Raw genomic sequence first — 57,671 nt, forward strand, 5'->3', positions numbered from 1 at the left:
TCTTTCGTAGATTAATCCACAGTTTGTTGATAACGTGTGGATAATTATAAACAACCTGTGATTTTCGTTTTTTAAGAATTTGGGATTTTGTGTATAACTAAAAATTTTAAGGAAGATGGCGTTAAAATGACAGAACAAGAACTATGGAAAGAAGTGCTTAATCTGGTTCAAGAAGCTCTAGTTGAGTCGTCTTACAATACATGGTTTAAAGATACTGATATTCATTCATTATCTGATAATACCATTACGCTTATTGCTAATAATGCATTTACTGCTAATTGGATTATTGAAAATTATCACGATATGATTGTTGAATATGTTAACGCTATTTCTGGCTATAATATTCAAGCAGTGAAGGTATTAACTGAAGACGACCTCGTAGAACTAAAAACTGATTTGGCAACAGCTCCAAAACCTACAAAACAAGTAGATGCTTTTACTTCACAAACCGAACAATTCAATACAAATAATACTTTTGATACATTTGTTCCTGGTCCAGGCAATAAATTTGTATATGCTGCAAGTCTTGCTGTTGCTGAATCACCAGCTAAATCCTACAATCCATTATTCATTTATGGGGGTGTAGGCTTAGGTAAGACACACTTAATGCATGCAATTGGACATTTTGTTTTAGAAAACAATAAAGATGCTAAAGTCCTTTACACATCAAGTGAAAAATTTACAAATGAGTTTATCCAATCTATTCGTAATAATGAAACTGAAAAATTTCGCGAAAAATTCCGTAATATCGATATTTTACTTATAGATGACATCCAATTTATTCAGAAAAAAGAACAAACTCAAGAAGAATTTTTCCATACTTTCAATGACTTACATCAGAACAATAAACAAATCGTCATATCTAGTGATCGCCCACCAAGAGAAATTGCAACACTAGAAGAACGATTAACATCGCGTTTCCAATGGGGACTCATTGTCGACATTACACCACCAGATTTTGAAACACGTATGGCTATTTTGCAAAAAAAGACTGAAAAAGCAGATATTGATATTCCAATTGATGTACTTAATTATATTGCAAACCAAATTCAGACGAACGTTCGTGAATTGGAAGGTGCATTAAATCGTGTAAATGCTTATTCAAAACTTCAAGGAAAACCTATTACAACTGAACTTGCAGCAGATGCGCTTAAAGACATTATTCAAGTCACACAATCTAAAAAAATTACAATTCAAGATATTCAAAAAGTTGTAGGTGCCTATTACCACGTACGAATTGAAGATTTTGCTGCTAAAAAACGAACAAAATCTATTGCTTATCCACGTCAAATTGCAATGTATCTTTCACGTGAACTCACAGATTTTTCACTTCCTAAAATTGGAGAAGAATTTGGCGGACGTGATCACACAACAGTCATACATGCACACGATAAAATAAAAAAAGAACTTGAAAATGATGCAACATTAAAGCAAGAAATTGAAAACTTGGAGAAAGAAATTAGAAGTTAACTTGGGGATGATGTGCAAAAATTATACACGTCATTCACAGGTTATCCACATGTTAATATTCACGAATCTCAATACTTCTTCAAGCTTATCCACTAATCCACATGCCCTACTACGATTATTACGATTTTAAATACTAACTATAACTTATATAAACGACTGAAAGGAGTTTACTTTGCTATGGAGTTTTCTATTAGAAGAGACTATTTTATCTCACAATTAAATGACACATTAAAGGCCATTTCACCACGTACAACATTACCAATTTTGACAGGTATTAAAATAAGTGCAGGTCATGAAGGGATTATATTAACAGGTTCGGATTCTGAAATATCAATTGAAATCACAATTCCCAACCAAGTAGAAGGTGAAGAAATTGTAAATGTAATGGAACCGGGTTCAGTAGTATTACCTGGGCGTTTCTTTGTTGATATTGTAAAAAAATTACCAGGAAAAGAAGTAAAATTACAAACCAATGATCAATTTCAAACACTCATTACATCTGGACATTCAGAATTTAATTTAAGTGGATTAGATTCTGAACAATATCCCTTACTTCCTCAAATCTCAAGTGAAGACTCATTACAACTGCCTATTAAGGTGCTTAAAAATATCATAGCGCAAACAAACTTCGCTGTGTCCACCTCAGAAACACGACCTGTACTTACAGGTGTTAACTGGCTTATACAACAAAATGAATTAATATGCACAGCAACAGATTCGCACCGCTTGGCTGTAAGAAAATTAAGATTAGAAGACGAAGAAATCAGTGATAAAAATGTTATTATTCCGGGGAAAGCACTGGCAGAATTGAATAAGATTATGACAGATAGCGAAGACAACATTGATATTTACTTTGCCTCAAATCAAGTATTATTCCGTGTAGGACATATTAATTTTATCTCACGTTTACTTGAGGGACATTACCCAGATACATCACGTTTGTTCCCAGAAAATTACGAGATCAAGCTTGGACTGGACAACAATGATTTCTACCATGCTATTGATCGAGCATCATTATTAGCACGTGAAGGTGGAAATAATGTTATTAAGTTGAGTACAGGCAATAATCAGGTTGAATTATCTTCTACATCACCTGAAATTGGGACAGTGAAAGAAGAAGTAACGGCTAATGAAGTTGAAGGTGGAAACTTAAAAATTTCTTTTAACTCTAAATACATGATGGATGCGTTGAAAGCAATTGATAATGATGAAGTAGAAGTTGCATTTTTTGGTACGATGAAACCATTTATTTTAAAACCCAAAGATGATGATACGGTCACACAACTCATCTTGCCAATTAGAACATATTAAAAATTCTCCTGAAGAGTTGAGTAAATCCTTTTAACAAACTAGTCACTTTTGCTGGAGCGAGATTAGAAAGCTTTTGTAACCATGAGCTTCTATCTCGCTCTCTTTATTTTGCTTTGTAAAGTAATACTGTTCTCATAAACGTGTATCAAGGTAAAATAGAATTTAATGAGAATAACTTTTAGGTGATGAATGGAGGAACAGCAAATGAAAAGAAAAGCATCTATCTGGATTACAGTGTGTTTAGCTTTACTAGCTATGGCCGGTTTCTTATTACTGAATGCAAAATATGAGGATAGCTTAGAGGGGCGTGTACTAAATAAAGATACGGAACAACAACCCAAAAAAGGAAATCCCAAAAGTAAAGTTAAGCTCGTACTATTTGGCGATTACAAATGTCCGTATTGTGGCGCATTTGAGCGTAATATGATGCCTAAAATTCAAAAAGACTATATTGAAACAGATCAGGTTGAATTACGATATGTGAATGTACTGGTACATGGTCAAGAGTCAGAGCGAAGTGCCAAAGCGGATTTGGCAGTATATCATTATGCTCCTGAAGCATACTGGGTGTTTCATAACAATCTTTATCATCAGCAGCCTCGATCTAAACAAGCAGTATCTGAGGAAAAGTGGTTGACGGATAAGCTGATTAAAAAACAAGTAAGCGCATTAGATATTTCTCAAAGTAAAAAAGAAAAAATATTAAATGCCTATCGCAATGATAAGCAATTCGTAAAAGACGTTAAGTCAGATCATCAGTTGGCTAAAAAATATAAAGTTCCTGAAGTACCGTCTGTTTATGTTAATGGCAAACGAATTAAAGATGTTACAGATTATAAAGTGATAACAGATGCAATAGACAAAGAAATGCGTGCACAGACAACAAAATAACGCTGAATATGGCGTGATGAAAATCAAATACTGCTACTCTTATTTCGCATCATGTTCCACATGAAACTTTCTAAACCATACAACTCAAAATAATGGGAAATGAAACATGAAATTTTTTCAGTAAAAAGGTATAATATATAAGTGAGTAATTATGAATGGAGTGATTATTTTGGCTGAAGAAGTTATTGTCGAAAGCGTGTTAACACTGGGACAATTTTTAAACTATGAAGGTATCATCGAATCAGGTGGTCAAGCAAAGTGGTTTTTACAAGAATATGAGGTGTTTTTAAACGGTGAACATGAAACACGTCGCGGCAAAAAACTTAATGACGGAGATCAAATAGACATCCCTGAGGTAGGATCATACATCATCAAAATTGGTGAACAATGAAATTAAAAACACTCCAACTAGAAAACTACCGAAACTATGAGCTGGTGTTTCTGACGTGTCATCCTGAAGTAAATATTTTAATCGGTGAGAATGCACAGGGCAAAACCAATCTTCTGGAGTCTATTTATACGTTGGCACTAGCTAAGAGTCATAGAACATCTAATGACAGAGAACTCATTCGTTTTAATGCAGAGTATGCTAAAATAGAAGGTGAGTTGAATTTTCGACATGGCACAATGCCATTGACAATGTTTATTACTAAAAAAGGGAAAAAGGCGAAGGTCAATCATTTAGAACAAAGTCGTCTAACACAATATATTGGCCATCTCAATGTCGTTTTATTTGCGCCAGAAGATTTAAATATTGTAAAAGGTTCTCCTCAAGTACGACGACGTTTTATTGATATGGAACTCGGTCAAATATCGAACTTATATCTCAATGATTTATCACAATACCAGCGTATATTGAAACAACGTAATCATTACTTGAAACAGCTCCAGCTGAAACAACAGACAGATACGACAATGTTAGAAGTATTGAATCAACAATTTGCAGAATATGCTGTGAAGGTGACATTGAGAAGACAGCAGTTTATTTCAGAGCTTGAGACTTTAGCAGCCCCAATCCATTCAGGTATAACAAACAATAAAGAAGTCCTCACATTAAAATATTTACCAAGTATTAAATTTCAAGACAGTCCACAAGACGAAGGGGTCTTAATTGATGAAGTGTTCAAAATGTTACAGTCTTCATTGAAACGTGAAATAGAACGAGGCATTAGTATGCAAGGTCCACATAGAGATGATCTTGCTTTTCAAGTGAATGGTATGGATGCACAAACATATGGATCACAAGGACAACAACGTACGACAGCACTTTCAATTAAGTTGGCTGAAATTGAATTAATGCACCAAGAAGTGGGGGAATACCCCATTTTATTACTTGATGATGTTTTAAGTGAGTTGGATGATTCTCGTCAGACACATTTACTGAGTACGATTCAACATAAAGTACAGACATTTGTAACAACAACATCAGTTGACGGTATTGATCATGAGATTATGAAAAATGCAAAAGTATATCAAATTGCTGAAGGAAATATTAAGAAATAGTGAGAAAGTGAAGGTGGAAGCATTGGCTGATGTGAACAACACAGAAAATTATGGTGCGAGTCAAATTCAAGTTTTAGAAGGACTTGAAGCAGTACGTAAGCGACCAGGTATGTATATTGGCTCAACTTCAGAGCGGGGTCTACATCATCTTGTTTGGGAGATTGTAGATAACAGTATTGATGAAGCACTTGCTGGCTATGCGGATCATATTGAAGTTGTGATTGAAAAAGACAATTGGATTAAAGTTACAGATAATGGACGAGGTATCCCAGTAGATATTCAAGAAAAGATGGGGCGTCCGGCAGTCGAAGTTATTCTTACGGTATTACATGCAGGTGGTAAATTCGGCGGTGGCGGTTACAAAGTATCTGGTGGCTTACATGGTGTAGGCTCTTCTGTTGTAAACGCATTGAGTGAGACACTTGAAGTTTATGTACATCGAGATGGTCATATCCATCACCAATCTTATAAGCGTGGCGTACCGGAATTTGACCTCAAGCAGATAGGTGATACAGATAAAACAGGTACGGTTATTCGTTTCAAAGCAGATGCAGATATCTTCCAAGAAACGACAGTATATGATTATGAAACATTGCAAAAACGTATTAGAGAATTAGCTTTTTTGAATAAAGGTATTCAAATTACGCTAAAAGATGAACGTGATGAAGAAGCGCCTCGTGAAGATAGTTATCACTATGAAGGTGGTATCAAATCTTATGTCGAATTGATCAATGAGAAAAAAGAACCGATACACGAAGAACCTATTTATGTACATGAACAACGCGATGATGTGGAAGTAGAAATCGCATTGCAATATAACAGTGGTTATGCAACGAACTTATTGACATATGCTAACAATATTCATACTTATGAAGGTGGGACACACGAGGACGGCTTTAAACGTGCCCTCACACGTGTTTTAAATAGTTATGGGTTACAGTCCAAAGTTATTAAAGAAGACAAAGAGCGTTTGTCTGGTGAAGATACACGAGAAGGTTTAACAGCAGTGGTATCTATTAAGCACGGAAACCCACAATTTGAAGGACAAACTAAAACGAAACTTGGTAACTCAGAAGTACGCCAAATTGTTGACCGTATTTTCTCGGAGTTGTTTGAACGCTTCCTTCTTGAGAATCCTCAGGTGGGTCGTACAATTGTCGAAAAAGGGATTATGGCATCGCGTGCACGTATTGCAGCGAAAAAAGCACGTGAAGTCACACGTCGTAAAACGGCACTTGATATTTCGAGCTTACCGGGGAAACTTGCTGACTGTTCTAGTAAAGACCCTTCTGAAAGTGAAATCTTTTTGGTTGAGGGTGACTCTGCCGGGGGGTCTACAAAGTCAGGGCGTGATTCGCGTACACAAGCTATTCTGCCATTGAGAGGTAAAATTTTAAACGTTGAAAAAGCACGTTTAGATAAAATTTTAAGTAACAATGAGATTCGTCAAATGGTCACTGCGTTTGGTACGGGAATTGGTGGCGAATTTGATATTTCTAAAGCCCGTTATCATAAGATTGTAATTATGACTGATGCAGACGTTGATGGTGCACATATTCGAACACTGTTATTAACATTTTTCTATCGTTTTATGCGTCCACTCATTGAAGCAGGTTATGTTTATATTGCGCAGCCACCGTTGTATAAGCTCACACAAGGTAAGCAAAAGCATTATGTCTTTAATGATAGAGAATTAGACAAGTTGAAAGCACAGCTTAACACAACCCCAAAATGGTCGATTTCACGTTATAAAGGTTTAGGTGAAATGAATGCTGATCAATTATGGGAGACAACGATGAATCCGGAAAATCGTGTGATGCTACAAGTGAAACTAGAAGATGCAATTGAAGCGGATCAAACATTTGAGATGTTGATGGGCGATATTGTTGAAAATCGTCGCCAATTTATTGAAGATAACGCTGTATATGCCAACTTGGATTTCTAACATGTGTACAGGAAAAATAAAAAGGAGGATATCTTGATGGCTGGAACACCTGAATCAAGAATTAATGAACGCAATATCAGCAAAGAGATGCGAGAGTCATTTTTAGACTATGCTATGAGTGTTATTGTATCTCGTGCATTGCCAGATGTAAGAGATGGTTTGAAGCCAGTACATCGCCGTATACTTTATGGGCTTAACGAACAAGGCATGACTCCAGATAAGCCATATAAAAAGTCGGCACGTATCGTCGGAGATGTTATGGGGAAATATCATCCACATGGTGATTCGTCTATTTATGAAGCCATGGTACGAATGGCGCAGGACTTCAGTTATCGCTATCCACTTGTAGATGGACAAGGTAACTTTGGCTCGATGGATGGCGATGGTGCAGCAGCAATGCGTTATACAGAGGCAAGAATGACAAAACTTGCCTTAGAGTTATTACGAGATATTAACAAAGATACAATTGATTTTATTGATAACTATGATGGCAGTGAGCGTGAACCCAGTGTTTTACCATCGCGCTTTCCCAACTTACTTGTCAATGGTGCAGCAGGTATTGCGGTTGGGATGGCAACGAATATTCCCCCACATAATATGCGAGAAGTCATTGATGGTGTGCTTAGTTTAAGCCATAATCCAGATATTTCTATTGCTGAACTGATGGAGGATATTCAAGGACCAGATTTTCCAACTGCAGGCTTAATCTTAGGTAAAAGTGGTATTCGTCGAGCATATGAAACAGGGAAAGGTTCTATTGTTGTACGTGCTAAGGCAGAGATTGAGTCACGTGGTGGTGGACGTGAACGCATCGTAGTTACAGAAATACCATTCCAAGTTAATAAAGCACGTATGATTGAGAAAATTGCTGATCTCGTTCGTGATAAAAAAATAGATGGTATTACAGACTTACGTGATGAAACAAGTTTGCGTACAGGTGTGCGTGTTGTTATTGATGTCCGTAAAGATGCTAATGCGAATGTTATTCTTAACAACTTGTATAAGCAAACGCCGTTACAATCATCTTTTGGTTTTAATATGATTGCTTTAGTGAATGGGCGTCCAAAGCTCATCACTTTAAAAGAAGCACTATATCATTATTTAGAACACCAGAAAGAGGTTGTACGCCGTCGTACAGAATATAATTTGCGTAAAGCTAAAGATCGTGCGCATATTCTCGAAGGTTTACGAATTGCTTTAGATCATATTGATGAAATCATTACAATTATTCGTGAGTCTGAAACGGATAAAGTGGCAATGGCAACATTACAGACGCGTTTTACTTTATCAGAGCGTCAAGCGCAAGCTATTTTAGACATGCGTTTAAGACGTTTGACAGGCTTAGAACGAGATAAAATCGAAAGTGAATATAAAGAACTAGTCGCTTATATTCAAGAGCTTGAGTCTATTCTTGCAGATGAAAATAAACTGTTAGCACTTGTTCGTGAAGAATTAACTGAAATCAAGGAACGTTATGGTGATGAACGCCGTACAGAAATACAATTAGGTGGCATTGATCATCTGGAAGATGAGGACTTAATTCCAGAAGAACAAATCGTTATTTCATTAAGCCATAATAACTACATTAAACGTTTGCCAGTTTCAACATATCGTGCACAAAATCGTGGTGGACGTGGTGTTCAAGGTATGAATACATTAGAAGATGACTTTGTGAGTCAGCTCGTAACAACAAGTACACACAACCATGTTCTGTTTTTCACAAATAAAGGGCGTGTATACAAGCTTAAAGGATACGAAGTCCCGGAACTCTCCCGTCAGTCTAAAGGTATTCCTGTTGTGAATGCGATTGCCCTAGAGAATGATGAAGTTATTAGTACAATGATTGCAGTTAAAGATTTGGACTCTGAAGATGACTTCTTAGTGTTTGTAACGAAAAAAGGATTGATTAAACGCTCAGCTTTGAGCAACTTTAATCGCATTAATAAAAACGGTAAAATTGCTATTAAGTTTCGAGATGAGGATGAGCTTGTAGCAGTACGTTTAACAGATGGTCATAAACATATTCTTATCGGTACATCACAAGCATCATTAATTCGTTTCGAAGAGCAAGAAATTCGTGCGATGAGTCGAATTGCAGCCGGTGTTAAAGGTATCAGTTTACGAGAAAATGATGAAGTTATTGGACTAGGTGTGACAGACGCAGAAGATAAAAATAATGATGAAATTCTTGTTGTAACTGAAAAAGGATATGGTAAGAGAACACCCGTTTCAGAATATCGCTTATCACGCCGTGCCGGCATGGGAATTAAGACAGCGAATATTACAGAAAGAAATGGTAAGCTGGTATGTATTACGACAGTCGAAGGTGATGAGGATATTATGGTCGTTACAGATCATGGTGTGATTATTCGTATGGAAGTAGAAGATATCTCAGTAAATGGCCGTAATACACAAGGCGTGCGTTTAATTCGTTTAGATGAGGATCAATATGTATCTACCGTAGCTAAAGTAAAACAAGAACCAGATTTACTTGAAGAAGAAATAGAAGACGGAAAGATGTCTAAAAAAACTTCTGAAGATACATCATCTCAAGAGATGTTAAGAGAAGATTTTATGTCACGTGTTGAAGAAGATATTGCGGAAGACGATACATCATCTAATGAATAATATAAAAAAGAAGGTCTACTTGTAGAGGTAGATCTTCTTTTTATACTTTATTGTTCTAATTGCTTCATTGCGTACGGGATTTCATCAATAATTTTAGAGGGTGGAACAACGTACATATCTTTAGATAGTTTTTCTCCAATATAACTGTGCGTATATGCTGCGCTTGTAACGGCATCAACGGTATCATCAAATTGACCGACAAAACTTGTAATCATGCCTGCTAAAGTATCCCCCATTCCTCCTGTTGCCATAGCGGGTGTTCCAATCTGTAATTTATATTCATTCTCTTTAAAGAAAATTTCAGTCCCATGTTTTTTTAGGACGACTGTTGCACCGATATGATTCACTGCGGCGCGATTACGTTCGTAAGTTTGTTCATCAATTGGAATTCCACTGAGACGCTCCCATTCTTTTTGGTGGGGGGTATAGATTATATTACATGCAGGTATATCTGGTTTTAACTTACTCACTATTGATATAGCATCACCATCAACAATGAGTGTGTGGTGTGGCTGAATATTTTGAAGTAAAAATGTCATCGCATTATTTCCTTTAAAATCTAAACCTAATCCAGGTCCTATAAGGATGCAATCCGATTGCTCGATCACTTTTGTAAGCTTTTTCGTATCATTAATATCAATAACCATTGCTTCAGGGCAACGTGAATGGAGTGCAACATGGTTTGTTGGATGAGTAGCAACCGTAATGAGCCCACTACCACTATAAACACAGGCACGTGCTGCTAACATTATGGCACCGCCTAAAGTTGCATTACCCCCAATGAGTAAAATACGTCCATAATCACCTTTATGTGTATCTTGCTTGCGTTTTGGTATTTTTACATCTGACAATATTTCCATTGTTAAAACCTCCTATCTGGCATTCCCTTTGATTACATCAAGATATATTATACGTGCTACCTTTATTCGTCAATAGATAAAATAAGAACGTTTTATTATAGTGCATTGTTAATACAATACCTTATTACGGATATTGTCAGAGCTATTGTATCCAAGATGAGGTGATTTTATACTAACAGTAATAGATCATCATTGATCAAGGGGGTATGGAATGTATGATTTTATATTTAACAGGAGATACATTGCGCATTGATGACATACGTGCTTTTTTACAACAACAGGGGACAGTAGCAGTGACATCTGATGCGATACAACGGGTTAAAGAGAGTCGGGCCATTGTTGAACAGATTATTAATAATAAGGAAACAGTATATGGTATTACAACAGGATTTGGATTGTTTAGCGACGTTTTAATCGATCCACAAAAATATAATCAATTACAGGTCAATCTTATTCGTTCACATGCTTGTGGTGTGGGTCAACCATTTGAAGAAAATGTTGTACTCGTTATGATGTTATTAAGGTTAAATACATTACTAAAAGGACATTCTGGTGTTACATTAGATTTAGTTGAACAACTTCAATTTTTTATTAATAAACGTATTATTCCAGTGATTCCACAACAAGGCTCTCTAGGGGCTTCGGGAGACTTGGCACCTTTATCACATTTGGCTTTAGCATTGATTGGAGAAGGTGAAGTTTATTATCAAAGAGAAATATTAGACAGCAGGGAGGTCTTAAAAAAGCTGTGTCGTCAACCACTAAAATTACAAGCTAAAGAAGGCTTAGCATTGATTAATGGCACACAAGCAATGACAGCACAAGGTGTTATTACGTATATAGAGGTCGAAAGTTTAGGTTACCAGGCTGAATGGATTGCTGCTTTGACACATCAAGCATTGAGAGGAATTACAGATGCTTATCATGAAGCCATACATATTGTGCGAAATTTTGATGAACAAACTGATGTTGCAGGACGGATGTTAGACTGGCTAAAAGGGTCAGAACTTACGACGAAGCAAGGTGAAGTACGTGTTCAAGACCCTTATACATTACGCTGTATTCCTCAAATTCATGGTGCGAGTTTTCAAGTGTTCAATTATGTTCGTGAAAAGCTAGAATTTGAAATGAACGCAGCCAATGATAACCCTCTCATTTTTCAGCAAGGTGAAGAAACATTAGTCATTTCAGGAGGTAATTTTCATGGACAACCTGTAGCATTTGCACTAGATTTTTTGAAAATTGGGACAAGTGAGCTAGGCAATGTATCTGAGCGACGATTAGAACGTCTGGTCAATCCTCAACTTAATGGAGATTTACCTGCATTTTTAAGTCCAGAACCCGGTTTGCAAAGTGGGATGATGATTATGCAATATGTTGCGGCAAGCTTAGTATCGGAAAATAAAACACTAGCACATCCTGCAAGTGTTGATTCCATACCTTCATCAGCAAATCAAGAAGATCATGTTTCGATGGGGACGATTGCTGCAAGGCATGGCTATCAAATATTGGATAATGTACGTCGTATATTAGCAATAGAAGCCATTATTGCATTACAAGCAGTGGAGTTAAGAGGTATAGAGCACCTGTCTCCTAAAACACGTACAAAATACAATGCATTACGTCAAATTGTACCGTCTATTACAAAAGACCGTCAATTCCATAAAGATATTGAGAATGTGGCTAAATATTTACAAAATGTTGCATATCATAATAAAAGTTGCGAATCAAAGTAAGTTCTGTTATATTATAAGTAAATTCAGATATTTAATTGTTTGTGGGCTAAGTAATATCGGATTCCAATCAGAGAGTTTGTGGATGGTGTGAACAAGCAGTCGATGATGATATGAAATCTACCCATATATTGAGAACAATTCGGGTAAAACCGTTAACTTTTGTTAGAGCGCAGTTGTATTTTACAACTGTTAAATAGGGTGGCAACGCGTACGAAACCACGTCCCTTGTGTATGAGGGATGTGGTTTTTTTGTATGTTAAGCCCTCTAAAATATCTCACTATAAAAACCAAATGGAAGGATGTCAGATTATGTTAGACATTAAATTATTTAGAAATGAGCCAGACAAAGTAAAAGAAAAGATTAAATTACGTGGAGATGATCCAGCGGTTGTTGATGAGGTTTTAGCATTAGATCAAAAGCGTCGTGAACTGATTCAACAAACAGAAGAATTAAAAGCTGAACGCAACAAAGCATCTGAAGCAATTGCAGAAAAGAAACGCAATAAAGAAGATGCAGATGAAGCAATTCAATTGCAACGCCAAGTGGGAGAAAAAGTAAAAGCAATTGATGCAGAGCTTAAAGAAGTAGACCATACATTACAAGATAAATTATCTCGTATTCCAAACTTAATCCATGACGACGTTCCTCAAGGTGCAGATGATACAGAAAATGTTGAACTCAAAAAATGGGGAACACCACGTGAATTTGATTTTGAAGCAAAAGCGCATTGGGATATTGTTGAAGATTTGGGTATGGCTAATTTTGATCGTGCAGCACGAGTATCTGGTGCACGCTTCGTTTTCCTAACAGATGAAGGTGCTAAATTAGAGCGTGCATTGATGAACTACATGCTTACGAAACATACAACACAACATGGTTATACTGAAATGATGGTGCCACAATTAGTTAATCGCCATGCAATGTATGGTACAGGTCAATTACCAAAATTTGAAGAAGATTTATTTAAAGTAGAAAAAGAAGGTTTATACACGATTCCAACAGCAGAAGTCCCATTAACAAACTATTATCGTGAAGAGATTATTCAACCGGGTGTACTACCTGAAAAATTTACAGGTCAATCAGCATGTTTCAGAAGTGAAGCAGGTTCTGCAGGACGAGATACACGAGGTTTAATCCGTTTGCATCAGTTTGATAAAGTTGAAATGGTTCGCATTGAAAAGCCTGAAGATTCTTGGGATGCACTAGAAGAGATGACAAGCAATGCGGAGGCAATCCTTGAAGAATTAGGACTACCATATCGTCGCGTCATTTTATGTACAGGAGATATTGGATTTGGTGCAAGTAAAACATATGACTTAGAAGTATGGTTACCAAGTTATGATGATTACAAAGAAATTAGCTCTTGCTCAAACTGTGTAGACTTCCAAGCACGCCGTGCAAATATCCGTTTCAAACGTGATAAAGATGCTAAGCCTGAATATGTACACACATTAAATGGCTCTGGATTAGCAGTAGGTCGTACATTTGCAGCAGTTGTTGAAAACTATCAAAATGAAGATGGCTCAATTACAATTCCAGAAGCACTTGTTCCATTTATGGGCGGTCAAACAGTGATTCAACCGAAGTAAGATATATAAATAGAGACTCAATGAACGCGTATTTAGCTATGACTAAGTACGCGTTTTTAAATGTCAGTATGAATTTTTAGACTGACTTAACAACAAAAATCAGAAAAATCAAAACAAATAAAACGTTTATTTATAGGAGTTTTTAGAGTGCTTGTAGTCTTAGGTTTGTATTCGGGATGTCTAAAGGTATAGCATTGATTATTGTTTTATTATATAATCATTTTAATTTTTATGTTGGAGGTGTGAACAATGTCATATGTTACATTTCAACAAGGAGTGAAGGATTGTGTTCCAACGCTTTTGGGTTACGCTGGTGTTGGGTTATCCTTTGGTGTTGTGGGTGTTGCTTCTGGGTTTAATCTATTCGAAATAGCGCTGCTGTCTACATTCGTTTATGCAGGAGCATCTCAATTTATTATTATTGCTTTGATTGTTGTAAAAACTCCGATATGGATTATTGTGTTAACAACGCTTATCGTGAATAGTCGCATGTTTTTATTGAGTATGGCACTTTCACCCATGTTTAAGCAATCTGCTTTATGGCATCGTATAGGCATCGGTGCACTCCTCACAGATGAGACTTTTGGTGTGGCTATTACGCCCTATTCCCGTGGCGTTAGAGTGGAAGAGTCATGGATGCATGGTTTGAATATTACAGCATATCTATTTTGGATTTTGACTTCCATCTTAGGTGCTGTACTTGGAGATTTTTTAAAACATCCTGAAGCATTTGGGCTAGACTATGCTATTTTAGGCATGTTTGTATTTTTAGGCATTGCACAGTTTGATGGGATAAAGCGTTCCAAGTTGTATATTTATGGATTTTTAGTTCTTATTGTTATAGTGATGATGCTTCTACTGAGTTTATGGATCCCTTCTTATTTGGCAATTTTATGTGCTTCATTATTGGCAGCTACAATAGGGATGGTGATGGATCGATGACAGTATATGTATGCAGTGTTATTATTTTAACTAGTCTTGTGACATTGATTGTGCGCGTCGTACCTCTAATTATGATTTCACGATTAGATCTGTCAGAGCAAGTTATAAAGTGGTTATCATTTATTCCTATAACATTATTTACTGCACTCGTTGTAGATGGTTTGATGCAGCAACAGCCAGGTGTACCAGGATATACCATCAATTGGCTTTTTGTGATTGCATTAGTACCAACAATGATTACAGCGCTACGCTTTAAGAGTTTGACATTAACGGTGTTAGTAGGTTTGGTGACAGTTGCTTTATTGAGATTTGTTCAACTATTCTGAAAATCATTTGTTTTCTCTATAAAAGTAAGTTATGATAAGGCTTAAATAATTAAATAAGATGACTTATTAAGAGAAGCTGAGGGATTTGGCCCAAAGACGCTTCAGCAACCACTTATAGACTAAGTACGGTGCTACAACCAACGATGAACTCGGATAATAAGGAAGAGCGTATGTTGCAAAGTTGTATACCGTAATAACGGTGGTACAGCTTTTTATTATTTTAAGGAGGAAATGTGTGATGACGAATTATATTGTAGATACTTTAGCACTTGGCCCCTTTACAACAGAATCTGGTGAGATGATTGATCATTTAAAACTGCGCTATGAATATGTAGGGTGTAAAGGTCAACCCCTTGTGTTGGTTTGTCATGCTTTGACAGGCAATCATTTAACGTATGGAACAGATGAGTCACCCGGTTGGTGGCGTGAAATTATTGATGGAGGCTATATTCCATTTCATGACTATCAGTTTTTGACATTTAATGTTATTGGAAGTCCATTCGGCTCGAGTTCGCGTAAGACAGAAGTGGACTTCCCTGAAAAACTGACAGTACGAGATATCGTGCGCGCGATAGAGCTAGGGATTAAAGCGCTTGGATTTACTAAAATAGATGTTTTGATTGGTGCATCATTAGGAGGGATGCAAGCAATGGAACTCCTTTACAACCGCCAATTTGAAGTAGATAAAGCGGTGATATTAGCATCTACGGCTAAGACATCTTCATATAGTCGAGCATTTAATGCAATCGCACGTCAAGCTATTCAATTAGCTGGATCAGAAGGGTTGAGCATTGCAAGACAGTTAGGGTTTCTGACCTATCGTTCTTCTAAAAGTTATGATACTCGCTTTACACCTGATGAAGTTGTAGCATACCAAAAATATCAAGGGAATAAGTTTAAAGAGAATTTTCATTTATCCAGTTATTTAACACTGCTGGACGTCTTAGATAGTCATGATATTTATCGTAACAGAGACGATGTAGAGGCAGTTTTCCACATGTTGCAGACAAAAATAGTCACACTCGGTTTTGCGGATGATTTGTTATATCCAGATGATCAAGTTGCCGCAGTAGGTAAACATTTTCGCTATCATCGTCACTTTTTTATACCAGATAATGTAGGGCATGATGGTTTCTTACTTAACTTTAATGATTGGGCGCCTTATTTATATCATTTCTTAAAAGTTTCACGTTTTCGTCGCTAAATTTAGACGTAAGCATTATATTTTTGTTATAATCATATAAATGAACAGAACGACAAAAGGCTAGGACACTCATAATGTATTTAAATGTCCTGCCTTTTTTAATGTAAGTGAGGGATATGAGGTTTCTAGGTTACTCGCTGTAGTCAAGTCGTTGTATTCATCATATAAAGCTTGTAAAATAAGGCTATATAAATCATTTAGTTTGGAAGTGGCATTCTTGTTTTCAAAAATTCAATTTAAGCCAATGATACTTTGCACACTTGCATTGATATTGGCTGTGTTAATTATACATTTTATGCCAGCATTAACGATAATTGTGGCATTTTTTGTAACATTACCGGGTATTATATTATGGTATCGTTCTATACCATCTTTTGGATTGAGTTCATTTATTACAATCATTGTAGCAACAATGACTGGAAGTTTATTTATTATGAGCTTTATGATATTGGCGTTAGTAGCAAGTGCGCTTATTGGTCACTTATTGCAGCTAAGAGCCTCAAAAGAACGTATACTTTATGTAGTGACACTCACGATAAGTGTATTAACACTTAGTATGATGATGTTATTACAAAGTATTAAGCAACTACCGTATGCACATGAGCTTTTACAACCTTACCAAGCTGTTGTAGATCAAACGATTGCTTTACAAGATTTGGATGCAACATCACAAGAAGTATTGAATGCATCCGTACAACAATTAGCGATTCAATTACCGGGATTGATTGTCGTGATGTTAACTATTTTTATGTTTATCACACTTGCAATGATTTTTCCTATTTTAAGAAAGTTTAAAATTGCAACACCGGTTTATAGACCACTTTATTTGTGGCAAATGAAACGCGCTATCTTTATTTTATACGCTATCGCATTATTAGTAGGAATATTGTCAGAGCCTGCAACAACAGTAAATAGTATCAGTGTAAACTTTCAAATTGTACTCGGCTTTTTACTTGTCATACAAGGTTTAAGCTTTATTCATTATTTATGCGCGATGAAACGACTACATAGAAGTTTGACAATCTTCTTAGTTATGCTAGGGATTGTATTTTATCCGTTAACACGACTCATAGGTTTGTTAGATATAGGATTGAACTTAAAGAATATGATTAATAAAAGATAAGAGGTGACAAAATGAATCGTCAGGCTATGAAGAAAACATTGATTGCGCCCTTTATATTGATGGTTATCACTGCAGTAGTTATTGTAGGAGTAGCGGTATTTTTTAATAAAACATTTGCTTTTGCTGCAGCTATCGGATTGTTTGCTGTATTCATTATAAGTGCGTTTATCGTGAGACGGGTTTATCATCATTTTGATAATTATGTAGATAACTTGAATGGTAAAATCTCATTAGGTACTGATAGAGCGGTTAAAACAATGCCTTTGGGGTTAATCGTTTTAGATGAAGCGGACCAAATTGAATGGGTCAATGCCTTTATGTCTAATCGTATTGAACGCAACGTCATTTCAGATCCAATTAATGAAGTTTATCCAAACATTTTAAAACAACTTGAAAAAGCAAAAGAAATTGAGTTTCAAGATGGGCAATATGCATATCGTGTGAAGTATTCAGAAGAAGAAAAGATGTTGTATTTCTTAGATATGACGGAAGAAGCAGAAATTAGACAAGAATATGAAGATCAGCAGCCCATTATTGCAACGCTGTTCTTAGATAATTACGATGAAATCACACAAAATATGAACGATACACAACGTTCAGAGATTAACTCTATGGTCACACGCGTTATTAGTCGTTGGGCTCAAGCGCATAATGTTTATTTTAAACGATATAGTTCAGATCAATTTGTCGCATATTTAAATCGACGTATTTTAAGAGAGATTGAAGATGCTAAATTTGATATTTTAAGTCAATTGCGTGAAAAGAGTAGTGGTTATAGAGCACAACTGACATTAAGTATTGGTGTAGGTGAGGGGTCTGAAAATCTTATTGATCTCGGTGAATTATCGCAGTCTGGTCTTGACTTGGCATTAGGTCGTGGTGGAGATCAAGTGGCGATTAAAAATATAAATGGCAACGTTAGATTTTATGGCGGTAAGACAGACCCTATGGAAAAACGTACACGTGTAAGGGCGCGTGTCATTTCTCATGCGTTGAAAGATATTTTGTTAGAGGGCGATAAAGTTATTGTGATGGGGCACAAACGTCCAGATCTTGATGCGATCGGTGCGTCGATTGGTGTGACGCGCTTTGCAATGATGAACAACTTAGATGCTTATATCGTGCTAAATGACTCTGATATTGATCCGACATTAAGACGGGTGATGGACGAAATTGATGAGAAGCCCGAGTTAAAAGAACGATTCATTACATCGGATGACGCATGGAATATGATGACATCTAAAACGACACTTGTAGTAGTTGACACACACAAACCTGAGATGGTTATTGATGAAAATATTCTTAACAAAGCAAATAGAAAAGTAGTGATCGATCATCATAGACGTGGTGAGCGTTTCATTTCAAGTCCGCTTCTCGTATATATGGAACCCTATGCAAGTTCGACGGCAGAGTTAGTGACAGAGTTGTTGGAATATCAACCAACAGAGCAGCGTTTAACACGTTTAGAATCAACAGTGATGTATGCGGGTATTATTGTTGATACACGTAACTTTACTTTAAGAACAGGCTCTAGAACATTTGATGCTGCAAGTTATTTACGTGCTCATGGTGCAGATACGATTCTTACGCAACATTTCTTGAAAGATAATATTGAGACGTATATTAAGCGTTCAGAACTTATTCGTACGGTACAGTTGCAAGATAATGGTATTGCGATTGCATATGGTGCAGATGATAAGGTGTACCATCCTGTTACAGTAGCACAAGCAGCAGACGAGCTGTTAAGCTTAGATGGGGTGGAAGCGTCATATGTTGTAGCAAGACGTGAAGATGATTTGGTCGGTATGTCTGCACGTTCACTAGGTGAGTTCAACGTTCAATTAACAATGGAAGCACTTGGTGGTGGAGGACATCTCACAAATGCAGCAACACAACTTAAAGATGTAACTGTAGAGGAAGCCATCCAACAATTAAAACAAGCAATTCAGGAACAATTAGATAGGAGTGACGAATCATGAAAGTAATTTTCACACAAGATGTAAAGGGTAAAGGTAAGCAAGGCGAAGTAAAAGACGTACCAGTTGGCTATGCAAACAACTTCTTAATCAAAAATGGTTACGCAGTTGAAGCAACACCGGGTAATTTAAAACAGCTTGAACAAAAAAATAAACGTATTGAAAAAGAAAAGCAGCAAGAATTTGAAGATGCTAAGGCATTAAAAACAAAGCTAGCAGATCTTGAAGTAGAAGTTAAAGCGAAATCAGGTGAAGGTGGTAAGTTATTCGGCTCAGTTAGCACTAAACAAATTGCAGAAGCACTAAATCAACAACATGGTATTAAGCTAGATAAGCGTAAAATGGATTTGCCAAATGGTATTCATGCATTAGGTTATACAAACGTACCTGTCAAATTACACAAAGACGTTGAAGGAACAATTCGTGTTCATACGGTAGAACAATAATAGATGAGAAAGTTTGTCGGGCTGGAGCATATCAAAGTGTTCCAGCCCTCAAACGATAATTGTGCTTGAAGATAAGGTCATATACAATATGAGATAAATACGGAAAGACGTGAAGGAGGTTATTGGCATGGAAGGTATGTTTGAACAACATCAAATGCCACATAGTAATGAAGCGGAGCAGTCTGTATTAGGTGCGATATTTTTAGATCCTGAACTGATGGCGTCAACGCAAGAGGTATTGTTACCAGAGTCTTTTTATCGTACACCGCATCAGCATATATTCCGTGCCATGATGAACTTAAACGAAAATGGTAATGATATTGATATTGTTACAGTATTAGATCGTTTAACACAAGAAGGTGTTGTGAATGAGACGGGTGGCCCACAATACTTAGCTGAGATTACCTCAAACGTACCGACAACACGTAATATTGAGTATTATACGGATGTAGTATTTAAACATGCAATTAAACGGAAATTAATCCATACCGCAGATCGTATTGCTAACGATGGTTACAATGACGAATTAGATCTCGATACAGTATTAAACGATGCAGAACGACGTATTTTAGAAATATCGACAATCCGTGAGAGTGATGGTTTTAAAGATATTAGAGACGTCTTAGGACAAGTTTATGAGAATGCAGAAGCACTTGATCAAAATAGTGGTCAAACACCGGGGATTCCAACAGGATACCGAGATTTAGATCAAATGACAGCAGGGTTTAACCGTAATGATCTCATTATTCTTGCAGCACGCCCATCAGTAGGTAAGACTGCCTTCGCGCTAAACATTGCACAAAAAGTAGCAACACATGAAGATCACTATACAGTAGGTATTTTCTCGCTTGAAATGGGCGCAGATCAGCTAGCTACCCGTATGATTTGTAGTTCAGGGAATGTCGACTCAAATCGATTGCGGACAGGGACGATGACAGAAGAAGATTGGAACCGATTTACAGTAGCAGTGGGTAAGTTATCACGAACAAATATTTTTATTGATGATACACCCGGAATCCGTATTACTGATATTCGTTCTAAATGCCGACGTTTAAAACAAGAACATGGACTTGATATGATTGTGATAGACTATCTTCAATTGATTCAAGGAAGTGGTTCACGCTTTTCAGATAACCGACAACAAGAAGTATCCGAGATTTCTCGTATGTTAAAAGCAATTGCACGTGAGCTTGAATGCCCCGTTATTGCGCTAAGTCAGTTGTCACGTGGTGTAGAACAACGTCAAGATAAAAGACCAATGATGAGCGATATAAGAGAGTCCGGTTCTATTGAACAAGATGCTGATATTGTTGCTTTTTTATATAGGGATGATTACTACAATCGTGGTGATGATGAAGATGACGAGGATGCAAGCTTTGAACCACAAACGAACGATGAAAATGGAGAAATCGAAATCATTATTGCAAAGCAGCGTAATGGTCCAACAGGTACAGTCAAACTTCATTTCATGAAACAATACAATAAATTTACTGATATTGATTATGCACATGCAGAGATGGTATAAATTTATTTTCATACCTTAAAACCGTACGTTATATAACTTTAATGTTATATCGTATGGTTTTTATTTGTTTTTTGGAATGTTTATATAGATTAAGTTAGGATTTTAATATAAAAATTATAGCATTGGAAAACCTTTTAACATGCATGGTTACAAGTGTTTTAGGGTTTGAAGTATAGTCATAGTTAGTAATTAGAAGATGCAATATGAATGTTCGTTTTTTAATTTGCATTCATATAGATATACTGGTAGAATACACTTGGTTAATTGAGAAAACTTGGAGGTGCTCTTATGTCATCAATCGTAGTAGTTGGGACACAATGGGGAGACGAAGGTAAAGGTAAGATTACAGACTTTTTGGCAGAACAAGCTGATGTAATAACACGCTTTTCTGGAGGTAATAACGCAGGTCATACAATTAGATTTGACGGTGAAACATATAAATTACATTTAGTGCCATCAGGTATTTTTTATAAAGATAAACTGGCTGTTATTGGTAACGGTGTTGTCGTAGATCCGGTTGCATTGTTAAAAGAATTAGACGGTTTAAATGAGCGAGGAATTTCAACAGATAATTTAAGAATTTCAAACCGTGCGCATGTCATCTTACCTTATCATTTAAAACAAGACGAACTTGAAGAAGCGCGTCGAGGTGACAATAAAATAGGTACAACGAAAAAAGGTATCGGCCCAGCGTACGTAGACAAAGCACAACGTATAGGTATTCGTATGGCAGACCTTTTAGATAAAGAAGTATTTGAAAAACGTTTAAGAGAAAATCTTGAGTATAAGAACGACTACTTTCAAGGTATGTTTAAAGAAGCTGCCCCAGCATTTGACGATATTTTCGAGGAGTATTATGCAGCAGGCCAACGTTTAGCACAATATGTAACAGATACGGCTAAGGTGTTGGATGATGCATTTGTAGCAGATGAACGTGTGCTATTCGAAGGTGCACAAGGTGTAATGTTAGATATTGATCATGGTACATACCCATTCGTGACATCTAGTAACCCAATTGCAGGGAATGTAACAGTAGGTGCAGGAGTAGGTCCAACGAACGTATCTAAAGTGGTAGGTGTATGTAAAGCATATACATCACGTGTAGGTGATGGTCCATTCCCAACAGAACTTTTTGATGAAGATGGTCATCATATTCGTGAAGTAGGTCGTGAATATGGTACAACAACAGGTCGCCCACGTCGTGTGGGTTGGTTTGATTCAGTCGTTTTGCGTCACTCTCGTCGTGTAAGTGGTATTACAGACTTGTCAATTAACTCAATTGATGTATTAACAGGTCTAGATACAGTAAAAATTTGTACAGCATACGAGTTGGATGGTAAAGAGATTACAGAATATCCAGCAAACCTTAATGACTTAAAACGTTGTAAACCAATATTCGAAGAGCTTCCTGGTTGGACAGAAGATATTACAAATGTGCGTACATTGGATGAATTACCAGACAACGCACGACGTTACTTAGAGCGTATTTCAGAGCTATGTAATGTACACATTTCTATTTTCTCTGTGGGACCAGACCGCAATCAAACAAATGTTGTAGAACAATTATGGGTATAATTTAATGGAAGTCAGTCTAACCGAAGTGTTCGGGTTAGACTGACTTTTAATGTTATATATAGAAAAATCTATTTACATATTTTATACCTAACCATGTTTAAGTAACAAATATGTAAATAGATTCTTACATTAATGGATATCTCGTTTTTTATGGTTACCGCCACGAACTTCAGATACATTACCAATAGAAAGAAAGGCACTATTGTCAATTTCCATGACGATATCTTTAAGTTTTGCTTCTTCTAGTCGTGTAATTACACAGAAAATCACACGTTTATCCTCGCCTGTATAAGCTCCTTCTCCTTTAAGGTATGTAACACCTCGACCAAGACGGGAATTAATAGCTTCACCAATATCTTTATAGGCATCACTAATAACCCATACAGATTTAGACTCATCAAAACCAAGAAGTACTGTATCAATCATTTTAGAAGCAATAAAGTATGCGACAACACTAAATAATGCGTTCTCCCATGTAAATACGAATCCTGCTACTCCAAAAATGAAGAAATTGATAATCATCACAATCTCGCCTACTGAAAAAGGAACTTTGTTTTGAACGAGTATAGAGAGGATTTCTGTACCATCTAAAGATCCACCGTATCTCAGTACGATACCTACACCAATACCAAGAATTGCACCACCAAAAATAGTGACTAAAAACTTATCGTCAATGACTGGATCAATGGGATGTAGGAGTATGGTAGAGATAGACAACACTGTGATAGCATAAATGGTTGAAATAGCAAAGGTCTTTCCTATTTGTTTATAGCCAAGAAAGAAAAAAGGTAAATTCAATACGAAGATGAATAGACCAAGTTTAAAACTGGTTAAATGAGATAGGATAATCGAGATACCCACAATACCACCGTCAAGTAAATGATTAGGTACAAGAAAGAGTTCTAAAGCAACACCCATAAGCACAGCACCTAAGGTAATAAAGAAAAATCTTTTAATAAAGTAGCTGGCACGTCGTGGCTTTTCTCTTTTATAAGCAACGGTTTGTTCTTGTTCTATTTCCATAGGTTGACCCCCTTTTAATCTCCTATAAAAAATTATACAAAAAAATATTAAAAAAGTCTTGTCAACGAGAATAGACGATGCTATAATCATTTTTGTGTTAAAGAATGGCTCCTTGGTCAAGCGGTTAAGACACCGCCCTTTCACGGCGGTAACACGGGTTCGAGTCCCGTAGGAGTCACCATTTTTTTGGTCCCGTAGTGGAGCGGTTTAACACGCCTGCCTGTCACGCAGGAGATCGCGGGTTCGATTCCCGTCGGGACCGCTAATTGCTCATCCAATAGGATGAGCTTTTTTGTTATATGAAAATAGTTAATATCCGTTGTTTGTCTATAAAAGAGAAATTCAATGGCTTAAATCAACCTCGTTTTAGATCATATAGACCAAGTGTGCTGTGATATCAATCATAGCACGCTTGTCTTGTATTAAGGCTTTTTCAAGCTGTTCATTTTTGTGGAGTGTTTTACATTTAGCCCGACTAAAAAGAAGAACAAGCAATTAAAACGATAGAATTAACAAGATAGAAATGATACATTATAAGGTATAGGATTGTGTCAAAAGGCATAAAAATTGTATATTGAAGAAATGAGGTCATGTTTTATGGCGAAAAAAGTAGTCGTAGTAGATGATGAAAAACCGATTGCAGATATACTTGAATTTAACTTAAAAAAAGAAGGATATGATGTTTTTGTTGCATATGATGGTAATGATGCAGTAGAGCTCATTTATACACAAGAGCCAGATATTGTATTGCTTGATATTATGCTCCCGGGACAAGACGGTATGGAAGTCTGCCGTGAAGTGCGCAAAAAATTTGATATGCCCATTATTATGTTAACAGCAAAAGACTCAGAAATTGATAAAGTGCTCGGTTTAGAACTCGGTGCAGATGACTATGTAACGAAACCGTTTAGTACACGTGAATTAATTGCCCGTGTAAAAGCAAACTTACGTCGTCATCATGTCCAACCTACTCCTGATAATAACCAGCAAGCAAATGAAATAGAGATTAAAGATATTGTTGTTTATCCAGATGCATACTCTATTAAAAAACGTGGTGTTGCAATTGATTTGACGCATCGTGAATTTGAACTTTTCCATTATTTATCGAAACACATGGGTCAAGTGATGACACGTGAACATTTGCTTCAAACCGTGTGGGGATATGATTACTTTGGTGATGTACGTACAGTAGATGTAACCATTCGCCGTTTGCGTGAAAAAATTGAAGATGATCCCTCACATCCAGATTATATTGTGACACGTCGTGGTGTAGGATATTTCCTTCAAAACCATGAATAGAAGGTTGAGGGGATTGCAGCTATGAAGTGGTTAAAACAATTTCAATCTCTTCACACAAAGTTGGTTATTGTTTATGTATTGCTGATTATTATCGGTATGCAAATCATAGGGCTTTATTTTACGAATAGTTTAGAAAAAGAAATGACAGAAACATTTAAGACCAATATCTCACAGAATGCCAAACAAATTGAGTTGAGTATTGAAAAAATCTATGCGGAAGATAGTAATGCAACGAATACGCAGAAAGATATTCAAAATTTACTAAATGAATATGCGAATCGAAATGAAATGATAGAAATTCGCTTTATTGATACAGATCAAATTATTATGGCGACGTCTAAACAAGCAAATCGTCACTTGATCAATCAAAAAGCGACAGAAAGCTCTATTCAAAAAGCATTATCTTTAGGGCAAGCGAACTCTGATACGGTGTTAAAAGATTATGGTGATGGCAAGCAACGCGTATGGGTGAAAAACATGCCTGTCACAACGAGTAAAGGCTTGATTGGAGATATTTATATTGAATCGAATATTAATCAAGTATATGACCAATTAAGTGATATTAATCAAATTTTCATCGTTGGTACAGCAATTTCTTTAATCATCACAATTATACTAGGTTTTTTTATTGCACGTACAATTACCAAACCGATTACGGACATGCGTAACCAAACGGTTGAGATGTCTAAAGGAAACTATACGCAGCGTGTAAAGATTTATGGTAACGATGAGATTGGTGAATTAGCGTTAGCATTTAATAATTTGTCAAAACGGGTTCAAGAAGCACAGGCGAATACTGAAAGTGAGAAGCGTCGGTTAAACTCGGTGATTACACATATGAGTGATGGCGTTATCGCAACAGATCGTCGCGGACGTGTACGTATTATTAATGATATGGCGTTAAAGATGCTTGGAAAGCCTAAAGACGATGTAAAAGGACAATTTATTTTTGATGTTCTTGATTTGCAGGATGAATTTAGTTTAGAAGAATTAAATGAAAATAATGATAGCTTTTTACTAGATATTAATGAAGAAGATGGTATTATTGCGCGCGTGAACTTTAGTACAATCGTTCAGAATACGGGGTTTGTAACGGGTTATATTGCTGTATTACATGATGTCACAGAGCAACAACAAATTGAGCGTGAACGTCGAGAATTTGTCGCGAACGTCTCACACGAGTTACGTACACCATTAACATCTATGAATAGTTATATTGAGGCATTAGAAGAAGGGGCTTGGCGTGATGAATCTATTGCACCACAGTTTCTATCAGTGACTCGAGAAGAAACGGAGCGCATGATACGTCTTGTAAACGATCTCTTACATTTATCGAAAATGGACAGTGAAACCGAACAGATCACCAAAGAAATTGTAGATTTCAATATGTTTATTAATAAAATCATCAACCGTCATGAAATGTCTGCGAAAGATACAATTTTTGTACGTGATATTCCTAAAGAAACGATATTTACAGAAGTTGATCCTGATAAGATGACGCAAGTATTTGATAATGTGATTACAAATGCAATGAAATACTCAAGAGGTCAGAAAAGAGTAGAGTTTCATGTGAAACACAATGCGGTACATCATAGGTTGACGGTTCGGATTAAAGATAATGGCATAGGTATTCCAATTAATAAGGTAGATAAGATATTTGATCGTTTCTTCCGAGTAGATAAGGCACGCACACGTAAAATGGGTGGAACAGGTCTCGGTTTAGCAATCTCTAAAGAGATTGTTGAGGCACATCAAGGTCGTATATGGGCGAACAGTGTTGAAGGACAAGGTACATCTATTTTTATTACTTTACCATGTGAAGCGATAGATGATGGTGATTGGGATGCGGATTAGAGAACTGATTAAGTCTATTATTCTTATTACGCTTGTATTATCAAGTATTGTTCTTACTGTGATGATTTGGAATTTTTCACCGGATTTGACAAATATTGATAATTCACAAACGAAAGAAACAACAAAATCGATTGGCCCTCGTTTTGATGCAGAGGTTGAGCAAGCAGTCACGCCATTACAGATGGTTCACGTACATAACGATAAGATAGAAGGCACACCCGCGACGTCGGAAGTCACAAATTTAACGCAACTTTTTGATAAACAACATGTTAAAGAAGTCGTTTATATTGAAAATGAACAAGCCCTCTTATTGCGAGACGTGAGCAATCATTTTCTTGTTTTAGACTACCCGACAGACATACCTCTATCTATGTATTTAAGTGATGTCTTAGATGTACAAGCTAAAGTACCGAGTGATTTTACGTTTGACCGTTTACTCTATGATATAGATTCAGAAGATAATTTGGTGATCTATGCATTACAGCCTGATCGACATCGTGCTATTCAGATTAAGACAACAGTGAAAGCCAGTGATGTCAAATCTCGTATTGATCGCATGAATTCATCTTTAGAACCCTATACCAATATAACAACAAACCAAGATACAATTAATAAGGCAACATACGTGTATGCGCAAAAAGAACCTAAAAAACTCAAGTCTTATCGTACGATATTCAATCACATTAGTGTGGAAGATTTGAATGCGATACTCTTTGATGATACGCCGATTGTACGAACAACTAATAGCGGTAACACCATTTACAATAATAATACGGGTGTTGTTAATTATGATGCGAATAAAAAGACGTATCATTATACAAATCTCTCAGAAGATGAACAAAGTACCCGAGATATGAATATCAGTATTCCAAGAACATTTGATTATATTAATAAGCACGGTGGATTTACGGATGACTTTCGATTATTTAATACGAATAGCCATCAAGGGGAAATCACCTACCAAATGTTCTTTAATGGACGCCCAATATTCTACCCCAACCAGCTTAATCAAATTCATGTTATATGGGGAGAGCGTGGTATTTTTGAATATAGTCGTGGTTTATTAAAAACCAATGCAACGATAAGTAATAGTGAAAAATCTAAATCACTTCCAGCTGTTGAAAGTGTCCGATCTGAGTTAGCAAGTAACAACACGCTTGATTTTGGCAAGATTGAACAGATGATTGTAGGCTATAAGATGATTTCACATAAAGGACCAGATGAACAGTTGGAAATTCAAGAAAATAGTCGATTTGAGCCAAGGTGGTATATCAAGTATGCGGGTGAATGGTATGAATATGATGATGGGGAGTTGATTGAGCAGTGAATTGGAAACGTGCAAAAACACTTTTCATTAGTGTATTCTTACTGATTAATATTTGTCTCGTACTTGTATATATAGAAAAATATAATAAATCTCAAATCAATCAAACAGTTAATGACGACAGTGTCGATTTTCAACAAGAGAATATAAGGACGCCTAAAAATATACCTGATGTAAGTAAAGTCAAGATGCGACTGATTACGGCACGATCAAAAGATTTTGAGTCGGAGTTAGAAAAGCAAAATGATATAAGTGTAAGTAGTGACGGTTATACGTTAACACGGGAAATGGATGAGACCGTTGATGTCAAACGAGATCCTATTTCACACCTTAAGCCCTATATTAATCATAATGTTTATAAAGGAAATGAATATCAATATTATGATACACAGGGTGATGAAATACGATATGAACAAACGTTTGAAGGCTTTCCGATTATGAATAACCAGCGTGCAACTTTAACGTTTATATCAAAAGATGACAAGGTGGAAAGTTATAATCAGTCAGCTATGCAAGACATACGACCGTCTAAAGGTGCGAATAATCATTTTCATAAAGTGATCAGTGCACATGACGCTTTAGAAGCATTGTATTATAATCAATATTTGAAGTCAGGACAAGAAGTTACACATCTGAGATTAGGGTATTATACTGTAGTTAAGGAAACGAATGTACAAGTCCTTCAAGCAAACTGGGAAGTGCGAGTGAAAGACGGAAAGCAGTCTAAAACGTATTATGTAGAAGCAGTATCTACCAATCCACAAATCATTGAACAATAGAAAGGGTGGTCACTTGATACGAATGAGTGTACTCGCAAGTGGCAGTACAGGTAACGCAACATATATAGAAAATGAAAAAGGCAGTTTATTGGTAGACGTTGGATTAACTGGTAAAAAGATGGAAGGTTTATTTGAACAAATCGATCGAAAAATTGAAAATGTGAACGGTATTCTTGTGACGCATGAACACAGTGATCACATTAAAGGATTGGGTGTTATTGCACGTAAATATGGCTTGCCCATTTACGCTAATGAGAAAACATGGTCGTGTATCGATAAAAAGGACAGTAAAATACCATCAGAACAAAAATTTATCTTTAATCCATATGAAACAAAATCAATTGCAGGTTTTGATATCGAATCATTTAACGTGTCTCATGATGCCATAGATCCACAATTTTATATTTTTCATAATGATTATAAAAAATTGACATTAATTACCGACACGGGCTATGTATCAGATCGCATGAAAGGCATGATTCGAGGAAGTGATGCTTTTGTCTTTGAAAGCAATCACGATGTGGATATGTTACGGATGTGTCGCTACCCTTGGAAAACGAAACAGCGCATTTTGAGTGATATGGGTCATGTTTCTAATGAAGACGCTGCGCATGCCATGCGAGACGTGATTACAGGTCAAACGAAGCGTATTTATTTATCACATTTGTCACAAGACAATAATATGAAAGACCTAGCCCGAATGAGTGTAGGACAAATCTTACAGGAACATGATATTGATCCAGTCAATGAAGTAAAGTTATGTGATACAGATAAAGCACAAGCAACCCCTATATATACAGTGTAAATCATGGATAGAAAGTCATATATAAGCACACGAAACGAAGTGTAAGCATATATGGCTTTTTATTATAAATAAGTTATCCCCAAAGTTGATCAAAAAATGAGGATAAAATGATTTATACACATGTTAATAAAGATGTTACCAACAAAACTATCCACATATCAACAGATTTATCCACAAAATACGAGTGTTGATTCGTATTTTATAATGAATATCATCCATAATTGAGGATATAACTGTGTATAAGTTGATATTTTGTGGATAACTTTAAAGGAGTTTATATGAAAATTACAATTATTGCAGTTGGAAAATTGAAAGAAAAATATTGGAAACAAGCCATAGCAGAATACGAAAAACGTTTAGGTGCATACAGCAAAATAGATATGATTGAAGTGGCTGATGAAAAAGCACCAGAGACTATGAGTGATAAAGAAATTGAACAAGTGAAACAAAAAGAAGGACAGCGGATTCTCTCAAAAATTAAACCCCAATCTACAGTAATTACATTAGAAATCCAAGGCAAGATGTTAAGTTCAGAAAGTTTAGCACAAGAAATACAACAACGTATGACAAGAGGGACAAGTGATTTCACATTTGTTATAGGAGGATCTAATGGGTTGCATCAAGACGTCTTGCAACGTAGTGACTATGCATTATCTTTTAGTCGGATGACATTTCCACACCAAATGATGCGCGTTATATTGTTGGAGCAAGTGTACCGAGCGTTTAAGATTATGCGTGGGGAAGCATATCATAAATAAAACTAAAAAATATATTTTGAACAATTTATTTTTAAAGACAAGGTTACAGCAATAAAAGCGATTAATTCATATATAGAATTTTTTAATCAAGAGAGAATAACATTAAAAATGGGGCTGGGACATAATTCTCGGCTCTTTTTACGAAGAAGGCCTAATTAAATGTTTTTTGACATTTAATTAGGCCTTCTTCATAGATATTATTAAAAAATAAAGCACTTCCTTTATAATTGTTAATAACGACAAAAACAAAAAAGAAGCACTTTATATGTAAAAAGGTATAACATATATCATCTCACACTACCAATCAAAACTGAAATTTCTTTCCCCAAAAAATGATATCGCATCTATTATCAATAAACTCGTTGAATCTATTCCTCAAGAAACTTTCAATCAATATTACAATCATAGAGGACCTTCGTCCTACCACCTTAAAATGATGTTAAAAATACTTTTGTATAGCTATGCCCACTCTGTTTTCTCGGGAAGAAGAATTGAATTTCTACTTAAAGATAGTTGTCGAATGATGTGGCTTGCACAAGGTCAAACACCTTCATACAGAACAATCAATCGTTTTAAAGTGAACCCACATATGATGGCGTTCTTACATGTTCTTTATGTTGGTTTAAGAGCACAACTATTAGAAGATAAGCTCATCACAGAAGACGCCATTTATATAGATAGTACAAAGATAGAAGCTAATGCGAATAAGTATACGTTTCAATGACTCGCTAATACAAAACGTTTTAGTGAATCTGTTGTTAAAAAATCAACCGCTATGTATGAACAGTTAATCACAGAAGAAATTATTCCTGAAATTAAACGAGGGTCTTCAGATGACTTAACTCAAGAAGAATTAAATCGTATAGAGATGTATTTAGATGACAAAAATGACGCACTCACTTCTGAAATTGAAACATCCCAAGATGTTGAAACAAGAAAAACACTTAGAAAACAAAGAAGCGAAGTGAGAAAACATAAAAAAGCATTCAAAGATTTTAAAGAACGCAAAATCAAATACGAGAAACAAATGGAAATTTATGGTGACAGAAAAAGCTACTCTAAGACAGACCATGATGCGACATTTATGAGAATGAAAGAGGATCATATGAGAAATGGGCAATTGAAACCCGGCTATAACCTGCAGATACCGACAAATAATCAATTCGTTTTGGCATATGGCGTTTATAGTAACCCTGGCGATACACGGACACTTGAACCGTTCTTAAAATCAATTGAAGAATTATATGGTGACATTCCGGAGTATATTGTGGCAGATGCAGGCTATGGTAGTGAACATAATTATACAATGAGAAAGATGACTACTACACATGTCCGAATAAGAAGGAATTACATTTCCGAAGTTATAGTAAAAGAAGAGACTAAATTAACTGACAAAAAGCAAAACAACACGAATAAAAAAGAATAAAAGTAATCAAGCTAATACAAATCAAAAAAATCCAAATCAGGAACAAATATCATCAGCAAATGAACAAAATATAGACAATTCAGAGGATCCGAATAACATTATGAAAAACGATACAAATGGTGATGGCGTTATTACTAGAGATGAAACGACACCTGAACTAGAGAAACTAGAAAAAGACGGTAAATTCCAAGTAGCTTCCAAGGGCATTGATACTAATGATGAGAATACCGAAGGCAACCAACCTAAATATATAGCTGAAGATGCTAAAAACATGTCTGATGATGAATTTTTAGAGGCATATAAAGAAGGCATGTCAAGCGAAGATGCTGATGCTGTAGATGAATTATCTAAAGATCCAGCTTATAAAGAATATTTAAGAGGTCAAGTTTAATGGTCAAGGTGGCAATTATTAAATTTAAGGATGAATAGATTATGAAAAAATTATTAAGCACAATAACAATAATTGCTATCTTAGGTATTTTAGCAACGGTGGCAGTCTTCGAATACAACAAGTATCAAGAAGTAGAATTAGAAAAAAATAAATTACAGGCTCAACAAAAAGAAAATGAAGATAGTAATTCGCAAAGTACTACCGAAACATTTAATAATGAGAATCAATCAAATGCTAATACCTGAAACAAGACCAACTTGTATATATAAAAGCACCAAACTCACTGTAATTTTATAATACAAATTCAGAAACAAGATGCTAATAAATTGCTTGATACTTTAAAATTAAGAAACTATTATTTTCTATGTAAGCCTTTTCTAACAATATATATTGTGTTATTTTAACTTTAGAAAGGAGGTTTACATATTAGAAATTATAAAGAACTGATACTTTTATTTCTTTACTTCGTAATTTTAATAATTAGTTTGTTTTTAATTATTAAAAATTGGAATATTACACCCAATAGTATCCCAATGCATTTAAGCAATGATAGTGTGTATACTACAAAGTACATTCTTTTTTTACCTATTTTTTTAAGTTTACTTAGTTTTTTGCTCTTATATTTATATAGAAAACAAAATAGGTTTAAAAATCAAACTAATTTATTTTTACAGTATTCTATAGGTCTATACTTTTTATATATTAGTAACTTTTATGTATTAATATTAATAGACAAGACAAATATATTTTTTAATAAATTAGTTTTACTCTCATTGCCACTAATTATAATAGCTGGCTTAATTGCTGTAGAGGTGTGTACCAAGTTAAGGAAGGATTGTTAAATTGAAAAGTTCATTTAAAATTTTTTTCATTATTTACTTTCTGCTATTTATATCATTATTTATCATATCTTTTTCATTTTCTTACTCTAAAACGCCTATTAAAATCCCCAATTCACTTGAAACTACAATTTCAAAAGTATTCACTCAAGGCTGGGGATTCTTTAGTAAAAATCCAAAAGATGAAAAATTTTATGCTATTGACTTAAAAACAGGGGATTATGTTGGTGAATGGCCTAATATGACATTAGGTAATTTTTATGGTTTTAAAAAAAAGGGTAGATCTCAAGGTATTGAGCTAGGTCGTTTATATGAAAAGGCTAATCCAGCCAATATGAAAAAATGCAAAAATTCCCCCAAACAATGTTTAACTAAAATGAAACCTATAAATGTTGAAAATGACATAAAAGAACCTACAATTTTAGGTGACGTAGGCATAATTAAAGAAGAACCTACACCTTGGGCATGGGCAAATGATTATAAAGGTTCTATGCCTTCAAAAGTTATGAGGTTAAAAGTATATGAAAAAAATTGAAGAAAGTATCATGAATTTTAACTGTCTTACTAATGTTTATGGGTTAGCAAGAAGTCTAATAGCTTTAAGTACATTACTTACATTATTATTCAATCCAGTCCACAATTTATTTTTACCCATGTCAGGTATTGATCAATATCCTTCTGGTAACGGATTATTTAGTTTATTTAATTTAGTGCCTGCTAATTATTTTTATTTATCAATAGTTAAATGGTTCTTTTTAATATTGCTATTATTAATTATTATTGGGTGGAGACCTAGATTTACAGGGATTATTCATTGGTATATTTCGTATAGCTTCTACACAGCAGCAGCAACACTTGATGGTGGCGATCAAGTAGCCGTAGCCCTAACTTTTTTAATGATTCCTATAACATTAGTTGATAGTAGAAAATGGCACTGGAGTAGCATTAATTTTAAAAATGATTTTTCAAGAATAGTAGCTATAGTCCCTTATTATATGATTAGACTTCAAGTTGCAATTATATATTTACATTCCTTTCTAGCAAAAGTTACGAGAGAAGAATGGATTAATGGTACAGCTGTTTATTATTATTTACAAGATCCTTTATTTGGATTGAATAACTTCTTTTTGACCTTGGTTAATCCTATTCTGAATTCATGGCTAGTAGTTATACCAACCTGGGGAACATTAATTGTACAATTAGTTTTATTTGGAGCTTTATTTGCCCCTAAAAATCATTGGAAAAACTATTTTATTGTAGGTATATTTATGCATGAAATATTCGCATTAATGTTAGGCCTATTTAGTTTTTCTATAGCTATGGCAGGGGCCTTGGTTTTATATTTAGTCCCCATTAATGAAAAATTAAATATTTTAGGAGGAAAAAATGAAAATCTCAAAAAGAATTAGTTTAATTTTTATATCTTTAATTTTATTAGCAACTACTGTATTGGGGAACTTGGAACCTAATGCAACTGCTAAAACGAAGGAATATACTGGGGAAGAACTATTTAAAGGAATTATGTTTGGTGTAGGAGGAGCTCAAAAAGAGATTCCTGAGATTTGGCCAGAAGAGATTGTTCAAGAGATTGATAATGATGAAGTAAATGAACGTGCCGATATGGTTGTAGAAGAAATTAAAAAACAAGATAATCAATATTTTGATAAATTAAAAAATACTATATATTCTAAAGACCATGTTGCGTTTAAAAATCACTTAGAAAATGTAAATCCACTTCTTGAAAATGCCTTAAAAAAAGTAGATGAAAAATATAACAAGAGTGATGATGACAAAGTATCTGTTAGAGGTGGAACCTTAGCTATTGGTCCTGTCGTATATGTAGGTGCTGCATTCACTACAGTAGCAGCTGCTACACATGTTGCAGTAGCTACTGCAGCTAATGTCGCCGCTGCAGCTAACTGGGTTTGGGGACCTAAATCTAAAAGTAGAAGTGTTGATTCTGAAACTAGTGATGGAGAATTAAATTCTGACGAATTTATTAATATAGTAATTACTGGATACAATTAAATTTCGGCTGTATGCTTTTAACGGTTGGTGAGTAAAATCATCAATCGTTATTTTTTATGTTTGAATATAAAAAAGCACAAATATCTTTATAATTATAAGTGACTAAATCATAATTAAAGGAGAGATACCTGTGCCATATTTTTATAATAAAACAAATTGTCTCTGTTTAAAAGTGAATAATATATATTTTACAAATAAAGCACCTAAAGAAATATACTATAAGTGTATAAAAACGCTATTTTATAGTGCTGTTTTAACCTATGATGCTATTGCCTGTGAATGTTGTGGTGAAACATTCACTGCTAAGACAATGTAAGGTATAACAGTTGGAAATGCACCTAAATAAATGACAGATAATATTGATGTCATATTTGCCGTCTGTAATTCATTAAAACTTCCCGGTAAAAATATAAACATAAATAATGAGCCTGCAATAATTGTATAGATCGTTAATGGAATAAAACCATACTTCTCTAAATATTTTTTGAAATGCAAAATACACACTTTCGCCAAATGAAGCTAATAGGACTAATGCAATACCTATTATAAAGACATTAAGTTTATCTCCATTACCTAGTGAGATTAAGGCCACACCTAAAAATGCAACAAGTGAACCAAGCCAAGCTAATTTTGAAAATCTTTCTTTTAAAAAATAAGTGGCTAGTAATGTCAAAAAGTGGGTGTTGTTGAAACAATCAAACTTGCTACACCAGCACTTACATAGTACTCTCCAATACTTAATGCAGTGTGATAAACTGTAAAACCGCAAAAACCTAATAATAAAATAAAAGGTATGTCTTTTATTTGAGGAAGTGGTATTTTTTTAAAATTCCTATTATGTATAATAGTATCGCAGCTATGATTAATCTTAAAGCAGATAAATGTCCTGCTTTAAAATCATTTAGTGCTATTTTAATTACTGGAAAAGCTGAAGCCCAAAGGAAAATAGTAATTCCAAATGCAAAGTAAATTGATTTACTATATTTATGATTATTCATCAACATCTGCTACAACTGTTTGTTGGTAGCCAATCAGAATCACTGAACGTACACCAATATTATTACCATTTCCTTTTTCAACTGGACTTACGTAATGACTTACATCGGGATCATAAACACCATAAGATTCTAAAGGTTGTGTGATTTCAAATACTTCTATTAAATCATTATTGTCGACTTCTTCCGGCTTATTACCAGCTGCCTCTGGAACTGCTATAGCATTTGTTCCTCCAGTTACATTTGTTCTTTCAATTAAATGTGCAAATGTAAAAGTTTCACCATCTTGATGTAAGTAATCAGGTGATGAAATTGCTTTATCGCCATCTTTTTCGATATAAAGTTTCACAAAATGGACACCCACATGGATAGGTAAAATCTTGTCTTCTTCATTCCAAAATGTTTCTTTATAATTTGTTATTTCTTATATTTTTTTCTAATGAATGAAATTCTCTATATGTTCCAGGGTGTTCTGGATTAAATTTACCTTGAAAGTACGCTGAATATTCTGCATCAATTTTATTTATTGTTGGTAGCCAATAAATATCTTCTGTTTCAGGTAAAATAATTGCTCTTGAGTATCTTCTATATCTATTCAAGTTTGGTGCATAATCATCTTCCGGTAAATAATTAAAGTTTTCTAATTCTACTCACTATAAAACATCTCCTTTAATATTATATTTTCATATTAAGTAATATGATTTATAATGAGTACAACCAATTGTCAGATAATTCATCTAACCAATTTTTAAAAGGATGATTTTTATTAAATATAAAGAAATTGCTTCATACATAAGAGATAAAGTGATAGATGGAGATTGGTTTTATGGTATGAGAATTCCTTCTCATAGAAAATTAGCTAACCAATTTAATGTCAATAGAGTTACTATTATTAAAAGTATAGAATTATTAGAATCAGAAGGTTTTATCTATACAAAAAAAGGAAGCGGAACATACGTAAATGATTATTGTAAATGAGGATTACATTTTAAATAAATGGTCTGAGATGACGGATTGGTCATTTAGAATGAGAAATCAGTATACTGTACAACTTATTAACAAAATAGAAACAGATTCAACCTATATACATATAAGTAAAGGAGAGCTAGGTAAAGACTTAATGCCACATCTAGAATTAAAAAATGCAATGACTAATGTCTCAAATTATATTGGAGAGTTATCGTTTGGATATAATAATGGGTATGGCTGCTTGAAGTTGAGGGAATTAATAGCAGAGCGGTTAAGAAAAGAGGGAATTAGCATTACTAAAGAAAATGTATTAGTAACTTCTGGAGCGCTGCACACTATTCAACTTTTAGTCACCGGATTTTTAAGTCAAAATACTGTTATATTTTCTAATACTCTATCTTACATAGATTCTACACGTGTATTTGACTACTTAAATATGAAAAAAGTGAAAATTTCATATAATGAATTAAGCGATTTTCAAAATATTATTAATAAGCAATCTAGTAACAAAGAAAAAGCCCTGTATATAGAGCCATCATTCAATAATCCTACTGGTCAATCCATATCAGAAAAAAATTAGAGTGGACATGGTTAACTATAGTCGTGTTCATAATATGCTAATTATAGAAGATGATATTTATAGGGATATATGGTTTTATGAACAACAGACAAGATCAATTAAGTCGTTAGATACAAATAATAATGTCATACATATAAGTAGCTTTTCGAAATCAATTGCCCTTGCTATTAGAATTGGTTGGGCTATTGCGTCTGAAAAAGTGATTGAGCAATTAGCTGACATAAGAATGCAAATTGACTATGGTTCAAGTATACTTTCTCAAATGGTGGTTTATGAATTATTGAAAAGTGGAGACTACGATAAACATGTGGCTAAACTTAGAAATGTATTAAAAGAAAAACGGGATTATATGTTAAGGATTTTAGATGAAGGATTTTCAGAAATTGCTGAGTGGGAAATACCTGAAGGTGGTTTTTTCATATGGCTAAACTTCAATGAAAATATAAATGTTAAGAAGCTCTTTTCAGTACTAATTGATAAAGAAAAAAAATTAATAAACCCCGGCTTTATTTATGGTAGTGAAGAAAATACGATACGCCTCTCGTATGCATATGAAAGTAGAGAGAACATTAAGTATGCGTTGGAAAAGATATATCAATACGCTTTGTATAAAAATGGAAGATAATATATTAGTTGTTTTTGAACAAGGAGAGGGACAATATGACAAAAAAAGCTTTTATTTCTTATTCTAGAACAAATAGAGATCATTTGAATAGAGTTGTGAGAATAGCAGAAAGTTTGAGAGTTGATCATGGAATTGATGTTATTTTAGATGTTTGGCATTGTACTGAAGGTGATGATTTGAATCACTTTATGGAGTCTATGGTCAATGATGAGACTATTGATTTTGTTATAATATTGAGCGATCTTCAGTACTGTAATAGAGCAAATGATAGAGAAGGAGGAGTCGGTAAAGAGAGTACAATAATTAGCTCGCAAATTTATGATAAGCAAAGAGATAGTAAGTTTATACCTGTTTTTTTAGATATTTTAAGTAATGGCAAACCAGCATTGCCAATTTTTTGTAACACTAGATTTGCTATTGATATGACAGATATTGAATTAGATATAGAGAAAACAGAAGAAATTGCAAGAAAAGTACATAATAAACCATTGTTTGAGAAACCAAAAATTGGTAAAGTGCCCGACTATAATCAAGATCAAAATGACCTAAAAAAAGCGATAAAAAAATTAACTTTATCTAAAAATTATAATGAAATGAGAAATTTTGAAGAAGCTTTAGATATTATTTATAAAACTTTAGAAAATATAGAAAATAGCGTAGAGGAATATAATAAAGAAGATTTAATGACTTTAAAAGAGGTTTTTGATACTTGGAAAGAACTTATTACGTATGCGCTAAACAATGGTAACTTTTATTTTAGGGAATTAATCATAGAGCATTATAATAGGTGCTTAAAGCTTACGGAAGAAGAATTTGAAAACCCAATGACCAGGATTTTTAATTATTTTTCATTTCTTATACTAGTAAGTGAAGCTTTATCATCAGGAGCAAATGAATTTTTGAAAGATTTATTGAATGCTAAATTTTACTTTAGTAGAAGAGAAGCAAATTATTATATATTAAGTTTATATCCCCAGGCATTGACAAGGAAATATTCATCTAATACTAATGTCAAAAAAATGTTAGCCGAAATATACTTTGAAGGGAAGGATTTAAAAAAGGTTCAAGATGCAGATGTAATTTTATATACAGCAAGTCTTATGAAAGAAAATGTTAATAGCATTTATGAAACATGGCATGGAGTTTTGTTGTATAGTGAATGGTCAATGTTTGATCAATACAAAATTAATATTTTAATAAATAAATTTCGTAGTAAAAACTATCTAGCTCAATTTGACTTTTTATTTGGAAGTTCACAAGATGAAGTATTTGAAAACTGTGAAAAAATTAAACCAACACAAGGTATCCCTACTATTCTTAATTTTATCGATAAAGAAGAAATTGGCAGCTATTAATATAATTATTTAGAATGAGCTTAGGTAATGGGCTCATTTTTTTAGTAAAATAACTGACAAGGGGAAGCATATCATAAGTGAGCATTTTTGATATTCGAAAAATAATGATTTATAACGCGCACGTCACATAAATACAATGTTATATTATAATTAAATGTAATAGAGACAAAGGTAGGGATATTATGGCATATCAGAGAGAGTTAGAGCTAGAAGCTGAAATGATGAAACAGTTAAAATCAAATGGTTACGAAACTGTAACGATTAGAAATGAACAACAATTATTAGATAATTTTCGTGCGATTCTTAATGAACGTCATGCTGATAAATTTAAAGATCAGCCATTAACGGATAAAGAATTTCAACGCCTATTAACAATGATTAATGGGAAAAGTATTTTTGAAAGTGCACGTATTTTACGCGATAAATTACCTTTAAAGCGTGATGACGAAACGGAGGAATATATATCATTTTTAGATACAAAAAATTGGTGTAAAAACAAATTCCAGATTACAAATCAAGTCTCAGTGAATGATAAGTATCAAGCAAGATACGATGTCACAATTTTAGTCAATGGATTGCCATTAGCTCAAATTGAACTTAAACGCCGAGGTGTAGATATCAATGAGGCATTTAACCAAGTTATGCGTTATCGAAAGCAAAATTACACAGGACTCTTTCGATACATACAATTATTCGTTATAAGTAATGGCATAGAAACACGTTATTTCTCTAATAATGATGGTAACATATTAAAAAGTCATATGTTTTATTGGAGTGATAAAGATAACAATCGTATAAATAATTTGAGTGACTTTACTAATACATTTTTAAGACCATGCCAATTGGCTAAAATGATTTCACGCTATATGATAATAAATGAGACAGATCGCATTCTGATGGCTATGCGTCCTTATCAAGTATATGCTGTTGAAGCATTGGTACGTCAGGCGACCGAGACAAATAATAATGGTTATATTTGGCATACGACCGGAAGTGGTAAAACATTAACTTCTTTTAAGGCAAGTCAAATATTATCAGAACAAGACGATATTCAAAAAGTGATATTCTTAGTGGATCGTAAGGATTTAGACAGTCAAACAGAAGAAGAGTTTAATAAATTTGCTAAAGGTGCAGTAGATAAGACCAACAATACTTCACAACTTGTTAGGCAACTAAATGATAGAAGTCTACCACTTATAGTGACAACCATACAAAAAATGTCAAAAGCTGTTCAAAGTGGCGATGAAGAATTAGAACAATATAAGACTCAAAAAGTCGCGTTTATTATTGATGAGTGTCATCGGAGTCAGTTTGGTGATATGCATCGTCTTGTTCGCCAACATTTCAAAAACGCACAGTACTTTGGTTTTACAGGAACACCTCGTTTTGAAGAAAACAAAAGCCAAGATGGTAGAAGTACGGCAGATATCTTTGGTAGATGCTTACACACTTATCTCATTAAAAATGCCATTCATGATGGTAATGTATTGGGATTTTCAGTGGACTATATTAATACAATAAAAGCAGAAAATATTGATCTAGGTTCAGAAGAATTGGTTGAAGGTATCGATAAAGATGAAGTATGGCTTGCAGATGATCGAGTTAGGCTTATTGCAAGGCATATTATTGACAATCATGATAAATATACAAGAAATAGACAGTATTCAGCGATCTTAACTGTTCAAAGCATTCCAGCACTTATTAAATTTTATAATGTCTTTAAAGAAATGAATAAAGACTGTGATAAACCGCTTAACGTTGCAGGCGTGTATTCATATTCACCCAACGAAGAAAGTATAGAAGGTGATGTAAATGAAAAACATTCTAGAGATACGTTAGACGAAATAATGGCAGATTATAATACAACTTTCGGAACTAACTTTTCTACAGATACATTCCAAGAGTATTTCAATCATATCTCAAAGAATGTTAAAAAAGGTGTTAAAGATAATAAGATTGATGTTTTAATCGTCGTTAATATGTTCTTAACTGGATTTGACAGCAAAGTGCTAAACACTTTATATGTAGATAGAAACTTAAAACATCATGACTTAATTCAAGCTTATTCAAGAACGAATCGCGTAGAAAAAGAAACAAAACCATTTGGAAAAATTGTTAATTACCGTAATTTGAAGCGCCAAACAGATGAGGCACTAAAGCTTTTCTCTCAAACAGAGGATACAGACCGTATATTAATGAGAAGTTATGAATCCTATTTATCTGAGTTTGTAGAAGCATTATCTGAATTGAAAGCAATTGCTCAAAATCCAGAGGATATGGATAATGTTTTTGACGAAAATAATAAAAAATCATTCGTAGAAGCGTTTCGTCTAGTTGCTAAATTAGTATTGAGATTGAAAGCTTTTGAAGAATTTAACTTTACTAATGAAGATATAGGGATGGATGAACAAGAATTTGAAGACTATAAGAGTAAATACTTTGCGATATATGATGAAGTGAAGCAAAAACATCGTGAAACTGAAAAAGTAACGATTTTAAACGATATAGACTTTGAAATAGAAATTCTGCGTAATGATTTGATCAATATTTCGTATGTCATGGAACTTGTACGTAAAGTGGATTTAAAAGACAAAGAAGAGCAACAACGCAATTGTGAACAAATTAGACGTATGTTAGACAACGCAGATGATTCAAGGCTTCGACTTAAACGAGATTTAATACTTCAATTTATAGATGAGGTAGTGCCTAAGTTATCTGAAGATGACGATATAGATGAAGTTTACCTCACGTTTGAAAATGCAAAAAGAGAAGAAGAGTTTAAAACATTTGCGCAGCAACAATCAATTGATGAACATATGCTAAAAGCAATTACTGGAGAGTTTGAATTTAGTGGCATTATTAATCAAGATAAACTAAAAGATATTGTTGGAGACAAGAAACTTAGAGAAAAACGACAAACTAAAAAAGCAATTATATCAGTTATTGAAGAAATGACATCAAAATATAGTATGTAGATATTATTCAAAACCTTTGTAATTGTATATTGCAGAGGTTTTGATATGCTTTTACAAACTCAAATAAGTCATTTAAAACTAAAATGTACCAATCAAAGGAGGAAATAAAAATGTCAATTACAGAAAAGCAACGCCAACAACAAGCAGAGTTACACAAACGTTTATGGTCTATCGCAAATGATTTAAGAGGTAATATGGATGCGAGTGAATTCCGTAATTATATATTAGGGTTAATCTTCTATCGCTTTCTATCAGAAAAAGCAGAATCAGAAGTAGCTGAAGCACTATCTGGTGAAAATATAACTTATGAAGAAGCATGGGAAAAGGAAGAATACCACGAAGATTTAAAGGAAGAACTTTTAGACAATGTGGGTTATTACATAGAGCCTAAAGATCTTTTTAGTAATATGGTGAAAGAAATTGAAAACCAAAGATTTGATATTGAACATTTAGCACAGGCAATTAGAAAAGTAGAAACCTCTACACTGGGAGAAGACAGTGAAGACGACTTTATTGGACTATTCAGTGATATGGATTTAAGTTCTACAAGATTAGGTAATACAGTTAAAGAGCGATCTGCTTTATTGAGTAAAGTAATGGTGAATTTAGAAGATTTACCGTTTCTACATAGCGATATGGAAATAGATATGTTAGGCGATGCATACGAATTCTTAATTGGACGATTTGCTGCGAACGCTGGGAAGAAAGCAGGAGAATTCTATACACCTCAACAAGTATCCAAAATCTTATCTAAAATTGTGACATTAGGTAAAGATAAACTGAGAAACGTATATGATCCAACATGTGGCTCAGGTTCATTACTCTTACGTGTAGGTAAAGAAACAACCGTATATCGTTACTATGGTCAAGAAAGAAACAACACAACATATAACTTAGCTAGAATGAACATGTTACTACACGACGTACGTTATGAAAACTTTGATATTCATAATGGTGATACATTAGAAGCGCCTGCGTTTTTAGAAGAAAAATTTGATGCAGTAGTAGCCAATCCCCCATACAGTGCCAAATGGAGTGCTGACAGTAAATTTAATGATGACGAAAGATTTAGTAATTATGGTAAACTCGCACCTAAATCAAAAGCAGACTTCGCTTTTATCCAACATATGGTGCACTATTTAGATGATGAAGGAACAATGGCGGTAGTCTTACCGCATGGTGTCTTATTCCGTGGTGCAGCAGAAGGTGTTATACGTAAGTACTTAATCAAAGAAAAGAACTATTTAGACGCAGTAATTGGTTTGCCAGCCAACATCTTCTATGGAACAAGTATCCCAACATGTATTCTAGTATTTAAAAAATGCCGTAAATTAGATCAAGACGTATTGTTTATAGATGCATCAAATGAATTTGAAAAAGGAAAAAATCAAAATAACTTAACTGACGAACAAGTTGAAAAAATCATCAATACTTATTCAAATAGAGAAGTCATAGATAAATATAGTTATACAGCAAGCTTAGAAGAAATCGCAGAAAATGACTATAACCTTAACATTCCAAGATATGTCGATACATTTGAAGAAGAAGAACCCGTAGATTTAAAACAAGTACAAGCAGATTTGAAAACAATAGAAGTAGAAATTAAAGAAGTAGAACAAGAAATAGAAGGTTACCTGAAAGAATTAGGAGTGGTAACACATGACTAATCAAACGAAAAATATACCCACGTTGAGGTTTCCAGAATTTGATTCGGTTTGGAAAATTACTACAATAGAGAATTTATTTGATTTTAAAAACGGTTTAAATAAAGAAAAAAAATATTTTGGATATGGAACACCTATAGTTAATTTTAAAGATGTCTTTAATAATAGAGGTATAATAACAAATAATTTAAGTGGAAAAGTAGATGTCACAGAAAAAGAACTGGAAAATTATTCCGTTGAAAAAGGAGATGTATTTTTCACACGAACTAGTGAAGTTATAGAAGAAATAGGATATTCTTCTGTTATCATGGATGATCCTAAAAATACCGTATTTAGTGGTTTCGTATTAAGAGCACGTCCTAAAAAAGGAATTGATTTAATAAGTAATAAATTTAAAAGATATGTATTTTCCACTCACTCGTTCAGAAAAGAAATGATTACTAAAAGTTCAATGACAACTAGAGCTTTAACTTCTGGTACAGCAATTAATAAAATGCAGATTATATATCCGAAATCTTTCTCAGAACAACAAAAGATTGGTGAATTTTTCAGCAAACTGGACCAACAAATCGAATTAGAAGAACAAAAGTTAGCCAAACTAGAAGAAAAGAAAAAAGGATATATGCAAAAGATTTTTTCTCAAGAGTTAAGATTTAAAGATGAAAATGGGAATGAGTATCCAGAGTGGACCAAAATGAAATTAGGTAATTTGGGAACCACATTTACAGGATTATCTGGTAAAACTAAAGAAGATTTTGGACACGGTGATGCTAAATTTATAACTTATATGAATGTATTTAAAAATACTATAGCAAAATTAGAGATGACTACAAAAGTAGATGTAAAAGATAATGAACGACAATCGAAAGTAGAGTATAAAGACATATTATTTACTACTTCATCTGAGACACCAAATGAAGCAGGTATGAGTTCTATTTGGTTATATAAAAGTGAAAATATGTATTTAAATAGTTTTTGCTTTGGATTTAAAGTAAATTATAAAGATATTGAGCCTATATATCTGGCAAGGTATTTAAGAAGTGAAGATATGAGAAAAAGAATTACTGTTCTATCACAAGGTTCTACAAGATTTAATATTTCTAAAAGAGAAATGATGCAGTTAACTATTGACTTTCCCATTATCGAAGAACAAATCAAGATTGTGAAATTCTTAGATAAATTTGAAGTTTTAATTGAAAAGCAAGATCAAAAAATTAATGGATTGCAAAATCGTAAAAAAGGCTTACTACAAAAGATGTTCGTTTAATGCTTATAAAACCTTATTAACGCAAACGATATAAGCTTTTTAATCTGTGCTGGTCATGTTGTGGTATCAAAGGTTTTATTATTATAACTTTTTGAGGTAACCATGCAAATATAACACCATTGAAAAATATTGCGATTTTCAAATTAAATCATTGCAATTTATAAATAAAGTTGATAAACTGACTCTAATATAAAATTTATACTTAAAAATTGGAGGAATTATCATGACACAATTTACTTTTGACAAAGCACACAGTGATTTAAACTTTCAAATTAAACATTTAATGGTTTCACGTACGAAAGGCAGCTTCGACGATTTTGTAGTAAATGTTGAAGGAGACATCAATGACCTTAGTTCACTTCAAGCAGATGTGACTATTGATCCGAAATCTATTAATACAGGCAATGAAGATCGTGACAATCATTTAAAATCAGGTGATTTCTTCGCTACTGAAGCATTCAATGCGATAACATTCGTAACTAAAAAAGTAAGTGAAGACAGTGTGACTGGCGACTTAACAATCAAAGGTGTAACACGTGAAGAAACATTCGATGTAGAATTCAATGGTGTAAGCAAAAACCCATTAGACGGTTCACAAGTAACTGGCTTTATCGTAACGGGCAAAATCAACCGTGAAAACTATGACATTACATTTAACCAAACATTAGAAACAGGTGGCGTGATGTTAGGTAAAGATGTAAAATTCGAAGCATCTGTTGAGTTTGTTGTAGAAGACTAATCATTTAACAGATAAAATGGAATGCACCTTTTACAAGGACTGACACAGGACGCCAAATAATAACGTCTTTGTTTCAGAATAAGTCTAAATTGATAAATAAAGTCCCTCATATGATTTGGAAGCATTGTTATGTCCGCATCATAAGTGAGGGCTTTATTTTTTTATTGGAATACATATGACAGAATTGACGCATGACGCTTTGTAGTTTGTTACGAAATATTTTATATAAAACTTTATATAAGCTGTGTATTATTCATTCATACATATGTTACACTCACTGTACAATTAAAATTTTTATACTAAGGAAGGGCGAAGAAGTAGGGGTATGAAAAAGTTTTCTATAATATTAATGATGAGTATTTTATTCCTTTCAGCTTGTTCACATCAGCAAGACAAACATAATGGTCATCAAAGTGAAAATAAGACGGCACATGCGAGTGAAAATCAAAATAGTGATAATCATCAAAAGAAACATAAAAAGGTCGTTAAAGAGGGACTGACCTATATAGACGGTATTTTAATGGTGAACAAAACAATAGCTTTACCTGCATCTTATGATCCGGGTGAAAATCCAAAAGCACAAAAAGCATTACAACAATTGTTTGATGATGCACAAAAAGAGGGGATGAGCTTATATAAAATAAGTGGATATAGAAGCTATCCTACCCAAGTCGAACTGTATAAGAGTTATGTGCAACGTGATGGTAAAAAAGCAGCAGATCAGTATAGTGCAAGACCAGGTCATTCCGAACATCAAACAGGTCTTGCATTTGATGTAGGTGGTGTGCATTCAGATGAAAACTTATATGCTCGCTTTGGAAAAACGAAAGAAGGACAATGGATTGCAAAGCATGCACATCAATATGGATTTATTGTGAGGTATCCTAAAGGCAAAGAAAATATTACAGGATATCAATATGAGCCTTGGCATCTACGCTATTTAGGGAAAGATAAGGCAACAGAAGTATATAAGTCCGGTGAAGCTTTAGAGGAGTACTTAGGTTTAAAATAATGTATTTTTGATATCAATAGATTTTACGCTTCAAACAAAAGCAAGTACACGTTTAAATAGGTGTACTTGTTTTTTTATATTTTAATATATGCAGTATAGTATCATGCAATAATGGTACACTGATATAGTTTAAGCAGATTTAATCCTTGTTTAAATACATTTTTATAGTCATTAACGCTGATCTCCACAAGGCTTTGTATCGCTATCTTGTAATCGCTTTTGCTAATTCTTGTTCAATCAAGTGAATGTGTGTATTAATAAGGTTTTTTTGTTCATTTAAAAAGGCAAGGTGAGCTTCTAATATCGTTTTGACATCTGTTTTATTTTGGTAGAGCATATTTGTATTTTTTTCGATTTCTTTCAATGGCATATTTAAATGACTTAAGCACTTAATGAACTTGATCATTTCGATATCGTCTTTAGTGTATAAACGTTTATTATTGCTATCTCTTTCAATATTTTTTAATATATTTTTCTTTTCATAATAGCGCAGTTTACTTTTGGATATATTGCAATAATTTGAGACATATTCTATATAATATTGATCCATATGAGCATATCCTTTCACTTAAACTAAGGTTTAACTGTTATTGTACTATATAAACATGAACAAGGAGGAAATACAATGAAAAAAGCATTAATTGTTGTAACGAATGTTGCGAAATACGATGATTTAAATAGAGCGACAGGTGCGTGGTTTTCAGAGGTTACGCATTTTGCTCAAGATTTCTATGATGCAGGTTATGAAGTGGACTTAGTGAGTCCTAAAGGCGGATATGTGCCGTTAGATCCAGAAAGTATCAAACCTGAAATGATGAGCGATGACGATTGGACGTATTATAACAATCCTAACTATATGAATAAATTTGGCAATACTTTAGCGCCAAAAGATGTTAATGCAGATGACTATCAAGTGATTTACTTTGCAGGAGGACACGGTGTTATTTGGGATTTAAGAGGTAATGAACAATTAAATGAGATTGCTTTAAGCATCTACAATAATAATGGAGTGGTTTCTTCTGTATGTCATGGTGCTGCAGGGCTTCTTGATATTAAAGAGAACGGAGAATACCTTGTTCGAGGTAAAGAGGTAACAGGTTTTACAAATAGTGAAGAAGATGCAAATGGTACAACGCAATATATGCCTTATCTATTAGAAGATGAATTGATCAATATTGGTGCACAATTTAAAAAAGAAGCGGACTGGAGTGCATATGCAGTGACCGATGGGCGAGTGATTACAGGACAAAACCCACAATCGGGACACGCGGTTGCGAAAAGTGTTTTAAAATTATTAGCAAATCAATAAAGTGTAAAGGAGATATAATGATGAAGTCTTTAATTATTGGTGCAAATGGTGGAGTAGGTCAACATCTTGTACGCAAATTAAAAGAGCAAGATAGTGATTTTACTGCTGGTGTAAGAAAAGAGGAACAAATTGAAGCATTGAAATCAGAGGGTATTGACGCTGTATATATCGATGTAGAAAAGCAGTCGATTGAAGAGTTGGAAGCACAGTTTAAAGGATACGATCAAATTCTCTTTTCAGTAGGTTCTGGTGGACAAACAGGTGCAGATATGACCATTATTGTAGACTTGGATGGTGCTGTAAAGGCAATCAAAGCGAGTGAGCGTGTGGGTCATCAACATTTTGTTATGGTGTCTACCTATGATTCACGTAGAGAGGCGTTTGATGCATCAGGTGATTTAAAACCTTATACAATTGCAAAACATTATGCAGATGATTATTTAAGAAATGCTAACTTAAAATATACGATTGTTCATCCGGGTGCGCTGACTAATGATAAAGGAACACAACATTTTAACATCAGTAAGCAATTTGAGGATGTTCAACATCCATATATTACAAGAGAAGATGTTGCTGAAGTGCTTGTATCGGTATTAAGTGAACAAGCACTACAAGGGCATGAATTTCAAATTATTAATGGCGACTTATCACTGTCCGAAGCAACTGCGAAATATTTGGAGGAATAAATGATGAATAATGAACAAATTGTACTTGCAAAGCGTCCGCAAGGTATACCACAAGATGATGTATTTAGATTTGAATCTATTGACGTAAGTGCGCCAAAAGAGGGTGAGGTTCAAGTTTTATCAATATATGTATCTGTTGACCCTTATATGAGAGGTCGAATGAATGATACCAAGAGTTATGTTGCACCTTATGAAATTGATGCACCATTACAAGGTCATATCGTCGGTAAAGTAATAAAATCGAATCATGAAAGTTTTGAAGAAGGGGACTATGTAACAGGCATATTACCTTGGAAGAAGGTTAATACGATAAGTGGAGATCAATTAACGGTAGTCCCATCTCAAGACGTCCCACTGTATTTATATTTAAGTATATTAGGAATGCCGGGTATGACAGCTTATACAGGATTACTTCAAATTGGGAAACCTAAAGCCGGAGAAACTGTTGTCGTTTCAGCTGCATCAGGTGCCGTAGGGTCTGTTGTAGGACAGATTGCTAAGATTAAAGGTGCAAGAGTCGTCGGTATTGCAGGTGGTGAAAAGAAAACATCATATTTAATAGATGAACTTGGTTTTGATGCAGCGATTGATTATAAGCAAGATGACTTTGCACAACAACTAGCAGCAGCTGTGCCAGAAGGTATCGATGTTTATTTTGAAAATGTGGGTGGTGCCATTTCTGATGAGGTATTTAAGCATTTAAATAAATTTGCAAGAATACCTGTATGTGGTGCAATCTCTATATATAATAATCAAGCACAAGATATCGGATTACGCATACAAGGTCCATTAGTTAAAAGCCAAGCATTAATGCAAGGGTTTGTTGTTGCACAGTTTGCTGATTATTTCAAAGAGGCGAGTGAACAGCTGGCACAATGGGTGTCTCAAGGTAAAATAAAATCAGAAGTCACAATAGATGAAGGTTTTGATCATTTACCTTCTGCATTTAGAAAATTGTTTACAGGCGAAAACTTTGGTAAACAAGTCGTCAAAGTAGCAGAAGCATAACTTTATTTTAATAGCCATGTAAAAAAGGAGCGGGGATTCCCGCTCCTTTTTAGAATGCATTTTAAAACTCATGTGTCAGGCGTGTTTCTCTTTTTATTCGATAAGATTTTGTTGTTGCATTTCATTGTATCTGTCGTATATTTGATAGATGTAATTGAGTCTGTTCATCTTTTATATGAGACGCCGGTGAGTCTTCGTGCTCATGAGTTGATTATGAAAGTGATGCACGATTTATTTTTTGTAAATGTTATTGACAAATAAACAGTTAAATGTATAATTATTCTTAATAACAAATAAATATTCAAAGGGTGATACATATGGGGCGTATACAACAGCATTAAATAAGATTAAGCATTTAAATGGTAGTAGTTTTCTTAAAAGTATGGATTTTACCAAAGAACAGTTGGAGACATTGATTGATTTGTCTTTAGAACTCAAACGTAAAAAGTATTATCATGTACCACATCCATATTTAAAAGGAAAAAATATTGCATTAATTTTTGAAAAACCATCTACCCGAACACGTGCGGCATTTAGTGTGGCGGCGAAAGATCTAGGGGCACAAGTTGATTTTTATGGCAAACAAGACATACATCTTGGTGTGAAAGAATCGATTGCAGATACAGCACGTGTGTTAGGAAGTATGTATGATGGTATTGGATTTCGAGGTTATAAACAGGCACACGTAGAAGCTTTAAGTCAATTTTCAGATGTCCCTGTGTGGAATGGTCTAACAAATGAATGGCATCCGACACAGATGATTGCTGACTTTATGACGTTGAAAGAGAATTCTGGTACGTTAGAGGGCAAGACGCTAACCTATGTGGGAGACGCACAGAACAATGTGGCACATGATTTGTTGATGACAGGTGCTATTTTAGGTGTAAATATCCATATTGCTGCACCACAGTCTAGTCAACCGGATTTACATGTTCAAAAACAAGCCCAGCATTATGCACAGCAATCAGGTGCAAATATTCTAATTACAGAAGATGTACAAAAGGCAGTGTATCAGGCGGATGTCATTTATACAGATGTTTGGTTATCTATGGGAACAGATGAGTCGGAATGGCATACACGTATTGAAGCAATGCGACCCTATCAAGTTAATAAACAAATGATCGCGTGGACCAATAACCCAAATGTGATGATTATGCATTGTTTACCTGCATTTCATAATTTAGAAACTGAAACAGCACAATATATATTTGATAAATATGGATTAACTGCAATGGAGATAACAGAAGAAATGTTTCATAGCGAACAGTCTGTTGTGTTTACACAAGCAGAAAACAGACTTCATTCCATCAAAGCAGTGTTAACGGCTACATTGGGCAATATATTTTGAAAAGCGTAACGCTATTGCAATTATAATCCATAATAAAAAGTATCAACCGGTAAAGTAAATCTTTAGACTTTACCGGTTGATGCTTTTTATTTTTGCCACACATTTTCAAGTTCTTCTAATGTTTTGCCTTTTGTTTCAGGGATGCATTTCCAGATGAAAAGACCTGATAAAATACACATAAATGCATAAAAACCATAAGTAAATGTTCCACTAAAAGCCATCATAGAAGGGTATGTAGAAGTGATGGTAAAGTTTGCGAGCCATTGTGCGGCAACAGCAATAGCCATGGCACCACTACGAATACGGTTAGGGAAAATTTCAGAGAGCAGTACCCACGTAATAGGTCCCCAACTCATCATGAATGAAGCGGTATAAATGACCATGAATAGCAATGTAATCACACCGAATGTTCCATTTGCAGTTAATAAGCTCATACCAATCATGCCGATAGCCATACCAGTCGATCCAATAATTAAAAGAGGCTTACGACCAAACTTATCAACATAGAGAATGGCAACCACTGTAAAGATGACATTCACTAAGCCCATAACAACAGTTTGAATCATTGCAGCATTGCCCCCAGCTCCGAGTTGTTCAAAGATACGGGGCGCATAGTAGAGTGCAACATTAATGCCAATAAATTGTTGGAAAATAGATAAGAATATACCTACTAAAATCACAGTTTTACCAAAGCTAAAAAGAGGGGCTTTGATATCTGTTTCTTTATTTTTAGTTGAAACGATGTCATTAAATACATTTTTTGCATGTGATGCGGATGTGTAAATTTTATTAAGTACAGACAATGCTTCTTTCTCTTTATTAATCAATGTTAAATAGCGCGGTGTTTCAGGTACAAAAAACAACAACACGAAAAATAGCACAGCAGGTATAGCTTCTGTTGCAAACATATAACGCCAACCTATTGTTTCAATCCAGTGCGTTGTTTTGCCCAAAATAATACCATAATTGACAAAATAGACGACAAGCATACCAAAAATAATTGCAAATTGGTTACCTGATACGAGACGACCACGAATGCTTGATGGTGAGATTTCACTAATGTAGACAGGAGAGATGGCTGACGCAAGACCTACGCCGATACCCCCGATAATTCGATAAATGTTAAACATGATGAGTAACATTAAGGTAGGTTCTCCGGGCGTAAAAAATAAAAATTCCGGAAATCCTGACAAGAGTGCAGAGATAATAAATAAAACTGCAGCAATTTGTAAAGTGCGTTTTCGTCCAAAGCGACTTGAAAGCGATGACGAAAGTATACCTCCAAATACACAGCCAATGAGTGCACTGGATACAGTGAGTCCATGAATAAAGTCATTATAGTCGGCTGTGATATATTTTTGTAAAGATTGTTCAGCACCAGAAATGACAGCAGTATCATACCCGAATAATAAACCACCTAATGTTGCGATTAAAGCAATTGTAAAAATGAATTTCTTATTATCATAGTTTCTCATTCTATACATCCCCTTGATTATTTGAATGACAGTAATTGTTGTGTGATAGATTGTGTATGGTTATAGACTGATTGATAAATTGGGAACAGTTTTTGATAAATATGGTGATGTGCTTTTTTGGGTTTTACAGTCTCTTTATATTGGATCCAACGGTTTGTCAATGATTCGAAGTCTTCAAACCATGACGCACCCATTGCTGCTAACATCGCTGCGCCATAAGCAGGACCTTGCTCTTGTGCCAATGTTGTAATTGTTGCATTAAAGACATCTGCTTGAATTTGTAACCAGACAGGATTTTGAGCGCCACCCCCAATAGAAATCACCTTATTTACTGATTTACCACTCTCTCTTATAATATGAACGCTCTCGTTGATTGAAAAGGTAATTCCTTCAATCACAGCACGTTTTAAATCATTGTGTGTAGTTGTAGCATCTAATCCAATAAAGCTACTTCGAATCGTAGTATCATTATAAGGCGTTCTTTCTCCTAATAGATAAGGTGTAAATAATAGACCACTTGCACCCGGTTGAGTTGTAGACAAATCTTTTAAAAATGTATTGAAATCTTCATGTGAATCCATTAAATGTTTGAGCCAACTTAAACTGTGACCAGCAGATAATGTGACGCCCATAATATAATTTTGATTCGGTACGCAGTGATTAAAATAATGAATACGTCCATCATTATTAAAAGACGTATCATTTTGAATGGATAGTGCGACACCAGAAGTGCCAATACTTACCATTTGGACACGATCATCTGTAATTCCTGAACCAAGTGCGCCACATGCATTATCAGCACCACCTTGGTATACAGCAATATCATGGGATAAACACAGTTGTGTCTTAACAGCATCAGAGAGTACACCATTTTGTCCATGTGATGGAATGATTTCAGGCAATATCTCAGAATTAATATTCAGTTGCGCTAATAGTGTGGTTGCCCATTGTCCCTCTTTAACATTAAACATGGATGTACCTGATGCATCGGAAGGCTCACTATATATATGACCTGTAAGACGGTAAGCAACATAATCTTTAGGAAGCATGATCTTATGAATAGCCTGAAAGTTTTGTGGTTCGTGCTGCTTAACCCACATTAATTTTGGCAATGTAAACCCTTCCAAAACTGTATTTTGTGTTTCTCTTAAAAATGTATCTAAGCCAACAGTATCTAATAAAGACTGCACTTGTTGTGATGTGCGTGTATCATTCCATAAAATAGCAGGACGAATGACTTCACCGTGTATATCGATCATAACAAGACCGTGCATTTGACCCGAAAAACTAATACCAACAATATCATCTTGATCTGTGTTACGAATAAAATAGTCTAGGCTTTCAAGTGCTGCTTCGTACCAAATGTTCGGATCCATTTCACTATATCCAGATTGGGGATGTTTCGTATGATAAGAGACGCTGTAACAATCTACAACGTCTCCGTTTTTATTTACTTTAAGACTTTTTAGACCACTCGTACCGATGTCTAAACCAATAACGTATGTCATGTCTATCAGTCCTCACTGTTAATATTTAAGATATACTGATTAATACGTGACTTAATCACTTCTAAATGATCTGATTGTGTTTCAATCTGTGTAAGGTTTAATGCATAATCTTCTAGTTCTTTAAAAGATATAGCGTTATTGATGATTTTTTCACCAATACCGTTTGAGAATGTTTGATATTTTGTGTCAACGATATCCTCGAAGAAGCGATCTTCAATCATTTTGTGAGCGACACGTAAACCAAGGGCAAATGCATCCATACCAACAATATGTGTTAAGATCAAGTCATTTTGTTCAAAGGATGTTCTGCGTGGTTTGGCATCGAAATTAAGACCGCCCGGAGTCAACCCGCCATTTTTTAAAATCTCATACATTGCAAGTGTTGTTTCATAGATATCAGAAGGGAATTCATCTGTATCCCAACCGAGTAATGGATGACCTTGGTTAGCATCTACAGAACCGAGCATCCCATTATCTCTTGCATAACGCAATTCATGTTGAAACGTATGACCTGCTAATGTTGCATGATTGGCTTCAATATTAAATTTAAAGATATCTTCTAAGTCGTATTTTTGTAAGAATGCATGTGCAGTTGCGACATCTGTATCATATTGATGAGATGTCGGCTCTTTAGGCTTAGGTTCAATTAAAAATTGACCAGTAAATCCAATCTCATCTGCGTAGGCTTTAGCCATTTTGAAGAAACGTGCTAAGTTATCAAGTTCTAACTTCATATCAGTATTTAATAAGCTTTCGTAACCTTCACGTCCGCCCCAGAAAACAAAATTTTCGGCATTTAACTTTTTAGCGATGTCTAATGATTTTTTAACTTTTGCGGCAGCATAAGCAAACACATCAGCATGTGATGAAGTAGCAGCTCCGTGTACAAAGCGTTCATGCGTAAAGTTGTTTGCTGTATTCCATAAGAGTTTTTTTCCTGTTACAGTCATTTTTTCTTGGATTAAATCTGTAATGATATCTAAGTTATGATTGGTTTCTGCTAATGTAGAACCTTCAGGCGCAATATCGACATCATGGAAACAGAAATATTCAATGCCTGTTTTATCCATAAACTCAAAAATGGCTTCTACACGTGCTTTAGCTTTATCCATTTCAGATAAGTGATCCCAATCACGTTGTGCTGTACCTGTACCGAATGGGTCAGAGAGATCAGCAGTAAAAGTGTGCCAATATGCGACACTAAAGCGTAAGTGTTCTTTCATTGTTTTGTCGCCAATTTTTTCATCAGGATTATAATATTTAAAGCTGAAAGGATTTGTTGATTTTGGGCCTTCGTAAGTAATTGTATCCACGTTAAAATATGTCATGAAGAGACCTCCTATATTGTAGTTGGTTTGTTTATTAAATTAACTAACTATAATATAGCACTTCCTTTTTATATTGTAAACGCTTACTATCATTGTTGATAAATTATAATCATAAGGCTGTATTGGAAAGTTAAATTATTATTGATGTGAAAAATGACTATACAATATATAGAAGTTTGATATTTATATCTGAAAGAAGAGATAGAAGGTACAAAATAAATAAGAAGAGACCGTAATCAATATTTAAAGGAGCTTAAGTATAAAAACTTAGCTCCTTGTATAGTGTGTACATTGTTTTGGTTGCATATATTACAATGAAAAGTCGAGTTTAATAGGATGAATGTCTAATATTTTTTGTGTAATTGCTAAAGTGCCACCAAACAACGTAGCGTATTGTACGTTAGATGTAAGACGTATCTTTGCATCATCGTATGAAAAGTGGTTGAGTGTTTGACGAATCTGTCGAAGGATCTCGGGAATCTCATTCATAATAGGACAGTTGATATAAATCATTTCTGGATTGATTTGCATTGAAAAGTTATAAATAAGTACAGCAATACGTTGAATAAAATCTTGTATTTCTTCACAAATTACATGTTGACCTTCTGTATAATATTGTTTAATTTCCTTAATCGTCAGTGACATATTCATACGTTTATTGATACGTGAAACAAGAGCATCTTGTGAACAGATGTTTTCAATTTTTTCATAAGACGGTGAGGGTGTGTTTGAAACAAGAACAAGAGATTTGCCAATTTCTCCGGCATGTCCGTCCGCCCCACGATATAAAAAGCTATCAAAAATAATACCGGCACCAATCCCTTTATGAATACTCAGAGTAGCTAGGCTTTTAACGCATGTATGGTGATGTAAAGAATGTTCATAAATTGCGGCGAGATTAGCTTCATTTTCAATTAAAACAGGAACATCTGCAAAACGAGAAAGTGTGTCAACAACAGATAAGTTATCGAGATCAAGGAATGGAGAGTCTTTGATGGATTGGTCAGAATCGACAATCCCATGGATAGACAGGGCTAGACCTAATAAGCCATTTAACGTTCCTTTTTTGGCTAATGGATTAACTTGTTGCTGAACAATTTCTAAAGCATGTGATATTTTTTTATCTCGAAGTGGATAAGATTGTACATCTATTACTTTACCATTTAAATAATTATACATGATATCTACAGAATCATAAGTAAAGTCGATAGAGACGGTATAACCCAATTGAGGGTTAATTTCTAATAGAAT

General features: G+C 34.5%; 50 protein-coding genes, 2 tRNA genes, 1 pseudogene, 1 riboswitch and 1 other annotated feature (1 of these 55 running past the window's edge). Of the genes and pseudogenes, 43 read left to right on the top strand and 10 right to left on the bottom strand.

From position 1 onward, the window contains the following. Positions 1-126: 126 nt before the first annotated feature. The 7 genes from dnaA to gyrA all read left to right on the top strand — a co-directional run bounded on the left by dnaA (position 127) and on the right by gyrA (position 9,748). A complete protein-coding gene (gene dnaA, locus FGL66_RS00005) occupies positions 127-1,470 on the top strand; it encodes a chromosomal replication initiator protein DnaA (protein ID WP_180809598.1) in 1,344 nt (447 codons plus the stop codon). Between the two features lie 177 nt (positions 1,471-1,647). Then, positions 1,648-2,781 carry a DNA polymerase III subunit beta gene (gene dnaN / locus FGL66_RS00010; RefSeq protein ID WP_180809599.1) on the top strand — a complete coding sequence of 378 codons (1,134 nt, stop codon included), beginning with the start codon at positions 1,648-1,650 and terminating at the stop codon, positions 2,779-2,781. Positions 2,782-2,985: 204 nt separating this feature from the next. Beyond that, on the top strand, positions 2,986-3,672 hold the full coding sequence (locus FGL66_RS00015; protein WP_180809600.1) for a DsbA family protein: 687 nt from the start codon (positions 2,986-2,988) through the stop codon (positions 3,670-3,672). A 160-nt stretch (positions 3,673-3,832) separates the two neighbouring features. Next, the gene (yaaA, locus tag FGL66_RS00020; protein WP_258007327.1) at positions 3,833-4,063 is read left to right on the top strand and encodes a S4 domain-containing protein YaaA; all 231 of its coding nucleotides are present in this window, start codon (positions 3,833-3,835) and stop codon (positions 4,061-4,063) included. After that, entirely contained in the window at positions 4,060-5,175 is a 1,116-nt protein-coding gene (gene recF / locus FGL66_RS00025; protein WP_180809602.1) for a DNA replication/repair protein RecF, read from the top strand. The genes yaaA and recF overlap by 4 nt, the downstream gene beginning before the upstream one ends. Continuing rightward, positions 5,132-7,120 carry a DNA topoisomerase (ATP-hydrolyzing) subunit B gene (gyrB, locus tag FGL66_RS00030; protein WP_374757663.1) on the top strand — a complete coding sequence of 663 codons (1,989 nt, stop codon included), beginning with the start codon at positions 5,132-5,134 and terminating at the stop codon, positions 7,118-7,120. Before recF ends, gyrB begins: the two co-directional genes overlap by 44 nt. A 36-nt stretch (positions 7,121-7,156) precedes the next feature. Further along, positions 7,157-9,748, top strand: coding sequence for a DNA gyrase subunit A (gene gyrA, locus FGL66_RS00035; protein WP_180809603.1), 2,592 nt, complete (start codon positions 7,157-7,159; stop codon positions 9,746-9,748). Positions 9,749-9,795: 47 nt separating this feature from the next. Here gyrA and FGL66_RS00040 read toward each other — a convergent pair whose 3' ends face one another. Continuing rightward, positions 9,796-10,608: an NAD(P)H-hydrate dehydratase gene (locus FGL66_RS00040; protein ID WP_180809604.1), complete on the bottom strand. Its 813-nt coding sequence runs from the start codon at positions 10,606-10,608 to the stop codon at positions 9,796-9,798. Between the two features lie 215 nt (positions 10,609-10,823). Here FGL66_RS00040 and hutH point away from each other — a divergent pair, with 215 nt between their 5' ends. The 10 genes from hutH to FGL66_RS00090 all read left to right on the top strand — a co-directional run bounded on the left by hutH (position 10,824) and on the right by FGL66_RS00090 (position 23,051). Continuing rightward, positions 10,824-12,344: a histidine ammonia-lyase gene (gene hutH, locus FGL66_RS00045; RefSeq protein WP_180809605.1), complete on the top strand. Its 1,521-nt coding sequence runs from the start codon at positions 10,824-10,826 to the stop codon at positions 12,342-12,344. Between the two features lie 30 nt (positions 12,345-12,374). Further along, positions 12,375-12,573: a binding site (T-box leader), on the top strand. Between the two features lie 80 nt (positions 12,574-12,653). Next, positions 12,654-13,934, top strand: a complete 1,281-nt coding sequence (gene serS / locus FGL66_RS00050; protein WP_180809606.1) for a serine--tRNA ligase — start codon at positions 12,654-12,656, stop codon at positions 13,932-13,934. A 249-nt stretch (positions 13,935-14,183) separates the two neighbouring features. Continuing rightward, positions 14,184-14,876: an AzlC family ABC transporter permease gene (locus FGL66_RS00055; RefSeq protein WP_180809607.1), complete on the top strand. Its 693-nt coding sequence runs from the start codon at positions 14,184-14,186 to the stop codon at positions 14,874-14,876. After that, complete coding sequence (locus FGL66_RS00060; protein WP_180809608.1) at positions 14,873-15,202, top strand: AzlD domain-containing protein; 330 nt, start codon at positions 14,873-14,875, stop codon at positions 15,200-15,202. The genes FGL66_RS00055 and FGL66_RS00060 overlap by 4 nt, the downstream gene beginning before the upstream one ends. Positions 15,203-15,262: 60 nt before the next feature. After that, positions 15,263-15,365: riboswitch (SAM riboswitch) on the top strand. 75 nt (positions 15,366-15,440) lie between these two features. Next, positions 15,441-16,406: a homoserine O-acetyltransferase MetX gene (gene metX / locus FGL66_RS00065; RefSeq protein ID WP_180809609.1), complete on the top strand. Its 966-nt coding sequence runs from the start codon at positions 15,441-15,443 to the stop codon at positions 16,404-16,406. 217 nt (positions 16,407-16,623) lie between these two features. Beyond that, on the top strand, positions 16,624-17,529 hold the full coding sequence (locus tag FGL66_RS00070) for a DUF2232 domain-containing protein (protein ID WP_180809610.1): 906 nt from the start codon (positions 16,624-16,626) through the stop codon (positions 17,527-17,529). Positions 17,530-17,540: 11 nt separating this feature from the next. Beyond that, the gene (locus FGL66_RS00075; RefSeq protein ID WP_180809611.1) at positions 17,541-19,508 is read left to right on the top strand and encodes a DHH family phosphoesterase; all 1,968 of its coding nucleotides are present in this window, start codon (positions 17,541-17,543) and stop codon (positions 19,506-19,508) included. After that, positions 19,505-19,951: a 50S ribosomal protein L9 gene (gene rplI / locus FGL66_RS00080; RefSeq protein WP_180809612.1), complete on the top strand. Its 447-nt coding sequence runs from the start codon at positions 19,505-19,507 to the stop codon at positions 19,949-19,951. The genes FGL66_RS00075 and rplI overlap by 4 nt, the downstream gene beginning before the upstream one ends. A gap of 127 nt (positions 19,952-20,078) precedes the next feature. Beyond that, positions 20,079-21,476 (top strand): replicative DNA helicase, encoded by a 1,398-nt coding sequence (gene dnaB / locus FGL66_RS00085; protein WP_180809613.1) that lies wholly within the window; start codon positions 20,079-20,081, stop codon positions 21,474-21,476. A gap of 288 nt (positions 21,477-21,764) precedes the next feature. After that, the gene (locus tag FGL66_RS00090) at positions 21,765-23,051 is read left to right on the top strand and encodes an adenylosuccinate synthase (protein ID WP_180809614.1); all 1,287 of its coding nucleotides are present in this window, start codon (positions 21,765-21,767) and stop codon (positions 23,049-23,051) included. Positions 23,052-23,180: 129 nt separating this feature from the next. On the opposite strand, the gene FGL66_RS00095 is transcribed toward FGL66_RS00090, so the two are convergent. Further along, complete coding sequence (locus FGL66_RS00095; RefSeq protein WP_180809615.1) at positions 23,181-24,074, bottom strand: YitT family protein; 894 nt, start codon at positions 24,072-24,074, stop codon at positions 23,181-23,183. A gap of 106 nt (positions 24,075-24,180) precedes the next feature. On the opposite strand from FGL66_RS00095, the gene FGL66_RS00100 reads away from it, so the two are divergent. From FGL66_RS00100 to FGL66_RS00170, 15 genes are all read left to right on the top strand, one after another. Then, positions 24,181-24,255 (top strand) — tRNA-Glu (locus FGL66_RS00100). A gap of 7 nt (positions 24,256-24,262) precedes the next feature. Then, positions 24,263-24,336, top strand: a tRNA-Asp gene (locus FGL66_RS00105). Positions 24,337-24,671: 335 nt separating this feature from the next. Continuing rightward, complete coding sequence (yycF, locus tag FGL66_RS00110; protein ID WP_180809616.1) at positions 24,672-25,373, top strand: response regulator YycF; 702 nt, start codon at positions 24,672-24,674, stop codon at positions 25,371-25,373. A gap of 21 nt (positions 25,374-25,394) precedes the next feature. Next, the gene (walK, locus tag FGL66_RS00115; protein ID WP_180809617.1) at positions 25,395-27,227 is read left to right on the top strand and encodes a cell wall metabolism sensor histidine kinase WalK; all 1,833 of its coding nucleotides are present in this window, start codon (positions 25,395-25,397) and stop codon (positions 27,225-27,227) included. Beyond that, entirely contained in the window at positions 27,217-28,554 is a 1,338-nt protein-coding gene (locus tag FGL66_RS00120; protein WP_180809618.1) for a YycH family regulatory protein, read from the top strand. Before walK ends, FGL66_RS00120 begins: the two co-directional genes overlap by 11 nt. After that, on the top strand, positions 28,551-29,330 hold the full coding sequence (locus FGL66_RS00125; RefSeq protein ID WP_180809619.1) for a two-component system regulatory protein YycI: 780 nt from the start codon (positions 28,551-28,553) through the stop codon (positions 29,328-29,330). Before FGL66_RS00120 ends, FGL66_RS00125 begins: the two co-directional genes overlap by 4 nt. Before the next feature lie 22 nt (positions 29,331-29,352). Beyond that, complete coding sequence (locus FGL66_RS00130; protein ID WP_180809620.1) at positions 29,353-30,135, top strand: MBL fold metallo-hydrolase; 783 nt, start codon at positions 29,353-29,355, stop codon at positions 30,133-30,135. Between the two features lie 278 nt (positions 30,136-30,413). Further along, positions 30,414-30,893 carry a 23S rRNA (pseudouridine(1915)-N(3))-methyltransferase RlmH gene (gene rlmH, locus FGL66_RS00135; protein WP_180809621.1) on the top strand — a complete coding sequence of 160 codons (480 nt, stop codon included), beginning with the start codon at positions 30,414-30,416 and terminating at the stop codon, positions 30,891-30,893. 310 nt (positions 30,894-31,203) lie between these two features. Continuing rightward, positions 31,204-31,617: a transposase gene (locus FGL66_RS00140; protein ID WP_500862567.1), complete on the top strand. Its 414-nt coding sequence runs from the start codon at positions 31,204-31,206 to the stop codon at positions 31,615-31,617. Positions 31,618-31,668: 51 nt separating this feature from the next. Further along, positions 31,669-32,319: a transposase gene (locus FGL66_RS00145; protein ID WP_180809623.1), complete on the top strand. Its 651-nt coding sequence runs from the start codon at positions 31,669-31,671 to the stop codon at positions 32,317-32,319. 100 nt (positions 32,320-32,419) lie between these two features. Next, positions 32,420-32,710 carry a hypothetical protein gene (locus tag FGL66_RS00150; protein WP_180809624.1) on the top strand — a complete coding sequence of 97 codons (291 nt, stop codon included), beginning with the start codon at positions 32,420-32,422 and terminating at the stop codon, positions 32,708-32,710. 41 nt (positions 32,711-32,751) lie between these two features. Next, the gene (locus FGL66_RS00155) at positions 32,752-32,955 is read left to right on the top strand and encodes a hypothetical protein (protein ID WP_180810520.1); all 204 of its coding nucleotides are present in this window, start codon (positions 32,752-32,754) and stop codon (positions 32,953-32,955) included. Positions 32,956-33,553: 598 nt separating this feature from the next. After that, positions 33,554-34,084, top strand: a complete 531-nt coding sequence (locus FGL66_RS00160) for an SdpA family antimicrobial peptide system protein (protein WP_180809625.1) — start codon at positions 33,554-33,556, stop codon at positions 34,082-34,084. Then, on the top strand, positions 34,071-34,958 hold the full coding sequence (locus FGL66_RS00165; RefSeq protein ID WP_180809626.1) for a sporulation-delaying protein SdpB family protein: 888 nt from the start codon (positions 34,071-34,073) through the stop codon (positions 34,956-34,958). The genes FGL66_RS00160 and FGL66_RS00165 overlap by 14 nt, the downstream gene beginning before the upstream one ends. After that, positions 34,936-35,577: a sporulation delaying protein family toxin gene (locus FGL66_RS00170; protein ID WP_180809627.1), complete on the top strand. Its 642-nt coding sequence runs from the start codon at positions 34,936-34,938 to the stop codon at positions 35,575-35,577. Before FGL66_RS00165 ends, FGL66_RS00170 begins: the two co-directional genes overlap by 23 nt. 258 nt (positions 35,578-35,835) lie before the next feature. On the opposite strand, the gene FGL66_RS00175 is transcribed toward FGL66_RS00170, so the two are convergent. From FGL66_RS00175 to FGL66_RS09680, 3 genes are all read right to left on the bottom strand, one after another. Next, the gene (locus FGL66_RS00175) at positions 35,836-36,072 is read right to left on the bottom strand and encodes an EamA family transporter (protein ID WP_180809628.1); all 237 of its coding nucleotides are present in this window, start codon (positions 36,070-36,072) and stop codon (positions 35,836-35,838) included. 495 nt (positions 36,073-36,567) lie between these two features. Further along, a complete protein-coding gene (locus FGL66_RS09675; protein ID WP_258007278.1) occupies positions 36,568-36,921 on the bottom strand; it encodes a 2OG-Fe dioxygenase family protein in 354 nt (117 codons plus the stop codon). A 58-nt stretch (positions 36,922-36,979) separates the two neighbouring features. After that, a complete protein-coding gene (locus tag FGL66_RS09680; protein ID WP_258007279.1) occupies positions 36,980-37,171 on the bottom strand; it encodes a 2OG-Fe dioxygenase family protein in 192 nt (63 codons plus the stop codon). A gap of 157 nt (positions 37,172-37,328) precedes the next feature. On the opposite strand from FGL66_RS09680, the pseudogene FGL66_RS09890 reads away from it, so the two are divergent. From FGL66_RS09890 to FGL66_RS00225, 7 genes and pseudogenes are all read left to right on the top strand, one after another. Then, positions 37,329-38,746, top strand: a pseudogene (locus FGL66_RS09890) (aminotransferase-like domain-containing protein). Positions 38,747-38,781: 35 nt separating this feature from the next. Continuing rightward, on the top strand, positions 38,782-40,101 hold the full coding sequence (locus FGL66_RS00200) for a toll/interleukin-1 receptor domain-containing protein (RefSeq protein WP_180809630.1): 1,320 nt from the start codon (positions 38,782-38,784) through the stop codon (positions 40,099-40,101). A gap of 182 nt (positions 40,102-40,283) precedes the next feature. Next, positions 40,284-43,076 carry a type I restriction endonuclease subunit R gene (locus FGL66_RS00205; protein ID WP_180809631.1) on the top strand — a complete coding sequence of 931 codons (2,793 nt, stop codon included), beginning with the start codon at positions 40,284-40,286 and terminating at the stop codon, positions 43,074-43,076. A gap of 110 nt (positions 43,077-43,186) precedes the next feature. Next, positions 43,187-44,743: a type I restriction-modification system subunit M gene (locus FGL66_RS00210; RefSeq protein WP_180809632.1), complete on the top strand. Its 1,557-nt coding sequence runs from the start codon at positions 43,187-43,189 to the stop codon at positions 44,741-44,743. Then, complete coding sequence (locus FGL66_RS10015; protein WP_180809633.1) at positions 44,736-46,007, top strand: restriction endonuclease subunit S; 1,272 nt, start codon at positions 44,736-44,738, stop codon at positions 46,005-46,007. The genes FGL66_RS00210 and FGL66_RS10015 overlap by 8 nt, the downstream gene beginning before the upstream one ends. Positions 46,008-46,230: 223 nt before the next feature. Further along, positions 46,231-46,746, top strand: a complete 516-nt coding sequence (locus FGL66_RS00220; protein WP_180809634.1) for a YceI family protein — start codon at positions 46,231-46,233, stop codon at positions 46,744-46,746. 325 nt (positions 46,747-47,071) lie between these two features. After that, a complete protein-coding gene (locus tag FGL66_RS00225) occupies positions 47,072-47,758 on the top strand; it encodes a M15 family metallopeptidase (RefSeq protein WP_180809635.1) in 687 nt (228 codons plus the stop codon). 202 nt (positions 47,759-47,960) lie between these two features. Here FGL66_RS00225 and FGL66_RS00230 read toward each other — a convergent pair whose 3' ends face one another. Further along, entirely contained in the window at positions 47,961-48,308 is a 348-nt protein-coding gene (locus tag FGL66_RS00230; RefSeq protein ID WP_180809636.1) for a helix-turn-helix domain-containing protein, read from the bottom strand. Between the two features lie 75 nt (positions 48,309-48,383). On the opposite strand from FGL66_RS00230, the gene FGL66_RS00235 reads away from it, so the two are divergent. The 4 genes from FGL66_RS00235 (at position 48,384) to argF (ending at position 52,109) form a co-directional block, all read left to right on the top strand. Beyond that, complete coding sequence (locus FGL66_RS00235; RefSeq protein ID WP_180809637.1) at positions 48,384-49,067, top strand: type 1 glutamine amidotransferase domain-containing protein; 684 nt, start codon at positions 48,384-48,386, stop codon at positions 49,065-49,067. 20 nt (positions 49,068-49,087) lie between these two features. Further along, a complete protein-coding gene (locus FGL66_RS00240) occupies positions 49,088-49,753 on the top strand; it encodes an SDR family oxidoreductase (protein WP_180809638.1) in 666 nt (221 codons plus the stop codon). Between the two features lie 3 nt (positions 49,754-49,756). Then, positions 49,757-50,761 (top strand): NADP-dependent oxidoreductase, encoded by a 1,005-nt coding sequence (locus tag FGL66_RS00245; protein ID WP_180809639.1) that lies wholly within the window; start codon positions 49,757-49,759, stop codon positions 50,759-50,761. A gap of 346 nt (positions 50,762-51,107) precedes the next feature. After that, entirely contained in the window at positions 51,108-52,109 is a 1,002-nt protein-coding gene (argF, locus tag FGL66_RS00250) for an ornithine carbamoyltransferase (RefSeq protein ID WP_180810437.1), read from the top strand. Between the two features lie 86 nt (positions 52,110-52,195). Here argF and xylE read toward each other — a convergent pair whose 3' ends face one another. From xylE to FGL66_RS00270, 4 genes are all read right to left on the bottom strand, one after another. Beyond that, positions 52,196-53,593 carry a D-xylose transporter XylE gene (gene xylE, locus FGL66_RS00255; RefSeq protein WP_258007284.1) on the bottom strand — a complete coding sequence of 466 codons (1,398 nt, stop codon included), beginning with the start codon at positions 53,591-53,593 and terminating at the stop codon, positions 52,196-52,198. Positions 53,594-53,601: 8 nt separating this feature from the next. Further along, complete coding sequence (xylB, locus tag FGL66_RS00260; RefSeq protein ID WP_180809641.1) at positions 53,602-55,092, bottom strand: xylulokinase; 1,491 nt, start codon at positions 55,090-55,092, stop codon at positions 53,602-53,604. A gap of 5 nt (positions 55,093-55,097) precedes the next feature. After that, complete coding sequence (xylA, locus tag FGL66_RS00265; RefSeq protein WP_180809642.1) at positions 55,098-56,420, bottom strand: xylose isomerase; 1,323 nt, start codon at positions 56,418-56,420, stop codon at positions 55,098-55,100. A 309-nt stretch (positions 56,421-56,729) separates the two neighbouring features. Next, positions 56,730-57,671, bottom strand: the 3' portion of a protein-coding gene (locus tag FGL66_RS00270; RefSeq protein WP_180809643.1) for an ROK family transcriptional regulator. 207 nt of this gene lie beyond the right edge of the window; 942 of the gene's 1,149 nt are visible here — the last part of the coding sequence; its start codon lies off the right edge, out of view — the gene reads right to left on this strand; the stop codon is at positions 56,730-56,732.

Source organism: Staphylococcus sp. 17KM0847 (genome assembly GCF_013463155.1).
GTDB lineage: Bacteria > Bacillota > Bacilli > Staphylococcales > Staphylococcaceae > Staphylococcus.

Bases quoted from the DNA above. Each gene is read 5' to 3' on its own strand.
- FGL66_RS00090 (WP_180809614.1), top strand. From the start codon at position 21,765: ATGTCATCAATCGTAGTAGTTGGGACACAATGGGGAGACGAAGGTAAA.
- dnaA (WP_180809598.1), top strand. From the start codon at position 127: ATGACAGAACAAGAACTATGGAAAGAAGTGCTTAATCTGGTTCAAGAA.
- FGL66_RS00235 (WP_180809637.1), top strand. From the start codon at position 48,384: ATGAAAAAAGCATTAATTGTTGTAACGAATGTTGCGAAATACGATGAT.
- gyrA (WP_180809603.1), top strand. From the start codon at position 7,157: ATGGCTGGAACACCTGAATCAAGAATTAATGAACGCAATATCAGCAAA.
- FGL66_RS00205 (WP_180809631.1), top strand. From the start codon at position 40,284: ATGGCATATCAGAGAGAGTTAGAGCTAGAAGCTGAAATGATGAAACAG.
- FGL66_RS00120 (WP_180809618.1), top strand. From the start codon at position 27,217: ATGCGGATTAGAGAACTGATTAAGTCTATTATTCTTATTACGCTTGTA.
- FGL66_RS00155 (WP_180810520.1), top strand. From the start codon at position 32,752: ATGAAAAAATTATTAAGCACAATAACAATAATTGCTATCTTAGGTATT.
- FGL66_RS00055 (WP_180809607.1), top strand. From the start codon at position 14,184: ATGTCATATGTTACATTTCAACAAGGAGTGAAGGATTGTGTTCCAACG.
- FGL66_RS00075 (WP_180809611.1), top strand. From the start codon at position 17,541: ATGAATCGTCAGGCTATGAAGAAAACATTGATTGCGCCCTTTATATTG.
- xylE (WP_258007284.1), bottom strand. From the start codon at position 53,593: ATGTATAGAATGAGAAACTATGATAATAAGAAATTCATTTTTACAATT.
- walK (WP_180809617.1), top strand. From the start codon at position 25,395: ATGAAGTGGTTAAAACAATTTCAATCTCTTCACACAAAGTTGGTTATT.
- rlmH (WP_180809621.1), top strand. From the start codon at position 30,414: ATGAAAATTACAATTATTGCAGTTGGAAAATTGAAAGAAAAATATTGG.
- FGL66_RS00040 (WP_180809604.1), bottom strand. From the start codon at position 10,608: ATGGAAATATTGTCAGATGTAAAAATACCAAAACGCAAGCAAGATACA.
- gyrB (WP_374757663.1), top strand. From the start codon at position 5,132: ATGCAAAAGTATATCAAATTGCTGAAGGAAATATTAAGAAATAGTGAG.
- FGL66_RS00130 (WP_180809620.1), top strand. From the start codon at position 29,353: ATGAGTGTACTCGCAAGTGGCAGTACAGGTAACGCAACATATATAGAA.
- rplI (WP_180809612.1), top strand. From the start codon at position 19,505: ATGAAAGTAATTTTCACACAAGATGTAAAGGGTAAAGGTAAGCAAGGC.
- FGL66_RS00015 (WP_180809600.1), top strand. From the start codon at position 2,986: ATGAAAAGAAAAGCATCTATCTGGATTACAGTGTGTTTAGCTTTACTA.
- FGL66_RS00170 (WP_180809627.1), top strand. From the start codon at position 34,936: ATGAAAATCTCAAAAAGAATTAGTTTAATTTTTATATCTTTAATTTTA.
- dnaB (WP_180809613.1), top strand. From the start codon at position 20,079: ATGGAAGGTATGTTTGAACAACATCAAATGCCACATAGTAATGAAGCG.
- FGL66_RS00210 (WP_180809632.1), top strand. From the start codon at position 43,187: ATGTCAATTACAGAAAAGCAACGCCAACAACAAGCAGAGTTACACAAA.
- FGL66_RS00165 (WP_180809626.1), top strand. From the start codon at position 34,071: ATGAAAAAAATTGAAGAAAGTATCATGAATTTTAACTGTCTTACTAAT.
- serS (WP_180809606.1), top strand. From the start codon at position 12,654: ATGTTAGACATTAAATTATTTAGAAATGAGCCAGACAAAGTAAAAGAA.
- xylB (WP_180809641.1), bottom strand. From the start codon at position 55,092: ATGACATACGTTATTGGTTTAGACATCGGTACGAGTGGTCTAAAAAGT.
- metX (WP_180809609.1), top strand. From the start codon at position 15,441: ATGACGAATTATATTGTAGATACTTTAGCACTTGGCCCCTTTACAACA.
- dnaN (WP_180809599.1), top strand. From the start codon at position 1,648: ATGGAGTTTTCTATTAGAAGAGACTATTTTATCTCACAATTAAATGAC.
- FGL66_RS00095 (WP_180809615.1), bottom strand. From the start codon at position 24,074: ATGGAAATAGAACAAGAACAAACCGTTGCTTATAAAAGAGAAAAGCCA.
- FGL66_RS00150 (WP_180809624.1), top strand. From the start codon at position 32,420: ATGAAAAACGATACAAATGGTGATGGCGTTATTACTAGAGATGAAACG.
- xylA (WP_180809642.1), bottom strand. From the start codon at position 56,420: ATGACATATTTTAACGTGGATACAATTACTTACGAAGGCCCAAAATCA.
- FGL66_RS00200 (WP_180809630.1), top strand. From the start codon at position 38,782: ATGACAAAAAAAGCTTTTATTTCTTATTCTAGAACAAATAGAGATCAT.
- FGL66_RS00225 (WP_180809635.1), top strand. From the start codon at position 47,072: ATGAAAAAGTTTTCTATAATATTAATGATGAGTATTTTATTCCTTTCA.
- hutH (WP_180809605.1), top strand. From the start codon at position 10,824: ATGATTTTATATTTAACAGGAGATACATTGCGCATTGATGACATACGT.
- recF (WP_180809602.1), top strand. From the start codon at position 4,060: ATGAAATTAAAAACACTCCAACTAGAAAACTACCGAAACTATGAGCTG.
- FGL66_RS10015 (WP_180809633.1), top strand. From the start codon at position 44,736: ATGACTAATCAAACGAAAAATATACCCACGTTGAGGTTTCCAGAATTT.
- FGL66_RS00245 (WP_180809639.1), top strand. From the start codon at position 49,757: ATGAATAATGAACAAATTGTACTTGCAAAGCGTCCGCAAGGTATACCA.
- yycF (WP_180809616.1), top strand. From the start codon at position 24,672: ATGGCGAAAAAAGTAGTCGTAGTAGATGATGAAAAACCGATTGCAGAT.
- FGL66_RS00240 (WP_180809638.1), top strand. From the start codon at position 49,088: ATGAAGTCTTTAATTATTGGTGCAAATGGTGGAGTAGGTCAACATCTT.
- FGL66_RS00060 (WP_180809608.1), top strand. From the start codon at position 14,873: ATGACAGTATATGTATGCAGTGTTATTATTTTAACTAGTCTTGTGACA.
- FGL66_RS00230 (WP_180809636.1), bottom strand. From the start codon at position 48,308: ATGGATCAATATTATATAGAATATGTCTCAAATTATTGCAATATATCC.
- FGL66_RS00145 (WP_180809623.1), top strand. From the start codon at position 31,669: ATGTATGAACAGTTAATCACAGAAGAAATTATTCCTGAAATTAAACGA.
- FGL66_RS00220 (WP_180809634.1), top strand. From the start codon at position 46,231: ATGACACAATTTACTTTTGACAAAGCACACAGTGATTTAAACTTTCAA.